The sequence below is a fragment of the Falsiruegeria sp. JB4-1 genome, assembly GCF_055693495.1.
On the sequence record NZ_JBVFTZ010000002.1, the window covers coordinates 115,343 to 173,013 of the forward strand.

The 57,671-nt window shown below is 55.6% G+C and carries 47 protein-coding genes and 9 pseudogenes (1 of these 56 cut by a window edge); 25 read left to right on the forward strand and 31 right to left on the reverse strand.

Annotated features, from left to right (window positions below; genetic code table 11):
* The first annotated feature begins 260 nt into the window (after positions 1–260).
* Complete coding sequence (locus ACZ1HE_RS22475) at positions 261–677, forward strand: hypothetical protein (protein ID WP_472624805.1); 417 nt, start codon at positions 261–263, stop codon at positions 675–677.
* Positions 678–1,420: 743 nt separating this feature from the next.
* Here ACZ1HE_RS22475 and ACZ1HE_RS22480 read toward each other — a convergent pair.
* Positions 1,421–2,023, reverse strand: coding sequence for a TetR/AcrR family transcriptional regulator (locus ACZ1HE_RS22480; protein ID WP_472624807.1), 603 nt, complete (start codon positions 2,021–2,023; stop codon positions 1,421–1,423).
* A gap of 127 nt (positions 2,024–2,150) precedes the next feature.
* Between ACZ1HE_RS22480 and ACZ1HE_RS22485 the strand changes: the two genes are divergently transcribed.
* Together ACZ1HE_RS22485 and ACZ1HE_RS22490 are read left to right on the forward strand one after the other, a co-directional pair.
* Entirely contained in the window at positions 2,151–2,615 is a 465-nt protein-coding gene (locus ACZ1HE_RS22485; protein ID WP_472624809.1) for a (2Fe-2S)-binding protein, read from the forward strand.
* A 3-nt stretch (positions 2,616–2,618) separates the two neighbouring features.
* On the forward strand, positions 2,619–4,781 hold the full coding sequence (locus ACZ1HE_RS22490; protein ID WP_472624811.1) for a xanthine dehydrogenase family protein molybdopterin-binding subunit: 2,163 nt from the start codon (positions 2,619–2,621) through the stop codon (positions 4,779–4,781).
* 828 nt (positions 4,782–5,609) lie between these two features.
* Here ACZ1HE_RS22490 and ACZ1HE_RS22495 read toward each other — a convergent pair.
* The 5 genes and pseudogenes from ACZ1HE_RS22495 to ACZ1HE_RS22515 all read right to left on the reverse strand — a co-directional run.
* Complete coding sequence (locus tag ACZ1HE_RS22495) at positions 5,610–6,929, reverse strand: HlyD family type I secretion periplasmic adaptor subunit (protein ID WP_472624813.1); 1,320 nt, start codon at positions 6,927–6,929, stop codon at positions 5,610–5,612.
* The gene (locus ACZ1HE_RS22500) at positions 6,926–8,104 is read right to left on the reverse strand and encodes an ATP-binding cassette domain-containing protein (RefSeq protein WP_472625070.1); all 1,179 of its coding nucleotides are present in this window, start codon (positions 8,102–8,104) and stop codon (positions 6,926–6,928) included. Before ACZ1HE_RS22500 ends, ACZ1HE_RS22495 begins: the two co-directional genes overlap by 4 nt.
* The gene (locus tag ACZ1HE_RS22505) at positions 8,022–9,032 is read right to left on the reverse strand and encodes an ABC transporter transmembrane domain-containing protein (RefSeq protein ID WP_472624815.1); all 1,011 of its coding nucleotides are present in this window, start codon (positions 9,030–9,032) and stop codon (positions 8,022–8,024) included. Before ACZ1HE_RS22505 ends, ACZ1HE_RS22500 begins: the two co-directional genes overlap by 83 nt.
* A gap of 144 nt (positions 9,033–9,176) precedes the next feature.
* Positions 9,177–9,620 carry a TolC family protein gene (locus ACZ1HE_RS22510; protein ID WP_472625072.1) on the reverse strand — a complete coding sequence of 148 codons (444 nt, stop codon included), beginning with the start codon at positions 9,618–9,620 and terminating at the stop codon, positions 9,177–9,179.
* Between the two features lie 403 nt (positions 9,621–10,023).
* Positions 10,024–10,665 (reverse strand): annotated as a pseudogene (locus tag ACZ1HE_RS22515) (TolC family protein); the annotation flags it as partial.
* Between the two features lie 83 nt (positions 10,666–10,748).
* On the opposite strand from ACZ1HE_RS22515, the gene ACZ1HE_RS22520 reads away from it, so the two are divergent.
* Positions 10,749–11,330: an OmpA family protein gene (locus tag ACZ1HE_RS22520; protein WP_472624817.1), complete on the forward strand. Its 582-nt coding sequence runs from the start codon at positions 10,749–10,751 to the stop codon at positions 11,328–11,330.
* A gap of 273 nt (positions 11,331–11,603) precedes the next feature.
* Here ACZ1HE_RS22520 and nqrF read toward each other — a convergent pair whose 3' ends face one another.
* Genes nqrF through ACZ1HE_RS22550 form a run of 6 tightly spaced genes read right to left on the reverse strand, consistent with a single transcriptional unit; the run spans position 11,604 to position 17,457 of the window.
* A complete protein-coding gene (nqrF, locus tag ACZ1HE_RS22525) occupies positions 11,604–12,827 on the reverse strand; it encodes an NADH:ubiquinone reductase (Na(+)-transporting) subunit F (protein ID WP_085797993.1) in 1,224 nt (407 codons plus the stop codon).
* A 14-nt stretch (positions 12,828–12,841) separates the two neighbouring features.
* On the reverse strand, positions 12,842–13,450 hold the full coding sequence (nqrE, locus tag ACZ1HE_RS22530) for an NADH:ubiquinone reductase (Na(+)-transporting) subunit E (protein ID WP_472624819.1): 609 nt from the start codon (positions 13,448–13,450) through the stop codon (positions 12,842–12,844).
* The gene (locus tag ACZ1HE_RS22535) at positions 13,450–14,103 is read right to left on the reverse strand and encodes an NADH:ubiquinone reductase (Na(+)-transporting) subunit D (protein WP_108791081.1); all 654 of its coding nucleotides are present in this window, start codon (positions 14,101–14,103) and stop codon (positions 13,450–13,452) included. Before ACZ1HE_RS22535 ends, nqrE begins: the two co-directional genes overlap by 1 nt.
* Positions 14,103–14,921: a Na(+)-translocating NADH-quinone reductase subunit C gene (locus ACZ1HE_RS22540; protein WP_108791083.1), complete on the reverse strand. Its 819-nt coding sequence runs from the start codon at positions 14,919–14,921 to the stop codon at positions 14,103–14,105. The genes ACZ1HE_RS22535 and ACZ1HE_RS22540 overlap by 1 nt, the downstream gene beginning before the upstream one ends.
* Positions 14,914–16,113, reverse strand: coding sequence for an NADH:ubiquinone reductase (Na(+)-transporting) subunit B (locus ACZ1HE_RS22545; RefSeq protein ID WP_472624822.1), 1,200 nt, complete (start codon positions 16,111–16,113; stop codon positions 14,914–14,916). The genes ACZ1HE_RS22540 and ACZ1HE_RS22545 overlap by 8 nt, the downstream gene beginning before the upstream one ends.
* A 3-nt stretch (positions 16,114–16,116) precedes the next feature.
* On the reverse strand, positions 16,117–17,457 hold the full coding sequence (locus tag ACZ1HE_RS22550; RefSeq protein ID WP_472624824.1) for a Na(+)-translocating NADH-quinone reductase subunit A: 1,341 nt from the start codon (positions 17,455–17,457) through the stop codon (positions 16,117–16,119).
* 197 nt (positions 17,458–17,654) lie between these two features.
* Here ACZ1HE_RS22550 and ACZ1HE_RS22555 point away from each other — a divergent pair, with 197 nt between their 5' ends.
* The 3 genes and pseudogenes from ACZ1HE_RS22555 to ACZ1HE_RS22565 all read left to right on the forward strand — a co-directional run bounded on the left by ACZ1HE_RS22555 (position 17,655) and on the right by ACZ1HE_RS22565 (position 19,752).
* Positions 17,655–18,686, forward strand: coding sequence for an FAD:protein FMN transferase (locus tag ACZ1HE_RS22555; protein WP_472624826.1), 1,032 nt, complete (start codon positions 17,655–17,657; stop codon positions 18,684–18,686).
* Positions 18,687–18,710: 24 nt separating this feature from the next.
* A pseudogene (gene nqrM, locus ACZ1HE_RS22560) lies at positions 18,711–18,917 on the forward strand ((Na+)-NQR maturation NqrM); the annotation flags it as partial.
* A gap of 312 nt (positions 18,918–19,229) precedes the next feature.
* Positions 19,230–19,752, forward strand: a pseudogene (locus ACZ1HE_RS22565) (CBS domain-containing protein).
* 33 nt (positions 19,753–19,785) lie between these two features.
* Here the strand turns inward: ACZ1HE_RS22565 and ACZ1HE_RS22570 are convergent.
* Positions 19,786–20,172: a metallopeptidase family protein gene (locus ACZ1HE_RS22570; protein ID WP_472624828.1), complete on the reverse strand. Its 387-nt coding sequence runs from the start codon at positions 20,170–20,172 to the stop codon at positions 19,786–19,788.
* A 153-nt stretch (positions 20,173–20,325) separates the two neighbouring features.
* Here ACZ1HE_RS22570 and ACZ1HE_RS22575 point away from each other — a divergent pair, with 153 nt between their 5' ends.
* On the forward strand, positions 20,326–21,126 hold the full coding sequence (locus ACZ1HE_RS22575) for an alpha/beta fold hydrolase (RefSeq protein WP_472624830.1): 801 nt from the start codon (positions 20,326–20,328) through the stop codon (positions 21,124–21,126).
* The gene (locus ACZ1HE_RS22580) at positions 21,123–21,524 is read left to right on the forward strand and encodes a cupin domain-containing protein (RefSeq protein ID WP_472624832.1); all 402 of its coding nucleotides are present in this window, start codon (positions 21,123–21,125) and stop codon (positions 21,522–21,524) included. Before ACZ1HE_RS22575 ends, ACZ1HE_RS22580 begins: the two co-directional genes overlap by 4 nt.
* Positions 21,525–21,526: 2 nt before the next feature.
* On the opposite strand, the gene ACZ1HE_RS22585 is transcribed toward ACZ1HE_RS22580, so the two are convergent.
* Positions 21,527–23,065, reverse strand: coding sequence for an alkaline phosphatase family protein (locus tag ACZ1HE_RS22585; RefSeq protein WP_472624834.1), 1,539 nt, complete (start codon positions 23,063–23,065; stop codon positions 21,527–21,529).
* A gap of 175 nt (positions 23,066–23,240) precedes the next feature.
* Here ACZ1HE_RS22585 and ACZ1HE_RS22590 point away from each other — a divergent pair, with 175 nt between their 5' ends.
* The 6 genes and pseudogenes from ACZ1HE_RS22590 to ACZ1HE_RS22615 all read left to right on the forward strand — a co-directional run bounded on the left by ACZ1HE_RS22590 (position 23,241) and on the right by ACZ1HE_RS22615 (position 27,922).
* Positions 23,241–24,044 (forward strand): DeoR/GlpR family DNA-binding transcription regulator, encoded by an 804-nt coding sequence (locus ACZ1HE_RS22590; RefSeq protein WP_472624836.1) that lies wholly within the window; start codon positions 23,241–23,243, stop codon positions 24,042–24,044.
* Positions 24,034–24,801, forward strand: a complete 768-nt coding sequence (locus tag ACZ1HE_RS22595) for an inositol monophosphatase family protein (protein ID WP_472624838.1) — start codon at positions 24,034–24,036, stop codon at positions 24,799–24,801. The genes ACZ1HE_RS22590 and ACZ1HE_RS22595 overlap by 11 nt, the downstream gene beginning before the upstream one ends.
* Before the next feature lie 3 nt (positions 24,802–24,804).
* Positions 24,805–26,487 carry a Na/Pi cotransporter family protein gene (locus ACZ1HE_RS22600; protein WP_472624840.1) on the forward strand — a complete coding sequence of 561 codons (1,683 nt, stop codon included), beginning with the start codon at positions 24,805–24,807 and terminating at the stop codon, positions 26,485–26,487.
* Positions 26,488–26,493: 6 nt separating this feature from the next.
* Positions 26,494–27,332, forward strand: a pseudogene (locus tag ACZ1HE_RS22605) (EamA family transporter).
* Positions 27,333–27,389: 57 nt separating this feature from the next.
* Positions 27,390–27,644, forward strand: coding sequence for a type II toxin-antitoxin system CcdA family antitoxin (locus tag ACZ1HE_RS22610; RefSeq protein ID WP_472624842.1), 255 nt, complete (start codon positions 27,390–27,392; stop codon positions 27,642–27,644).
* On the forward strand, positions 27,632–27,922 hold the full coding sequence (locus tag ACZ1HE_RS22615) for a CcdB family protein (RefSeq protein WP_472624844.1): 291 nt from the start codon (positions 27,632–27,634) through the stop codon (positions 27,920–27,922). Before ACZ1HE_RS22610 ends, ACZ1HE_RS22615 begins: the two co-directional genes overlap by 13 nt.
* Positions 27,923–27,989: 67 nt before the next feature.
* Here ACZ1HE_RS22615 and ACZ1HE_RS22620 read toward each other — a convergent pair whose 3' ends face one another.
* The 7 genes from ACZ1HE_RS22620 to ACZ1HE_RS22650 form a co-directional block, all read right to left on the reverse strand.
* Entirely contained in the window at positions 27,990–28,823 is an 834-nt protein-coding gene (locus ACZ1HE_RS22620; protein WP_472624846.1) for an ATP-binding cassette domain-containing protein, read from the reverse strand.
* Positions 28,820–29,818 (reverse strand): ABC transporter ATP-binding protein, encoded by a 999-nt coding sequence (locus ACZ1HE_RS22625; RefSeq protein WP_472624848.1) that lies wholly within the window; start codon positions 29,816–29,818, stop codon positions 28,820–28,822. Before ACZ1HE_RS22625 ends, ACZ1HE_RS22620 begins: the two co-directional genes overlap by 4 nt.
* Positions 29,815–30,945 (reverse strand): ABC transporter permease, encoded by a 1,131-nt coding sequence (locus tag ACZ1HE_RS22630; protein WP_472624850.1) that lies wholly within the window; start codon positions 30,943–30,945, stop codon positions 29,815–29,817. The genes ACZ1HE_RS22625 and ACZ1HE_RS22630 overlap by 4 nt, the downstream gene beginning before the upstream one ends.
* 4 nt (positions 30,946–30,949) lie before the next feature.
* Complete coding sequence (locus ACZ1HE_RS22635) at positions 30,950–31,954, reverse strand: ABC transporter permease (RefSeq protein ID WP_472624852.1); 1,005 nt, start codon at positions 31,952–31,954, stop codon at positions 30,950–30,952.
* Between the two features lie 120 nt (positions 31,955–32,074).
* Complete coding sequence (locus ACZ1HE_RS22640) at positions 32,075–33,145, reverse strand: ABC transporter substrate-binding protein (protein ID WP_472625074.1); 1,071 nt, start codon at positions 33,143–33,145, stop codon at positions 32,075–32,077.
* A complete protein-coding gene (locus tag ACZ1HE_RS22645; protein ID WP_472624854.1) occupies positions 33,030–34,067 on the reverse strand; it encodes an ABC transporter substrate-binding protein in 1,038 nt (345 codons plus the stop codon). The genes ACZ1HE_RS22640 and ACZ1HE_RS22645 overlap by 116 nt, the downstream gene beginning before the upstream one ends.
* 69 nt (positions 34,068–34,136) lie before the next feature.
* Complete coding sequence (locus ACZ1HE_RS22650; protein WP_472624856.1) at positions 34,137–34,931, reverse strand: DeoR/GlpR family DNA-binding transcription regulator; 795 nt, start codon at positions 34,929–34,931, stop codon at positions 34,137–34,139.
* Positions 34,932–35,140: 209 nt separating this feature from the next.
* On the opposite strand from ACZ1HE_RS22650, the pseudogene hpaE reads away from it, so the two are divergent.
* From hpaE to hpaH, 5 genes and pseudogenes are all read left to right on the forward strand, one after another.
* Positions 35,141–36,650, forward strand: a pseudogene (gene hpaE / locus ACZ1HE_RS22655) (5-carboxymethyl-2-hydroxymuconate semialdehyde dehydrogenase).
* Positions 36,651–36,698: 48 nt separating this feature from the next.
* Entirely contained in the window at positions 36,699–37,553 is an 855-nt protein-coding gene (gene hpaD, locus ACZ1HE_RS22660; protein WP_472624858.1) for a 3,4-dihydroxyphenylacetate 2,3-dioxygenase, read from the forward strand.
* 57 nt (positions 37,554–37,610) lie between these two features.
* Positions 37,611–39,082: pseudogene (locus ACZ1HE_RS22665) on the forward strand (NAD-dependent succinate-semialdehyde dehydrogenase).
* Positions 39,082–39,936, forward strand: a complete 855-nt coding sequence (locus ACZ1HE_RS22670; RefSeq protein ID WP_472624860.1) for a fumarylacetoacetate hydrolase family protein — start codon at positions 39,082–39,084, stop codon at positions 39,934–39,936. The pseudogene ACZ1HE_RS22665 and the gene ACZ1HE_RS22670 overlap by 1 nt, the downstream one beginning before the upstream one ends.
* Positions 39,933–40,733 (forward strand): 2-oxo-hept-4-ene-1,7-dioate hydratase, encoded by an 801-nt coding sequence (gene hpaH / locus ACZ1HE_RS22675; RefSeq protein WP_472624862.1) that lies wholly within the window; start codon positions 39,933–39,935, stop codon positions 40,731–40,733. The genes ACZ1HE_RS22670 and hpaH overlap by 4 nt, the downstream gene beginning before the upstream one ends.
* Before the next feature lie 68 nt (positions 40,734–40,801).
* Here hpaH and ACZ1HE_RS22680 read toward each other — a convergent pair whose 3' ends face one another.
* The 8 genes and pseudogenes from ACZ1HE_RS22680 to ACZ1HE_RS22715 form a co-directional block, all read right to left on the reverse strand.
* On the reverse strand, positions 40,802–42,457 hold the full coding sequence (locus ACZ1HE_RS22680; RefSeq protein WP_472624864.1) for a sulfatase-like hydrolase/transferase: 1,656 nt from the start codon (positions 42,455–42,457) through the stop codon (positions 40,802–40,804).
* Positions 42,454–43,692, reverse strand: coding sequence for a Tm-1-like ATP-binding domain-containing protein (locus ACZ1HE_RS22685; RefSeq protein WP_472624866.1), 1,239 nt, complete (start codon positions 43,690–43,692; stop codon positions 42,454–42,456). Before ACZ1HE_RS22685 ends, ACZ1HE_RS22680 begins: the two co-directional genes overlap by 4 nt.
* Positions 43,689–44,633 carry a phosphotransferase gene (locus ACZ1HE_RS22690; protein WP_472624868.1) on the reverse strand — a complete coding sequence of 315 codons (945 nt, stop codon included), beginning with the start codon at positions 44,631–44,633 and terminating at the stop codon, positions 43,689–43,691. Before ACZ1HE_RS22690 ends, ACZ1HE_RS22685 begins: the two co-directional genes overlap by 4 nt.
* Positions 44,630–45,928, reverse strand: coding sequence for an aspartate aminotransferase family protein (locus tag ACZ1HE_RS22695; protein WP_472624870.1), 1,299 nt, complete (start codon positions 45,926–45,928; stop codon positions 44,630–44,632). The genes ACZ1HE_RS22690 and ACZ1HE_RS22695 overlap by 4 nt, the downstream gene beginning before the upstream one ends.
* A pseudogene (locus ACZ1HE_RS22700) lies at positions 45,925–47,410 on the reverse strand (aldehyde dehydrogenase). Before ACZ1HE_RS22700 ends, ACZ1HE_RS22695 begins: the two are co-directional and overlap by 4 nt.
* Entirely contained in the window at positions 47,376–48,899 is a 1,524-nt protein-coding gene (locus ACZ1HE_RS22705; protein WP_472624872.1) for a tripartite tricarboxylate transporter permease, read from the reverse strand. The pseudogene ACZ1HE_RS22700 and the gene ACZ1HE_RS22705 overlap by 35 nt, the downstream one beginning before the upstream one ends.
* Before the next feature lie 10 nt (positions 48,900–48,909).
* A complete protein-coding gene (locus ACZ1HE_RS22710) occupies positions 48,910–49,449 on the reverse strand; it encodes a tripartite tricarboxylate transporter TctB family protein (protein ID WP_472624874.1) in 540 nt (179 codons plus the stop codon).
* Positions 49,450–49,528: 79 nt separating this feature from the next.
* Positions 49,529–50,476 carry a tripartite tricarboxylate transporter substrate-binding protein gene (locus ACZ1HE_RS22715; protein WP_472624876.1) on the reverse strand — a complete coding sequence of 316 codons (948 nt, stop codon included), beginning with the start codon at positions 50,474–50,476 and terminating at the stop codon, positions 49,529–49,531.
* 148 nt (positions 50,477–50,624) lie between these two features.
* Between ACZ1HE_RS22715 and ACZ1HE_RS22720 the strand changes: the two genes are divergently transcribed.
* From ACZ1HE_RS22720 to ACZ1HE_RS22735, 4 genes and pseudogenes are all read left to right on the forward strand, one after another.
* Positions 50,625–51,416 carry an IclR family transcriptional regulator gene (locus ACZ1HE_RS22720; protein ID WP_472624878.1) on the forward strand — a complete coding sequence of 264 codons (792 nt, stop codon included), beginning with the start codon at positions 50,625–50,627 and terminating at the stop codon, positions 51,414–51,416.
* Entirely contained in the window at positions 51,403–52,080 is a 678-nt protein-coding gene (locus tag ACZ1HE_RS22725) for an HAD-IA family hydrolase (protein ID WP_472624880.1), read from the forward strand. Before ACZ1HE_RS22720 ends, ACZ1HE_RS22725 begins: the two co-directional genes overlap by 14 nt.
* Positions 52,077–53,429 (forward strand): aminotransferase class III-fold pyridoxal phosphate-dependent enzyme, encoded by a 1,353-nt coding sequence (locus tag ACZ1HE_RS22730; RefSeq protein WP_472624882.1) that lies wholly within the window; start codon positions 52,077–52,079, stop codon positions 53,427–53,429. The genes ACZ1HE_RS22725 and ACZ1HE_RS22730 overlap by 4 nt, the downstream gene beginning before the upstream one ends.
* Positions 53,430–53,618: 189 nt before the next feature.
* Positions 53,619–54,510 (forward strand): annotated as a pseudogene (locus ACZ1HE_RS22735) (agmatinase).
* A gap of 31 nt (positions 54,511–54,541) precedes the next feature.
* Here the strand turns inward: ACZ1HE_RS22735 and hpaR are convergent.
* Positions 54,542–55,000, reverse strand: a complete 459-nt coding sequence (gene hpaR, locus ACZ1HE_RS22740; protein ID WP_472624884.1) for a homoprotocatechuate degradation operon regulator HpaR — start codon at positions 54,998–55,000, stop codon at positions 54,542–54,544.
* An 86-nt stretch (positions 55,001–55,086) separates the two neighbouring features.
* On the reverse strand, positions 55,087–55,968 hold the full coding sequence (locus ACZ1HE_RS22745) for a formylglycine-generating enzyme family protein (RefSeq protein ID WP_472624886.1): 882 nt from the start codon (positions 55,966–55,968) through the stop codon (positions 55,087–55,089).
* A 255-nt stretch (positions 55,969–56,223) separates the two neighbouring features.
* Between ACZ1HE_RS22745 and ACZ1HE_RS22750 the strand changes: the two are divergent.
* Positions 56,224–57,671 (forward strand): annotated as a pseudogene (locus ACZ1HE_RS22750) (GMC family oxidoreductase) (it continues 164 nt past the right edge of the window).

The window sequence follows — 57,671 nt, forward strand, 5'->3', positions numbered from 1 at the left end:
GCTTGGCGCAGCCTAGGGCGTATTCACATACGGCTTTCCGATCGCACACTGGTTCCATTTTCGACACGCGGGTTGCGGAATTACTACGTTGTTGTCCCGTCGCATATGCTTGGCCAAGCCCATGAATTGAAGGTGTCCATTGCACATGAACTGCAACACATCCGGCAGGGCGATCTGGAGTGGGAAATTCTGCTTGAGGCCTTGAAACCACTTTTTTCCTAAATCCTTTCTACCATGCCTGGAAGAGACAGGTGGAAAACTTGCGCGAATTCAACTGCGACGACAAAGTGTTGTCTCAAGGTCGGATCGATGTTCGAACCTATTGCGACACGCTACTTTCAGTGTGTCAAAACACGCTGAGACGTGATCGGGCGTTTGTGATAGCAGTGCCCAAGGTAACCTTGGTAACCGCTGACAGATCGGCCAAATCCGATGGTCGTAGGACCATGTTGGAAGACCGTATTTTGTCAGCTTTGGAACTGCGTCCGCAAAAGAACCAAGCCTTGCTTTCAATAGCTATAGTCTTGCCTTTTGTGGCCGCCTTGGCCTTTGCGACCCTAGCAATTCAAAGGCCAGGTGACTGGAGCCAAGACAGGCTGATGTTATCGACGGTGGTAAATCTGGAACGTCTGGATGAGATCAATCGCTTGTCAGCCTTCGGGCGCATTCGGAACTAATTGGCCCAGATTAGAAGAGCCGACCATTGTTTCCACTACATCGTGCTGCCTGTTAGTCTGCTTACCTAAGCCCAATTTTGAGATTGTGTCTTTTGCAGAACGCAAACTTTCCAGTTCAGTTTCACTGACAGGCCATTGTTGGCTTGAGTGTGTCGCCTTGCCAGCAAAGTGAATGTGCTCTGCGTGCGGTCTAGCTTGAATGATGCGCTGGCCACACTGAAACTCGAAGAGCCTTTTGTTGAACTCATTCACTTTCCCTTATGCACTGAAAGCTCTGTTTTTCGCGTGACTCGGTTTTGGATCGGTGTCGACTTGGCATTTTTGACCGTTGACCAAAATTCCGTGCAAAACATGGCCTGGTTCAAGGCTTTTTCGATTTTGTTCAGTGCTACAAACAGACAACGACCGCGCAGGTGCATGTGATAGATCACTAACACTCATTTTTAACATAATCATGATTATAAGTTTGTTACTTGTAACTGAGGTGTATTCTAAACCGGGGGTCGACACATCCCCTATCGTGCTGAAAAGCAAGGGGAACGAACGTAGAGTACACAGAGCTGGATTTGCGTGAGAGACGTGCAATCGAATGCGAAAATGCCTGTAAGCGCCATAAGTCTCGCAGACCGAATTGTACCAAAAAGCGCAACATCACGATACTCACCGATCATGACATAAGGATGATCAGTGCTCGCCTTAACAATACACCCTTCACGGATCGCTCACAAAGCCGTCTCGGTTATTCAAGGTCCGTAACGTTTCATGATCATTTCCACGCTACTTTCAATGATCTTTGACATTTCCTCTGGGGTCACAACGGGCGCGCCAAAAATCACGGGCCAAAAAGCTTTGCCCTTTATCAATGAAATGAACTCTTCGGCCGCCAATTTTGGATCCTCAATGCTAAGCTGATCATCGGCAGATGCCTCACTTAGCATGGTCTCAAAGGCCTCTTTGAAGTCGGTCTTTTCTTCGTTTTCTTCGACGAGTTCCGGGCTGCGCAGAACTTCGCTCATCACCATGCGTGTCGTAGCCATCACCTCAGGAGAGGTCAGAAGGCGCCCTTCTGAATGGCCAAGTTCAGTGAGCTGATCACGAATGTCACGACCTTTCTCGTAGGTCACATCTAGGCTCGCGACAAACTTGCTCCAGTGCTGCCGTATCAATTCTTGAAACAGTTTCTCTTTACTTTCAAAGTATTTGTAGACTGTTCTCTTGGACGCGCCTCCCCGTGCGGAAATGCGATCCATGCTTGCCAGCTGAAATCCGTTTTCCTGAAACTCAAGCTCTGCGGCCTTCAGAATTTGTGCTCGTTTATCTTCAGCTTGGTCAACGACATCAGTCATATTGAGATCTCTTACTCCGGCGACCCCTGTGCCTGTAAACTCATCGGTTTACAGCTGTCAAACTATTGCATAAGGTAAACTGTGAAGTTTACACCCCTGACGTTTCCCCCTGAGGAGGTTCCCCATAATGAGTCTAACATTGAAATTGAACGGCGTCGATCACACTGTTGACGCCGAACCCGGCACCCCTTTGCTGTGGGTGATCCGGGATGAGCTGAAGATGACCGGCACCAAATTTGGCTGCGGCGTGGCGTCTTGTGGGGCCTGTACCGTCCACATTGATGGGGAACCTGCGCGGTCTTGCCAAACCTATATAGAAGACGTCGAAGGATCTGAGATCACGACAATTGAGGCGATCGGGAACACTAAAGAAGGTGCAGCCGTACAGCAGGCGTGGGAAGAACTTGACGTCGTGCAGTGTGGTTATTGCCAGTCGGGGCAAGTGATGTCTGCCGTGGGCCTGCTGACAGAAAATCCCAAACCTTCAGTCGAAGACATTCATTCGTACATGGACGGCAACGCCTGCCGCTGTGCCACCTATCAACGTATTCGCGCCGGAGTTCAGCGCGCGTCGGAAATCCTGGAGGGCTGATCAATGACAATCAACACATCTCGTCGCGGATTTCTGAAGGGCGTTGCTGCAGCAGGAGCATGTCTTGTCGTAGGGGTTTCACCTAGCGGGGCACTGGCCACAGGCGATGCGCGGGCTCAGATCAATCCATTTGTTAAAATCGGGGCCAATGGCCGGGTTGTCGCAATCATCAAACATTTCGAAAAAGGCCAAGGCCCTGCAACAGGGCTCTCCACGTTGATCGCCGAAGAGATCGGGGTTCGCATGGACCAGATTGATTATGAATTCGCACCTTCCAATCCCGAGCTTTATGCCAATCTTGCATTTGGCCAGTTTCAGGGCACGGGTGGCTCGACCGCCATGGCCAATTCTTTCATGCAATACCGTACAGCTGGGGCTGCCGCGCGCGCTGTTCTGATTGATGCCGCTGCACAAGAATGGAACGCCGATCCTGCTACATTGGATATTGTCGATGGAGAAATCATCGGGGCTGGTCAAGCCGTATCAATCGGCGAGTTTGTCGCGGCAGCGTCCTCGCTAAAAGCCCCAACAGAACCGGTGCTCAAAACACCAGACCAATGGCGTTTGATCGGAAATCCTGATGTTCGGCGCTTGGACAGTGTGATCAAGGGAAACGGACAGGCGAAATATGCCATGGATGTCTTCCTTCCAAACCAAATGGTCGTGATGTTGGCCCGCCCCTTGCAATCTGGCGGGTTGGTAAACGCCTTTGACGACAGCGAGGCAAGATCGGTCAAAGGTTTCATTCGCGCGGCTATTCTACCCAACAAGGCTGCCGTCGCGGTTTATGCCGAGAATACTTGGGCTGCGATGCAAGCCCGCGATGCGTTGACCGTTGATTGGGATCTTACTAACGCCGAGATACGCGACAGCGACCAGATTAAGAAGGAAATCTTTGCCGCATTGGAGGCCAAAGAGGAATACAACGTCCTCAAGAACGATCCGGCTCCAATGGAGCAAGCGGCAAAAACGGTCGAGCAGACCTTCTACTTCCCGCTTTTGGCACATGCTCCAATGGAGCCACTGAACTGTACGATCGAGGCCAATGAAGATGGCGGGATCACGTTGCACGATGGTGCGCAAATGCCAACCGGACCACATATGGCGTTGGCGCAGATCTTTGAGTTGCCGATGGAAAAAGTGCGTATCAATACGATGCTTGCCGGTGGATCATTTGGGCGCCGAGCGACGCCCAATGCTGACTATCAGGTCGAAGCGGCGTTGGCGTTTGCCATTACCGACCGGACGCGCCCGGTGAAACTTGTCTGGAGCCGTGAAGATGACGTACGCGGCGGTTTCTACCGCCCTGCGTTTGGGCACAAGGTCAAAGTTGGGCTCTCAGAAGAGGGCGAGATCGTTGCTTGGGATCACCGGATCGCAGGGCAATCCATCATGAAAGGCACTGCGTTCGAACCGATGGTGGTCCATGATGGCGTGGACCATTCGTCTGTAGAGGGTGTTTCTGACACACCCTATCAGATCCCCGGCCTCCATGTTGGTTTGACAGATACCAAAAAAGCGACAAGCACGCTCTGGTGGCGCTCAGTCGGTCACACACATACTGCCTATGCCATGGAAGTGATGATGGACATGGCTGCCCGCGCCGCGGGACGTGATCCTGTCGAATTCCGCCTGGCCCATCTGAAAGACGGAGCGGATCAAGCGCGCAAAGCAGCCGTCCTGAAACTTGCTGCTGAAAAAGGAAACTGGGGGAACCCGCCCAAGGGTCGATCTCAAGGGATCGCGGTCCACAAGTCTTTTGGCAGCTATGTCGCAGAAGTCGTCGAGATTTCCGGTAACGTCGAAGATGGTGTGCAAATAGAGAAGGTCACTTGCGCAGTCGATTGTGGCATTGCCGTAAACCCTGACGTTATCAAGGCTCAGATCGAGGGCGCTGTCGGATACGGGCTTGGCCATGCAATGCGAGATGAGATCACATTGACCGAAGGCGCCGTGGACCAATACAACTTCCCGGATTATGAACCGTTGCGGATCGGGGATATTGGTGCGATCGAAACACATATCGTCCCCTCTGCCGAACCGCCGTCGGGTATTGGCGAACCGGGAACTCCGCCTTCAGCTCCTGCATTGGCAAACGCAATTGCAAGCGCCGGGACAAATGTTGCTGTGCTCCCCATGGTGAACAACGGCATCGAGTTCGCATAGACTACACCTCGCGCCGCCCGGAGTGGTACCGGGCGGCGCGAACTATTTTTGGACTGCTCCGAGTTCCCAATTGTGACCAGTTCTGCGTCACACATTCCTGCAACTTCTCCATTGCAATGTTTACAAGGTGGGAGCTGAGGTTGTGAAAACAATGCCGGGTGGTAGCAAGTGTACCCCCCACTTTGCCACCACCCGACCTTCTTCCCCACTTCCCCCGGCAATGTGGAGAAGGCGCTTTCAATCGTGGACCGCACAACAAACCAAGTTACATTCACCAACAGCCCACTCCTTAGGAGGAACTCTGATTGAAGCAATTTGGAGATAGAGTTCGGCTCGAAATTTGACATTCGATCTATTGCCACAAGCTTTCGAATGACTGCCAGTTTCTGTTGGCTCTTTCGGCGGATACAATTTCCACCTGATGTCCAGAATGCTTGTCGATCTCGCGGCGAAAGCCGTCAGGCTTATGAAAACAGTCAACTTCTCATTGGACTCGTAGAACACCCAAGTCGATGGTAACTGATCATTTTCTTGATCTGACAAACATGCTGGCAGAACCATCCTGTCGCCGCCACCTGGCGCATCAGGAGTTGAACTCATCAAGGTTGAAGCCGCCTGGAACTAGCTTTGTTGCGTGACTATTCAAAATACGCCACCCACGAAGATCGCAAGCTCAACAAGTTAGTATGATTACGAAAACTTGAGCAGCGGAGGTTCATCACAAAGGCCAGTGTTCAGATCTGTTTTGTGACAATCCAATATCCGAGTATTGTAAAGCAGTTTCGGGACGTTGACTTTCCGCAGACCGAATAGGACGGACAGATTAAACTAGCGCTCACGTAGTGCTTCAAGCTGGGCTTTCCGAAACGGTTTCAATAGATAGTCTAAAACAGTTCTCTCACCCGTCTGAATATCCAACGACGCGACCATTCCAGGTCGAATATCGTGGCGTTCCTCCCCACGGATCAACACGTTGTCTTCTGTTTCAACAACGATCGGAAAATAAATCTCTCCTGTCGCCTCGTCTTGCTGAGCATCGGCCCCTACCCTCACCACTTCTCCGTCCAGCGCTCCGTAAATAGTGAAGTCGAAAGAGGTCAGCTTCACGCTTGCAGGAAGGCCAGGATAGACAAATGCTACATCCTCTGGACGGATGCGCGCTTCTACCTGAAGCCGATCATCTTGCGGAACAATCTGTAAGAGTTCTTCACCCGGCGCGACAACAGAACCAATGGTATGGACGTTTAACAGTGAGATGATGCCCGTCACAGGTGCCCGCAACGACGCTCGGGACACAACATCGCTTGCACTTTTGATGCTCTCTTCGATCACACTGATCTGATTGAGTGTATCAGAACGTTCAACGCTGATTTCTGCCCGGCGTTGAAGTTTCAATTCTTCAAGCCGCGCTTCTGCTTCCCGCAAAGCCGCTCGTGCCTGTTCGCGTCGACTGACCAACGCATCTTGTTCTTGCCGACGGGCCGATAACTCGCGCTCAATAGGAATGATCTGCGCCCGAGGAACCACACCGCTCTCAGTTTTGAGTTCGATTTCCTCTTCAAGCAGGGCAATACCTTCCGCCACTCGCGTCAAGTTACCTTCTGTCTCTTCAATTTCACGCTGACGCTGACTCAGTTGTGCATCCAGAACCGCGCGCTGCCCGAAGTAACTGGCATTGCGGCTGTCAAAAATGGCGATCTCTCTAAGAGCCAAGGGGCTTTCAGGGTCGACATCAGAGCCATCGAATTTCAATGTCTCCGCGCCTGACAACTCTGCCGCCAGCCGCAATCCACGGATGGAAAGTGCCTGCATCTGTGCGTTGAGTTCACCCAACGAGGCCGCTGAACCGGTGTCATCTATGCGGATAATGACTTGGCCCGCTTCAACAACATCTCCTTCGCGAACCAGAATTTCCCGTACAATACCCCCTTCGAGGCTTTCTAGAACCCGCGCCTTTCCAGACGGTACCACCCTGCCCTGTGCCCGTGCCACTTCTTCGATCCGCGCCTGTGACGCCCAAAAGACAGCTGCCCCAACCAAAGCCACGACGGCAATCAGGAGCAAGGTCAACAGTCTTGACGACCGGCCCAAGCGCGCCGCTTCTTGCCCTTGGGCAAATTCGCGAACCTTCCAATCGTCGCCACTCATGTCTTTGGGGCCTTCATCGCAGCAAGAACAGTGTCGCGAGGTCCATCCAGTTTGATCCGGCCCTCTTCAAGTACAAGAATTCTGTCAACCAACGCCAACAAGCTTGTCCGGTGTGTTGAAACGATCAGGGTCATTGATCGCTGAGCAAGGATCCGTTTCAGGCGCTCGACAAAGAACTGTTCAGTAGCAGAGTCCATGGACGACGTCGGTTCATCCAGTATTAGTACCCGCGGCTTGGGCAACAATGCGCGCGCCAAAGCCACCATTTGTCTCTGACCACCAGACAGATTGGCTCCCCGTTCTGAAATTGGCATCGAAAACCCCATTGGGTTCTTGGCGGCCAACCCATCCACCCCGGTTAGACGGGCAACTCGTAAAACATCTTCGACAGTGGCCTGGGGCATACCAAACGCGATGTTCTCGGCCAGTGTGCCGGAAAACAAGACTGCGTTCTGTGTCACCAGTTGGACATCGCGACGCAAGGTTGCCGGACCGAGTTGGGAAAGGTTCAACCCGTCAAGCGTCGCAAGACCTTCGGTCGGGCGATACAATCCACTCATCAACCGGACAAGGCTGGTTTTTCCAGCCCCAACCGGTCCAATCAACCCGATGCGTTCCAGACCAGGCGAAGCAAACGAGATATTCTTCAGAGCGGGCACCGACGCCCCAGGGTATTCCAGCGAAACGTCTTTGAACGCATAAGAACCTTGATCAATGCGCGCGTTCAGTACGTCACTCGAGGCTGGTTTCTGCGAGGGGCTGGCCATCAGAGTATTCAGGCTGCGCAAGGTTGAGAAGGCAAAGCTGGCACGCACGAACAGCCCCGACAATGCTGCCGTTGGAGCCAATGCTCGTCCTGAAAGGATCATCGCGGCAATAACCGCACCCATTGTAATGCTGCCTTCGAATGCAAGGTATACACCGATGATTACAATCCCGATGCTTGCAGCCTGTTGGGCAAATCCTGTCAGCGTCGTCGAAAACGTAGCCAGTTTCTTGCTGCGCTCATTCACACGCGCACTTTCGGCGACGTGTTGCTCCCATCGGGCTTGCATACGCCCCTGCCCTGCAATGGATTTCAATGTCTCCAATTCAGTGAGCGCCTCGACGGCGACTGCATTCTTGACTCCGGTTGATTGCCGGGACGCGTGCGTTGCACCGCGCAAGGGCATCATGATGATCGCACCCAGCACGAGCACAATGGCCAACGCAATGGCCGCACGGATAAGCCAACGGGCCACCCAGATAGGCAATCACTGCGATGAAGAACACGCTGAAACACAGGTCTGTCAGCGTCGCAAGCGTTTGAGAGGAAAAGAAGTCTCGTACCTGCTCATAGTCTTTCAGCGTGTTGATCAGCGCCCCGGCAGGTTGCAGTGCCTGTTGCAGTTCCAAATCCGACAGATGGCGGAAGATTGACGCTGACACAGCCTGATCCACATTGCGGCTGACGTTGTCGACAACGGCGGCTCTTATCCATTTCAGTAGGGCGTCAAACAACAACGCGACACCTACCGCAGTCACCAATGACCAGAGGGTGGTTATGGCGGCAGTGGGAAACACACGGTCATAAACATTCATCGTAAAGATCGGCACAGCTAGGCCCAGAATGTTGACAATGACCGATGCCAGAATGACCTGTGTGTATTCCGGCCAATACCGCGCTGCGACGCTCCAATACCAATGGCGGTTCGACTTGGGTTCAGTACCTTTCGGCTCGAAATTCTCTGCGTCACGACGCACCAGCAAAGCATGTCCCGCATATTCTGTGAGCAGTTCATCACTGGAGATCTGCATCGGCTCGTCCGACCGCGTGGGCCAAATGATGACCATGCTATCGTCACCAACTTCAACCAGGACACAAGCTTCGCGATTGCGCAGAAATAGGACGGCCGGAAGCACACCATCCGGCAGTGTTTTCAGCCGCCGTTTAGCAAGATGAGCCCGGAACCCGTGTTCCTCTAAAGCTGCGGCCGCCAATGCAGGTGTCAGCATGCCATCACGCGGCAAAGGCACACCCGCAAGAAGCCCCTCGACACCAATGTCCTGACCGGCAAGCTGCGCGCAGGCAGCAACCGCCTGCGCCAAAGGATCAGATGACATCCGCGCAAAATCCCACTCACGGGACGCCCGCACATTCGACGAGGCTATCCCCTTGGAGGCCGCAGGCTTGATCCGAACTCGTGGTGTCGCATCAGACTGTTTTTTAGAGTCAGAAATTTTGCCTCTCCTGCCTCGCCAACAGGCTTACTTGTCAATCGACTTCCGCCAGTTCTTGAACGAGCTGGCGTCAAACTGACGTTCGCTGCTGGTCTCACTCAATCCGGGTGCACCAACCTGATCGCGAGCATAGGGTTTAGCATCTTCCGGCGGCTCCAAACCCAGTGTCGGAAGCAATACCCCGATTGATGCCAACAACCGATATTCGACATAAGTCGCCAGGCTCCTCGCATTGATCAGGTTGGCTTCGGCCTGAAACAAAGCGCTTTGCGTATTCAAAACGTCCAAAAGTGATCGATTCCCAACAAGATATTCGGACTCGTATGCTTCTCGCAGCTTGCGGGAAAGGTTGGCCTGAGCTTGGATCGTTGTCAGGCGCCTTTTGGCGGATCTGAGCGTTGACCAAGACTGGCGAACTTCGCTTTCTACACGACGGGTGTGCCCCAGAAGATGAGACTTGCTTTCGTTCACACGGCGGGCCTGCTCCTGTCGGACTGCTCGCTTGCGGGTTCCACTGGAACTCGTAGCGCATGATCACCCCGACGCTGAAATCATCCCGGTCCCCAAAAAAACCACCGACATCTTCGCCTGTGCGCCCTTCGGCTTCCAAGTGCAACGTTGGATATTGGTTCGAATTCGCCCGACGCGCCAGGGCCTCGGCCGAACCAACGTCTGCTTGCATGAAACGGATCGTCGGATTGTCTGAACGCGCACGGGCTATGGCAAGGTCCAAAGACGCAGGCGTCGCACGGGCGATCGACGGCAATGTTTGCAAGGCTTTGGCTTCGACACCGACGGTCTCTAGAAACAGCGTCTGGGCATCCTCAAGATTCAATTGAAACTCCAGGATGATGTCCTCGGCCAGGAACACGCGCTCTTCGGCTTGTTGCAAATCACCGATGCCAACAACGCCGCGATCAAATCCGGTTTTCAAACGGCCATACACTTCGCGATGATAGGTCAGGTTGCGCTGCCCCAGTGACAAAAGGGCCTGATTACGCAAAACATCCGAATACAATCGCACAGCTTCCAGCGACAACACTTCGGAGCGCTCCAAAACCCGATAAGCAGCGCCGTCGATCCGGTAGGCTTGCCGTTCAATCTCGGATCGTGTTCTGAACCCGTCAAACAGCATCTGGGACACGCGTGCGCGCAGCTCGTACCCTTCAACTGATCCCGGCGCGGACCCCAAATCTGGTGTCGCTGTCCCTCGATTCTCACTTGTCCCAGCCCAGGCTTCCAACGACACATTTGGAGCATAGAAATTGCGGGCTTGCTCCAACTCAAACTCGATGGCTTGTTTGTTAGATTCTGCGGCCTTTATCTCAGGATTTGTTTCTAGAACAAAAAGGATCGCCTCCTGGAGCGTCAGAGCATCGGCTTTGCCAGCCCCAGCACTCAACACGAAGGCAGCGCTGATCGAACAAAGCAATTGCTTTGCTACGGACGAAATATTCGGCAATGAACATTTGAATGTCATAAACACTAACCTATACCCTTTTGCCCCAGCGGACATAAGGCTGACTTCGATTACTTGAATATTTCCCAAGCGTTGTCCACAATGCAACAACAGTTAACTTACCTTCAAAAGGAATTTCTATGCGTTTGACTGTTGTGCGCCTAATGGCAACGATCTTTTTCGGTATTGTTCCTTCGTTGTTGTCTGCGCAGCTGTTCGGCACGGTCAACTTCGACTTTGATTCCGATCAATTGGATGCTCAAGGCAGACAAAAAGTTGCCGAAATCGCCGAAGCTCTGAAGTCTGTAGATACGTACAAACCCACAGTCATCGTTGGCTACACAGACGCTGTTGGAAACAACAGCTACAACAACAATCTCGGCTTGCGACGCGCCCAAGCGGTGGCCAACGCGCTTCGTGCTTCTGGCGTACCGGTGGAGCGGGTTGGTAAAACCGAGACCCGCGGCAAAAATGAACTTCTGGTCGCTGTTTCAACACCCGAACGGGCAAATCGCCGGGTAACTGTGGGATTGGAAGACATCTTGGCTGCCTGTCGCAGTTACCGTGAAATTCCACTGTCGACGGCAGATGTTGGGGACGCGCTGCAAAACGATCTTGTGACACGTGTAAGCGAGGCTGCCGGGTACTATAGTCAACTGACCAGCAATGGCGCCAACGGTTCGGCATTTCAGATGGCTAAGCGCGGCGCGGGAAGACTGTGAACAGGCCGTGGGTTTCAATCGCGACGCAATTCGAAAGGTTGAGTATGCCAAGAAGTGCTTTTGCAGCTCAGCGCGCATGAAAGTCGCATTGGGATTGATTCCAGCAAACTGAACGCCTGGCCACGTGCCCTTTGGAGAAAGCTCAAAACCCTATGATTGGCGCTTAAGGCCACTGTCGCCGACATGTGCAACTGTTTGAGTTTCGGATGACCCACTGAACCCAAAAGCCCCGGCTGGGCGAGCCAACCGGGACCAAATATTTTTGGGTTTCGATTACCCGCCGAAGTCATCCAGCATGATGTCTTCGCGATCAACACCCAGATCGAGCAGCATGTTGATCACCGACTGGTTCATGATTGGCGGCCCACACATATAGTATTCGCAATCCTCGGGCGCCGGGTGGTTCTTGAGGTACTCGTCGAACAGAACATTGTGGATAAATCCGGTGTAGCCACCCCAGTCGTCTTCGGGTAGCGCATCAGACAACGCCACGTGCCAGGTGAAGTTCGGGAACTCTTTGGCCAGCTCGTCAAAGTCCTCAACGAAGAACATCTCGCGCTTGGAACGGGCTCCATACCAGAAGGTGATCTTGCGATCCTTGTTCTTCAGACGCTTAAGCTGGTCAAAGATGTGGCTGCGCATTGGGGCCATGCCCGCACCACCACCGATGAACACCATCTCTTTTTCCGTCTCGCGGGCAAAGAACTCGCCAAACGGACCCGAGATCGTGACCTTGTCGCCCGGTTTGAGGTTGAAGATGTATGACGACATCTGACCCGGCGGGATACCTTGCGAGCCCGGAGGCGGCGAGGCAACACGGACGTTGAGCATGATCATGCCCTTTTCGTCCGGGTAGTTGGCCATCGAATAAGCGCGCTCGATTGGTTCGGCGACAACAGATTCATACTGCCACAGATTGAACTTGTCCCAATCCTCACGGTACTCCTCTTCGACGTCGAATTCGGTGTACTTGAGCTGGTGCTGGGGTGCTTCGATCTGGATGTAGCCACCAGCGCGGAAGTTCACATCCTCACCCTCGGGCAGATCCAGTGTCAGCGCCTTGATGAAGGTTGCGACGTTCTCGTTGGAACGCACGGTGCACTCCCACTTTTTGACGCCGAACACCTCTTCGGGGACTTCCACTTCCATGTCCTGCTTGACCGCGACCTGACAGGACAGGCGGTCGCCACAGGCGGCTTCACGCTTGGTGATATGGCTTTCTTCGGTCGGCAGGATCGACCCGCCACCCGAATGGATTTTCACACGGCACTGCGCGCAGGTGCCACCACCGCCGCAGGCGGACGGGACAAACAGCTTCTGTTCGGCCAGCGTTTGCAGCAGTTTGCCACCCGCCGGGACCGAGATCGTCTTTTCACCGTTGATGGTGATGTTGACGTTGCCAGTCGACACCAGCCGCGAGCGTGCGGCCAGAATGATCGTGACAAGTGCCAGAACGATCAGGGTAAAGAGGACGATGCCCAGGCCAAAAGTTTCCATCTATTCAGCCTCCCTTACAGTTTCACGCCAGAGAAGGACATGAAGGCCATCGCCATCAGACCTGCGGTGATGAATGTGATCCCCAGGCCCTGCAGACCATCGGGAATGTCCGAGTACTTGAGCTTTTCGCGCACACCGGCCATGGCGGTAATCGCCAGCGCCCAACCGAAACCAGACGACAGCCCGTAGGTCACTGATTCCGAGAAGTCATAGCCACGTTCCACCATGAACAGTGAGCCACCCAGAATGGCGCAATTCACTGTGATCAGCGGCAGGAACACGCCAAGCGCGTTGTAGAGCGGCGGGAAGTACTTATCGAGCACCATTTCCAGGATCTGAACCAGCGCCGCGATCACCCCGATGTAGGAGATCAGACCAAGGAAGGTCAGATCCACATCCGGAAAACCCGCCCATGCCAGCGCGCCGGGCGCCAGCAGGTAGTTCAGGATCAGGTTGTTGGTAAGCACGGTGATCGCCTGCACGATCATGACCGAGATGCCCAGACCAATCGCAGTCGAGATCTTTTTCGACACGGCGATAAAGGTACACATACCCAGGAAGAACGAGAGGGCCAGGTTTTCAACAAAGATCGCCTTGACCGCGAGAGAGATGAGACCTTCCATCAGTGCGCCTCGACCACTTGGATTTTGTATTCACGCTCTTCAACCTGCTCGGGCTTCCAGGCACGGAATGCCCAGATGATCAGACCGATGATGAAGAACGCCGACGGGGGCAGCAGCAACAGGCCGTTGGGGACATACCAGCCACCGTTGTTGACGGTTTCCAGGATGGTCACGCCAAACAGGCTGCCTGAGCCGAAGAGCTCACGCACAAAGCCGACCAGCATGAGGATCAGGCCATAACCCAAGCCGTTGCCGATACCGTCGATAAAACTGTCGATCGGCGGGTTCTTCATGGCAAAGGCCTCGGCGCGGCCCATCACGATACAGTTGGTGATGATCAGGCCTACAAAGACCGACAGCGTTTTGGAAATCTCAAAGGCATAGGCCTTGAGCATCTGGTCCACCAGGATCACGAGCGAAGCGATGATGACCATCTGCACGATGATCCGGATCGAACCGGGGATTTGGTTGCGGATCATCGAGATGAACATCGACGAAAACCCGGTCACCAGGGTCACAGCGACGGTCATCACAAACGCCACCTGCAGCGACGAGGTCACAGCCAGAGCCGAACAAAGGCCCAGAACCTGCAACGTGATCGGGTTGTTGTCGACCAGCGGGTCGATCAGCATTTCTCTGCGTTTTTGTGCCATTACAGGTTCCCCGCTTTAAGGTTGTCCAGGAACGGTTTATACCCGGCTTCGCCCATCCAGAAGTTCACAAGGTTGTGGACACCCACCGTGGTCAGTGTCGCACCCGACAGGGCGTCGATGTGGTAGTCAGCACCGGCCGCTGGAGCCGCCTTGCTTACGCTGATCTGCAGGTCCCCGTTTTCGTCGGCCAGTCGTTTTCCGCTCCACAGAGCCTTCCAACGTGGGTTGTCCACCTCGGCGCCCAGACCCGGCGTTTCGCCGTGCTCATAGAACTGCAGGCCAAAGATGTCGTTGCCGTTCTCTTCCAGAGCAATAAAGCCATAGAGCGTCGACCATAGGCCATAACCGTGGATCGGCAGGATCACCTTGTCGATATCGCCCGCATCATCGCGCAGCAGATAGACGGTGGCGTATTTGCCCTGACGGGCAATACCGGCCGGATCGTCAGTCAGAGCAACCGACAACTCGGGATCACTGGCGGCGGCACGATCATCAAACGTCGCCGCGTCGAATTTGTCTGTGAATGTACCCGTCGCCAGTTCAAGCACCTGCGGCTCAAACGCGGCAAAAGCTTCGACCACGTCTTCGCTTGGGTCATAGATGCCTGCAACTTGCAGAATGTTGATCTGCTTGTCTTTCAGCGCGTTGACCTCTTGTAGCGGACGCAGCGCCACGGCGGCGGCCGACACGATCATCGACGCCACAAGACACAAGGTTACGGCAACAAAGACGGTCTTTGGCACAGAATCCGGCGGCAAAGCCAGAAAGCGGCCAATGGGTCCCTTAGCGGGGGTTTGGTTCTGGTTTTCCTCAGGCATTTCGCTTTGCCCTACGTTTGATGTTGGCCTGCACGACAAAGTAGTCGATCAGCGGTGCAAAAACATTTCCGAACAGGATGGCAAGCATCATGCCCTCGGGGAAGGCCGGGTTGATCACACGGATCATCACAACCATGAAACCAATCAGTGCGCCGTAGATGTAGCGGCCCATGTTGGTGTGCGCGCCCGACACGGGCTCGGTCACCATGAATACCAGGCCAAAGGCGTAACCACCCAGCACCAGGTGCCAGTACCACGGCATCGCAAACATCGGGTTGGTGTCGGAACCGATCCAGTTCAGCAGCAGTGTGAAACCGATCATGCCGCCCAGACAGCCGACAACCATTCGGTAGTTGGCGATCTTGGTGAAGAGCAGGAAGGCAAGGCCGATCAAACACGCCAAAGTCGAGGTTTCGCCCATCGAACCCGGGATGAAGCCATAGAAGCTGTCCCACCAGCTCATGCCGCGCGCGGCCAGTTCCTGGAACCCGTCTGAGGCCGACACGGCCAGCGCGGTCGCGCCGGTGAAGCCGTCAACCGGAACCCAAACGCTGTCACCAGACAGCTGCGCGGGATAGGCGAAATACAAGAACGCTCGGCCAGTCAGAGCAGGGTTGAGGAAGTTCTTGCCGGTGCCGCCAAAGACTTCTTTGCCGATCACCACACCAAAGATGATGCCAAGTGCTACCTGCCACAGCGGCGTGGTCGCGGGAACGATCAGCGCATAGAGCATTGATGAAACAAGGAAACCTTCGTTCACTTCGTGCCCGCGTACCGTGGCAAAGACCACTTCAAAGATACCACCCGCAACCAGTGTCACGATGTAGATCGGCAGGAAGTAGAGCAGCCCGTGCATCATGTTGGCAAAGGGATTGGCCGGGTTGAACCCGATGCCCAAAGTCTCGATGATCCAAGCACGCCAACCAGAGGCACCAAACTCGGCAATTGCCAGGTTGGTCTGATAGCCCGTGTTGTACAGAGCCATCAGGATACAAGGGATGGTCGCAATCACGACGTATGTCATGATCCGCTTCATATCCACGTAAGACCGCGCATGAGGTGCCGCGGTCGTTACGGTCTTCGGAGTGTAGATGAAGCTTTCCACCATCTCGTAGATGGGGAAAAACTTCTCATACCTGCCACCCTTTACAAAGTGCGGCTCGATCCGATCGAAAAAGCTACGCAAGCCCACGGTTCACCCCTCTTTCTCGATCTTCGTCAGGCAGTCGCGCAGCGCCATGCCGTATTCGTATTTGGCCGGGCAGGCAAAACCCACGAGGCCAAGATCTTCTTCATCCAATTCCATTGCGCCCAACAGTTGCGCCTGGTCCGTGTCCATCACCAGCATTGCCCGCAGCAGCTGTGTCGGCAGGAAATCTTGCGGCATCAGCTCTTCGAACGTACCCAGAGGCACCATCGCACGGCGACCGCCGTTCAGGTTGGTGGTCAGCGGGAACTTGGCCCGTGACAGGGCCGAACCCAGCACTGGCTGAAGTGCGTATTTGGCAAACATTGGTCGGATCCAACCCATGGGGATCTGCTTGTGATCCTCTTCCATCAGCGTGATCTGACGTGCGTAGCGACCCAGATAGGCGCTTTCGCCCTCCCCTGCCCGTCCGCTCAGAACCGAGCCCGAGATCATGCGCACAGGTAGATCCTGCGGCAGATCGCCTTGAGCGACATCTACCATCGACGCGCCAGCAACCGTGCGGATCAGGCGCGGATTTGTGCAGACCGGGCCAGCCAAAGCAATCACACAAGAAGCGTCATACTTGCCGGTCATCAGCAAGCGGCCAATGACGATCACATCCTGATAGCCAACGGTCCAGACGACCTTGTCACCGACAGGTGGCTCTAGGAAATGCATATGCGTCCCGGCCAGACCAGCGGGGTGCGGGCCGGCAAAGGCCACGGTCTCAACACCTTGTGCCTCGCCACCGGGCAAGGACGCTCCGTCAGCCTGACACAGGTAAGTCTTGCCTTCGGATAGCTTGGCGATTGCGGCCAAACCCGTGGCAAACGCTTCGGACTCGGCGTTGATGATCTGCGCGGGGTCACCTGAGAGCGGCTCGGTGTCCAGCGCAGTCACGTAGATCGCGGCGGGGCGTGTCTCGGGGGCGGGCACCTTGGAATACGGCCGTGTACGGAACGCGGTCCAAAGACCAGCAGCCGACAGACGTTCAACCAGACCCTCGGATGTCGACAGATCGCCCACATTCGAGAAATCGACCGCGTCTGCTCCATCGCCCACTTCGATTTCGACGCTGACCAGCTTGCGACGCGCACCGCGGTTGATCGCCTTGACACGACCGGCCACGGGCGAGACCACCTGAACGCTCGGCATGTCCTTGCTGATCAGAACCGGCGAGCCGGGTCCGACCAAATCACCCTCTGCCACCGCAATCCGAGGTTTCCATCCAATGTAGTCATCGCCAAGAACACCGACTGTTCGAACCACAGGCCCATCTTCGATGTTTTGACTTGGGGCACCCGTGATCGGGATGTTTAAGCCCTTGCGTAGCGAGAAGCGCTGCACGGTACTTACCTCTTTGTCAAAGTTTGGCTAGCTTATGCATGGACTCAGCCATGGGCGAAAGTGTTCATTTGCAACTTTGTGTGTACTTTTTTGGTTGAAGTATCGGCCAATGTCGCACAAAAGCCCGGAGTTGAAACGAACTTCGATGTGTCGGATATACGTGTACGACCCGTCGATTCCCAAAAGAGGTGTCTCTCGTGCCCGATTTGACCAAGTTTTCGCGCCGTACGTTCATTCTGTCATCGTTGGCTTTGGCCGCCGCGTGCAAACCTGGCACTGCCGCGCTGGAAATCACCGGCAAAACCATGGGAACCACCTTTAACGTGGTTGCACTGGATGCCTCAGGTCAGGTCAAGGAAGCGGATCTGCGCGCCGCAATCGACGGCGCACTGGCCGAAGTGAACCAGCAGATGTCCAACTGGGACCCCCGTTCGGAAATCTCGCGCTTTAATGCGCAAACTGGCACCGACGCCGTTGCAGTATCTGACAATCTCGCAAATGTGATGCAGGCGGCTGAAACCGTAAACATCGCCAGCGAAGGTCGTTTTGACACAACGATGGGACCATTGATCGAGCTTTGGGGCTTTGGCGCAAACGGCGCAACCAACCTGCCCGGCGATGCTGAAATCGCCGCCGCGCAAGCCCGCTCTGGTCACGCAAACACCCTCAAAGTTGCCGGTTCCTCGCTACAGAAAACCCAAGGCGATGCACAGATTTACTTGTCGGCCATCGGCAAAGGCTATGGTGCTGATCACGTAGGCCGCGCCGTCGAAGCCCTTGGAATCAAAGATTATATGGTCGAGATCGGCGGCGACCTCTATGCATCCGGCAAGAATGCTAGCGGCCTGCCTTGGCAAATCGGGATCGAAAAGCCCGCGGCCCTGTCGGGCGGCGTAATGGAGGTTGTTGGCATCTCGGGTCTGGGCATGGCGTCCTCCGGTGACTACCGCAACTATTTCGAGAAAGACGGCCAGCGTTATTCGCATATTATCGACCCTGCAACCGGCCGTCCGATCACGCACAAAACCGCCTCGGCGACCGTGCTGGCGGATAACTCGATGCTTGCAGACGCATGGGCCACGGCTATGTTGATCCTGGGTCGCGAGCGCGGCCTGGAAATCGCCGAAGCTCAGAACTTGGCTGTGATGTTCATCGAACGTGACGAAGAGGCGTCTGATCTGCGGTTCAAGACCAAGGCAAGCGCGCAGTTCAAAGCTCTGACTGCGTAACCGCCACAGAGAAGGAACGTAGCAATGGCCACGTTTGCCCTGACCTTTGGTATCTTGATGGTGATCATGCTGGGGATGGCCCTCGGCGTGATCCTGATGGGACGCACGATTAAGGGCAGTTGCGGCGGGTTGAACGCCATCGGTGATTCCGATCAATGCCTTGTGTGTTCGAAAGAAATCGACCCCAACAGCCCCTTGCGCGAGCGCCTGGAATGCCCGCGCGCAAAAAAATGCTGGAACGCGCCCAGATGGATAGCAAGGCGATCTAACTCGCCTGCCCTTCAAACCGTCAACGGTTTGAATCCCAAAATCAACAACCCGCTCGCGGCCATCAGACCGTAAATCCAGAGTTGCCATTTCGGCCCCTCATTCTTCCAAACCCGCCGGTATTGGTACCCTGACAAGCATGCCAGGAAAAAAATCACCGTTGCTATTGTAGGGGTTAGGATGAAATCGCCCACGTTTTTTTCCCGCATCAAGACTTTCTTGGGTTATGCTGATTCATGAGGAGAACGGCAACACCTGAGGGAGGATAACAATTCCATGCCAACGTCGTACCAGGCCCCAATGCGCAAAGATCAGGCGAAATCCCGATCACACAGCCAGGACCAAAGCAGCAATACACAGCCCGAAACAGCTACGGTTAGCAAAGTTTTGAGCCAGAAAGGCAGCCACGTCATCACTATCGCGCCCGGTGAAACACTCGGACATGCTGTTGAAATTTTGCGAGACAAACGAGATCGGTGCGCTGATGGTTGCCGACAAGCAGGGCGCATTATGTGGGATTCTGTCTGAGCGAGACATCGTTCGAAAACTGGCTGATACCCCGGGCCAGACTCTCCCGAAACTGGTTCAGGAAGTCATGACAAGTTCTGTCGAAACCTGCGCACCCGGAGATGCACTGGTTTCCGTTCTGAAGCGCATGACCGAAGGCCGCTTTCGCCATATGCCGGTTGTGGACGGCGATGATCTTGTCGGCATGATCACAATTGGCGACGTCGTTAATTTCCGCTTGAACGAACTGGAATACGAGGCCTTGCAACTCAAGCAGTTGATTGTGGGATAAATTCAATTTGGTCGAGGCCCGAAGTGGCCTCGGTCACAGCCACCATTGATCCACTTCACTTATGTCATCATCGCTCCAGCCAAAGTGATGGGCGAACTCGTGGACGACCACATGTGCGATCAGGTTGTCCAATTCCACGTCCTTGCGTGCGCGCCACTCAGACAGAATTGGTTCGCGAAAAAGCCAGACCACATCAGGCGAAGGCACTATGTCCATCACCGATTTCTGTGTCACCGGAATACCTTCGTAAAGACCCGTCAGCTCACTAGGGTCTTCAACTCCAAGATCGGACATCATTTGCGCCGAAGGCCAATCTTCGACACGCAACACGACATCCTGCGCCAGTATTTGGAAAACGTGGGGCAAGTTGGCAACTGTCTGGGCAGCGACCATTTCAAAATAAGCAAGGTCCAGTGTCATGGAAGGACGAACTGCCTGTGATCTTGTGACGAATGTTTGCAACGCTAGCAGTGACCTTAAGAGGAATCGAGCGTCTGTCCGGAAAACCTACTGGCGCCCTTGTCCATTTTGGTGTTCTTTCCGCTGGCGGCATCAGCCAGGTATTCATAACCCATGAGCATTGAAATGACTGGCTTTCAATTCGACGGAGAAACCATCGAATATCTGGACGAGGGCCACGGTCCGGCTCTTCTGTTGATCCCTGGATTGGGCGGACAACTTGCGTTCTGGAACGGTTTGGTACCAGCCCTGGCCCAAGAATTCAGAGTTTTGTCGTTCAACCACCCCAAAAGAGTTCATGGGCCCGATGCTCTGCAAGATCTGGTTTTTCTATCCATTGCTTTGTTGGATCATCTGAGTATCCCGGTTTGCAGCATCGTTGGCCAATCAATGGGCGGTGCCGCTGCTCAGCTTCTTGCTATTTCTGCACCAGAGCGCATCGACCGAATTGTCTTCAGCGCGACTTGGTCTGGCCCAGATGCCTATCTGCAACGCGCCTTCGGATTGCGGCTGGATATCCTCGAAAAGATGGGCCTTGCCGCTTACGCCAAGGCGCAGATTCTATCGACTTTTGACCCTGATGAGATTGCCCAGAACCCTCAACGTGCGCTGGAGTGGGAACATCGCTCGGTACGAACATCAGATCCAGTAGTACTGTCTCACAGGATCCGGGCGATATTGGGTCATGACACCGGAGCAAAACTCTCGCAGATACACCATCCAAGCCTGGTTATTGCTATCGATGGGGATCAGGTGATTCCGCCACATTTGTCGTATAGGTTGGCCAAAAACCTGCCCAAAGCCCAATTTCTGGCATTGAGTGGAGGTGGTCACTTCAAGGCACTTCTCGATCCTCAAGGTTACCTGCAAGCAATTCTCCCGTTTCTAAGAACTAAGCCCGAGGCCTCAACATGACCGCACTTCGACACAGCGAACACCAACTGGAAACATGGCGGTCGGGTGTTGAAACCCAAATGCGCGTCTCGGCGTTGACCGGGTCTCATTCTCTCTGCATCTTCGAGCAGTTCTGCGAACCGGGACTTGGCGCGCCCTTGCATCAGCACGCCGTCGAAGAGGTTTTAGAAGTCATCTCTGGGTCGGCCGAAATCTGGTTGAACGAGGAAACTGTTCAAGCGACGCCCAATCAATCGGTTCTAATCCCCGCTGGCGCAGTTCACGGCTTTCGAAACACAGGAACCGAAACCCTTCACGTGCGCGCAACCTTGGCCAGCCCCATCTTCGAGGCGTCTTACATGGATGACCGCGAGCAGTCACGCAGATGGTCGCCTTCTGCAAGGCCCGCTTGTACTTAGCGTCATTGCAGATGCCTCCGCGCTGTTTTTGGACCATCATGGGTTATCATACTCATCGACAAGGTATGGTCTGCATTTCGCATACGGTGTCGGAGCATCATCCGAGTCAGACGCGCCAGATCCCCTTGGTATTCAACCCGATCCGCGACATTCTCGAACTCGCCATGTCCATGATGATCAAAAAGTACCGGTGGCAGTTCTGCGGCAAATTCAATCAACGTGAACCGATCGTCTCTGAGAATCGACAGGCTTGCGGAACTGGCATCCAACCCCAAGTGTTGTTCCCAATGCGTTGGTGCAATCGGGTCGGCGACGTCTAACTCTGAAAAAGTGTACTGACGCCAATCATCGGGAACTTCACCAGACAGCCACGGCAAGAGTGATCGACCGTCCATGGAATTGGGAATGTCCTGCCCGACCCAATCCAAGATTGTTGGCGCTATGTCGATTGACTCTGTCGGCACATCAATCACCGTCCCAGCCTGACCTTGGCTCCCCGGCTTACGAACAATCAATGGTGTATGATAAGCCGCGTCATAGAAACTGGACTTACCCCAGCAATACCGGTCTCCAAGCATCTCTCCGTGATCGGCTGTCACAATGAGCAGAGTATTGTCGTATTGACCGCTTTCTTTCAGAAAGTCGACCACGCGACCAATATGCTGATCAACCTCGGTTGCCAGTCCAAGATAGATGGCGCGCAGTCTTTGAACCGTCGAATCCGTTGCGTCGAGATCAGGGAACCCTTGAACGAAGGTTGAAGGAGAAGCATTGGCCATCGACGGCGTGCAAAAGGGATGAATTTCTGCCTCGGCCCGACGATCTTTCAGGCGCGACGGCAAAGGTAGAGCAGACGGGTCATACATTCGGTTGAAGGGTGCAGGAGCAACCAAGGGTGGGTGCGGGCGAATGTATGTGAGGTGCGCAAACCAGCTGTGGTCATCAAAACCCGGCATCAGTTCTAGAAAGCGGTTTGTCAGAAATGCTGTGTCACTGTCCTCGGCACGGTACAAGGCGGGGTCATCGATTTCGGCCGGACCACCGTCAGCTGAGACCGGTTCAAATACGTCTTCGTAGTTCTCGAACTGGTAGCCTTTGTTCTTAAGATGTGCCCGCCAAGGATACGACATTTCAAGGCGCATCTCGACCATCTCTTGAAAGCCAGCCATTTGATACTCGTAAGTGTGCACGGCTGGGTCATTGGCGTGAAAAGCCCGAGGATCCTGCGACGTATCCGTGTAACCAAAAAGCATGGGTAGATAGCCCGCTTTTCGCATTTCAGACGCAAGCGTTGGCGTATCATGTCGCAGCGGTGTGCCGTTGCGAATGGACCTGTGGTTCATCGCATATTGACCGGTCAGCAGCGAAGCACGAGAGGGCCCACAAGGATTGACCACTGAAAAATGACGTTGAAAAGTAACTGCATCACCCATTAGTGCCTTCAAGTTTGGAAGATCAACGTAGTCGGCCATCGGACCAAAAACACAGTCCGCTCTCAGTTGGTCAATCACGATGAAAAGAACGTTTTTTTGATCTTGCACGTTGGCCTCTCAATCCCTGTTCACCTGTAAACCCACATAACCCTCAGAAGCAGGCGCTGAAAAGAGGAGTGTTGTCCTGTACGTCAACTTCCTGACTGCATTTGTTGGAAAGACACCATTTTTCTTGTAATTTCGTGGGTTGTTGTGGATTATTGTGGGTAATGTGGAGGAAGTGGTGACAAAAAACTCAGCTCATTCCCATCGCGAATTGGAATTGCTGGACGCGTTGCGCCAACTGGGCGGTTCCGCACGCAGCTCAGAATTGGCACGCTCTTTGGACGTATCCGAAGAAACCGTCCGCCGTACGATAAAGGCCCTGTCCAAAGCAGGTGCACTTGAGCGCGTGCACGGTGGCGCCTATTTGCCGGATGTTCAGGCCGGTCTTAGTTTCTTTAGTCGCATGACACAGTACCCGGTAGAAAAACGCTCTATCGCCCAAAGTGTTGTTGGTCAGGTTAGCAATGGGATGACCGTGTTTCTGGATGTCGGTTCAACCACTGCATTTGTAAGTGAGGCATTGCGTGTTCTCTCTGATCTGACCGTTGTGACTAACTCGATTGGGGTTGCCCAGACACTAGTCAACCACAACAGCAATCGCGTGCATTTTCTAGGTGGGGAAATGCTGGGCAACGAACGTGGCACATTTGGATTTGTAACCGAAAACCAAGCCCGACGATTCGTCTTTGATGTAGCCATTCTAAGTGCTGACGCCGTGACAGCAAAAAAGGGAATTTTGTTCGCCAATGCGAGTGAAGCAAACCTGGCGTCCGTGGTGGCAGATAGTGCCGATCGCGTGATTTTTGTAATCGATCATAACAAGTTTGATACCACTGCCCCTCACTGTGGACCGGACATGCGCCAAGTGGATGATTTGTTCACTGACGCCACACCCGGCAAACGCCTACGCGCCGCATTGCAAGAATGGGGCGTAACAATTCATGTGGCGACAAAAACGGAAGACAGCAAAGATGATGGATGATCGCGCGGCTCATGCCCAGACCATGGCAGAGATAGCTTGTGCATCTGCCCGCAGCTACTTTCGAGGAAAACTGGGGATTGAATTCAAAGCTGACAGCAGCCCTGTTACGCAGGCGGATAAGGGGATTGAAACCGAAATCCGCGCCTATTTGTCCGAGCATTTCCCGGATCACGGCATTTTCGGTGAAGAACACGGCCTGAACGGGGCCGACAAAGACAACCTGTGGATCGTAGATCCGATTGATGGCACGCGCTCTTTCCTTTCTGGCAACCCACTCTTTGGCTTCCTGCTTGCACATCTGGTTCAAGGTACACCCCAGATCGGAGTTGTTGGCATGCCCGCGCTGAACGAAATATTTTTGGGGATCAGGGGGACTGGAGCAACGATGAACGGGAAAACGATCCATGTCTCTGATGCTCAGGAACTGGAGTATTCGATCCTGTACATCAACGAAGGAGACAAGATCTATCGTGACTACCCGGATCTGTTCGAGCGACTAACCAAAGCCGGACAAACCCGGCGCATGTCTTATGACTGCTATCCGCATGCTTTGTTGGCATCGGGGCATGTCGATGCAGTTGTCGACTACGACCTGCAGCCTTACGACTTCCTACCGGTTTCGATCCTTGTCGAAGCAGCCGGAGGGATCATGACAGATTGGCAAGGCGCCCCATTGACCCTGCAATCCGATGGACGCGTGCTTTCGGCGGCGACACCCGCATTGCATGCGGAACTTCTCGACCTTGTAAGCGGATAGATAATGACAATCATCAGCTTTCTCATCAGCCTATTTGGTGCAACCATGCTGCTGCTGTTTGCAGTGCGAATGGTCCGCACGGGAATCGAGCGCAGCTATGGCGCGTCCTTTCAGAGAGTATTGACCGGTCAGGATTCTGTAATTCAGGCAAGCTTGGTTGGTATTGCTATGGCCATCGTACTGCAAAGCTCTGCTGCGGTCGCCCTCTTGACCTCTGGGTTTGCAGCATCCGGGCTACTGGGGTTCGGGACAGGATTGGCCATTGTTTTGGGCGGCGACTTGGGGTCTGCTCTGATCATTCAGCTTCTTTCCTTCAAGCTTGACTGGTTGGTACCGCTTCTGCTTGCCATCGGCGGATGGCTTTTTGTGAAAACCGAGCAAAAGAAGCTACGCCAGCTGGGCCGTATACTGATGGGCGTGGCTTTTATCCTCATCTCGCTTAGGTTCCTGCGTGAGGCTATGGACCCGATCCGCGACAGTGCGTTCTTGCCTGCCATCGCCGACTATCTCGCCCGCGATTACATCACGGCATTTCTGGTTGGTGCAGCCTTGGCATTTGTAATGCATAGTTCAGTTGCCGCCATTTTGATGTGTGTCACCTTAGTTCAGATCGGCGCTATCCCCTTTTCCGTCGGCCTGTCGCTGGTGCTGGGGGCGAACCTGGGCAGCGCATTCATCCCGGTGTGGCTGACGCGCGGCATGGACATTCCGGCCAGGCGCATCCCCTTTGCAAACCTCGGTCTACGTGGGGCCTGGGCCATACTCACCCTGTTTGCCATCAACTTTGCCGTTCCTGCCGACCTGCTTGGGGCAGGTCATGGCGGGCAAATGCTGGTCAACGCGCATCTGGCCTTCAACGCGTCGCTTCTGGTTCTGGCGTTGCCGTTCTGTCGGATGCTGCAAGGGCCGATGGAGCAGCTGATGCCAGACACCGCCGCTGCGCGCGAAACCGAGCACGTGGCCAAACCGTCAAGCGCGCTGGACCCTGAGAATGTCGGGTCCCCGGCGCAGGCGATCTCGAGCCTCAAACGCGAACTGCTGCGCATGGCCGATCTGGTCGAAGCGATGTTCCGCCCCACCCTGCGCCTGTACAAGTCCGGCGAAAAAGATCAGATCCGTGCGGTGCAGGCAGTCGATACCGAGGTCAACGAATGCCTGTCCGGCATCCGCGCCTTTGTTGCTGCGTTGCCTGCGGACACCATGACCAAGCAGGACGCGGGCATCACCCGCGACATGCTTGAATACGCCGTTCGTCTGGAAACTGCCGGCGATGTCGTGGCCAAGCGCCTGACCGTTCTGGCAGGCGACCTGCGCAAAACTGGCAATCAATTCTCGAAAGAGGGGTGGAGCGAGCTGCAGCAGATGCACGAGAACATTCTGGCGAACATGCAACTGGCGTCAAACGTCCTGATCTCGGACGATTTGGAAAGTGCACGTCTTCTCAACAACGAAAAGACCGAGGTCAAACGCGCTGAGCGTGACAGCCGCAAGCGGCATTTCCGACGTCTGCAAGGCGGCCAGGTTCAGAGCTTTGAAACCAGCGACATTCACTTGGAAACCCTGCGCGCCTTCCGCGAATTCAACAGCCACATCGCCTCTGTCGCGACGCCAATCCTGTACCAAAGCGGGCAATTGCTGGAAACGCGCCTGATCGAAGACATGCCCAAATCCGGCGCCGAAAGCTAGCCGCCCATGTCAGCCTCGGTCGTAGCCATCATCCTGTCTGCCGCGCTGCTGCATGCGATCTGGAACGCGATCGTCAAAACGGCGGCGGATCGGACAACAACGCTGGGTCTTGTGGCCTTTGGTCATGTGCTGCCTGCCGCCGTCATGATCAGCTTGCTGCCGCTGCCCAATGCCGAAAGCTTTGTCTACATCCTGCTTTCGACCGTGGTGCATTTTGGGTACTACTACATGCTGGGACGTGCCTATCAGCATGGAGATCTGAGCGTCGTCTACCCCATCGCCCGCGGCATCGTCCCGGCGCTGGTCTCTCTCTGGGCCATGATCCTGGTGGGCGAGGTCCTGCCCCCACAAGCGTGGTTGGGCATCGCTGTGATCGCCCTTGGCATCCAGCTCAGCAGCTGGAAGGCATTGCGCTCGGGCGTCGGGCGCGCCGCCCTTGGGTTTGCGGTTGGCACCGGCTTCTGCATCTCGATCTATTCTGTGGTGGACGGGATTGGCGTGCGGTTATCGGGGAATACACTGTCTTATTGGGCCTGGGGCGCGTTTCTGCACATCTTCATCGCGGGGTTCGTCGCTATCCGAAAGCGATCCACCCCGGCCGCCCTGCCCCCCGTGTCTGGGTGCTTGGTCTTGCCGGGGGGCTGGTGTCGATGACCGCTTATGGCCTTGTGCTCTATGCCAAGAACTTTGCTCCTCTGGGCGCAGTATCCGCCTTGCGCGAAACCTCTGTCATCTTTGCCGCCCTCATCGGGTTCCTGTTGCTGGGCGAAGGCAATTGGAAGCGTCGCCTGGGGGCTGCGGTCCTGATGGCCATCGGCGTGGCTCTGATCGGGACCAGCGCGTAGCCTTGATCCACACGCTCGTGCGGTATATCTTTGCGGTATGTTTTAGGAGATACCCAAATGGGAGCAACCGCAAAACGCAAGACCTCTCTGACGCTGGACGCCGAGGCATTGGATCACGCCAAAGAACTGGGGATCAACGTGTCAGCCGTTGCCGAAACTGCCTTGCAACAGGCAGTTACCGACGCGCGGCAACAGCAATGGCTGAGGGAAAACGCAGAAGCCTTTGAGGCCCAATCCGAATGGCATGAGCAAAACGGTCATCCTCTGGCTGACATCATGACCTCACCCGGAGCGGCCATGTGGAAACGCTGACCCGCCATGACGTGGCCGAATATGGCGGTGTGTTCATGGTGGTGGTCGAAAGTGACCTGCTGCCACCCGACCCTTCGGTGGTTGTGATCCCACTTTTGTCGGATTACCCGTCCGTCCGATATCTGAACCCTGAAATACTGCACGCCAACACGTCTTTCGTTCTGGCGACGCGTTTGATCACCTCTGTCCGGCGGTCCAGCCTGCGCCGTGTCGCCAACGTCTCAGATCAAGCGGACCACATCACGCGCGCGGTCGATGTGCTGATGGCGGGTGTTTGACAGTTAAAATAGGCGCCCATAAATGGGGAAACGGGCTGCAACTGACGGCACCGGGCCTTTGCGCACGTCACCCCACCGCGGGTGCGCGCGACTTTTGATCCGGGTCCAGCGAAGGGATCGCTGCCAGCAAGTTTCGTGTGTAATCCTGTTGCGGATTGGCAAAAAGCTCGCGCGTGGGGGCGCTTTCGACGATCTTGCCGTGATACATCACCACCACGTGGTCACAGGTGTGCGCCACAACGGACAGATCGTGACTGATGAACATGAACGTCAGCCCCAAATCCTTTTGCAGGGACTTCAGCAGGTTCAGGATGTCCGCTTGAATCGACACATCCAACGCGGCGACGCATTCGTCCGCGATCACAAATCGCGGGTTGCTGGCCAGCGCACGCGCAATCGAAATCCGTTGCCGTTGACCACCCGAAAACGCATGCGGATATCGACGCAGGTGCTCCAGGTTCAACCGGCATTTGCCCGCAATCTCGCGCACACGAGCGTCGGTTTCTTCGCGCGATTTGGTCAGGCCCATCACCTCGAGCGGTTCGGCAATGATATCACGCACGGTCATGCGTGGGCTGAGCGCTGCGTAAGGGTCCTGAAAGATCAACTGCGCACGCCGACGGTATTCTTTCAGATCGCCGGGCGACATGTTGGTTAGGTCGAACTGGACCTCACCGTCATCGTACTCGGCCTCGCCGCCAGTGATGTCGACAGCGTTCAACAACGCGCGGCCCAAAGTGGTCTTGCCCGAGCCGCTTTCACCGACGACGCCAACAAAGGCCCCGCGCGGGATTTCGAACGATACATCGTTGACCGCCTTGAGGGTCTTTTTGTTGAAGATCTTGCCACCGATGGAAAACTCAACCGAAAGATCCTTAGTTCTGATCAGGGGTTTGGTCATGGCAAGCTCGGCACATCTTCGGGGAACAGGGCCGCGAAATGACCGGGGCTGACCTCGGTCAAGGGCGGGCGTTCGATTTCATAGCGTGATCCGGGCGTCAGCTCGGGGTTGCGGGGGTGGAACACGCAGCCGTTCGGGCGTTCTAGCGGCGAAGGAATGTCGCCGGGAATGGGCGTCAATGGCGCGTTCAAATCGTCAAGGCGGGGCAGCGCGTTCAGCAGACCCCGCGTATAGGCATGCGCAGGCGTGCGGATCACATCTCGGACAGGACCGCTTTCCAGAATGCGGCCCAGATACATCACCGCCACCTTGTCGGCGGTCTGGGCCACCACGCTCAGGTCGTGGGTGATAAAGATGATCCCCATGCCAAACTCGGCCACCAGATCGCGCATCAGATCCAACACCTGCGCCTGAATAGTCACATCCAGCGCCGTTGTGGGTTCATCCGCGATCAGCAGCTTGGGCTTGGTCGACAGCGCCATGGCAATCATCGCCCGCTGACGCATCCCCCCCGACAGCTCAAACGCGTATTGGGCAAAGCGGGTTGCAGGCTCAAGAATGCCGACACGATCCAGCATCTCGATCGACAATTCCTTGGCCTGTTTCTTGTTCATGTTGGTGTGAATCAGCAGCTGTTCGACCATCTGGCTGCCGATGGTCATGGCCGGTGCAAAGCTCGCCATCGGTTCCTGAAAGATCATGCTGACGGCCCCGCCGCGCACGACCTGCATGTCGCGCGGACGTTTCAGATCCATCACATCAACTGGCCCATCGTCCAGATGCAGGGTTATCCGACTGTTGTCGCCATAGACGGTGTTGCGCGCGTTCAGCTTCATCAGCGACTTGGCCGTCACCGATTTGCCCGACCCGCTTTCACCCACCAGTCCCATCACCTCACCCGGTTTCAGTGAGAAAGAGACATCGTCCACGGCGGTCACCAGCCCCTCGTCAGTCTTGAACTGAACCGTCAGGTTTTCAACGTCGATCAAGCTCATTTGCGGGTCTCCGAATAGGGATCGGCGGCATCACGCAACCCGTCGCCCACGAACACAAACGCCATCACCAGCGCGATGAAGAAGATGACTGGGATGAAATACCACTGATAGTTCAGCAGCACGTCGGCCTTCGTCACGTTCTGCAGCATCACACCCAGTGAATTGACCGGGTCTTTCAGCCCCAGACCGATGAACGACAAGGCCGTCTCGCTGAGCACCATGTAGGGGAAGGAAATCACCAGATCGACAATGATGTAGCTGGTGAAACTGGGCAGCAGATGGCGGCGGATAATGTGACTGGGGGACGCCCCGCACAACCGGGCCGCAAGCACATACTCCTGATTGCGCTCTGTCAACAGATGGGTCCGAACACGGCGCGCCAGCGTGGGCCAGCCGATCAGGCCCAGGATCATGGATATGAAGAAAAACCGCGTCTCAGCCGACCATTCCGGCGGGATAAAAGCCGCAATCGCCATGAACAGCGGGATGGCAGGCACCGTGCGGATCGCATCGGTCACCATCTGGATCACACTGTCCAGCCAGCCGCCATAGTAGCCAGATATACCCCCGATCACGAGCGCCAGAACGAAGGAAATCACAACCCCCATCGTCCCCACCTGCAACGAGGTCCAGATCGCGTGCAGCGTACGGCTGAAAATATCTTTGCCTGCGCTATCTGTTCCGAACAGATGGACGTATCCCTCTTCCATGCCAAACAGATGAATGCTGCCAGGGATGACGCCGAAGAGCTTGTAGCTGTCGCCCTTCACAAAGAACTGCATGTACCGGCGTTCGTCCTTGTTGATCTTCTCGACCCACCGGAAATTCGTCGCCAAAGACCGCTCGCGGGTCACAGTGTATAGGAACGGGCGCATCGAGCATCCGTTTTCGTCGCAGAACTTTGGGATCTGCGGCGCCCCGTTCAGGTAGTCTTTGTCCCGACCCGCAACGGTCGGGTCATAGGGCGACAGGAAGGGTGCAAACATCCCCGACAGGATCAGCACCAGCAACACACCCGCGGCAATCATCGCCGCCTTCTGTTTCTTGAACCGCGCCCAGATCAGCTGCCCTTGTGAAGCAGTGAAATACGCCTCTTTCGCTTTTTGATTTGTTGTCGTCGTGGTCATCGGCTTACCTCAGGATGCTTTTGCGGACGCGTGGGTCGATGACCGCAAGCAGCATGTCCGTGAGAAAGTTCAGCGCCACGATAGAGGCCGTGAGCAAAAAGATGATCGCGCCCGCAAGTTGCTGGTCATTGGACCGCGCCAAAGATTCCAGCAGCAGAGAACCGGCCTCGGTCAGCGTCAGGATCAGCGCCACGATGGGCAGCTCGTTAAAGATCCGGTTCAGGTCGAACCCCAGCGAGTTCACGATCGGCCCCAAGGAATGGCGCGCCGGGTAACGCCACAGCAAGCGAACACCATGAATGCCTCGCGCCTCGGCCGCTGTTACATAGAGCTTACCGATCTCATCCGACATCAGCGCCCGCACCGTTTGCAGGGCAAAAGCGGTGGCGGACCAACCAAGGATGAAGATTGGCAACCAGGCGTGGCTGAGCAGATCGACAAACTTGGCCCACGACCACGGCGCGTCTTTGTATTCAGGAGAGAACAGCCCCGTCAGCGTCTCACCAAAGTAGACGGTCGAAACCAGCATGATCATCAGCGCCAACAGAAAGTTCGGCATCGCCAAACCCAGATAGCTAACGATCCGCAGCGAGTTGTTCAGCAGGGCGTTGCGCGACGCCGCGGAAATGATGCCAACCGGAATGGCAATCGCATAAGCCAAAATCAGCGAACCCAGGCAAATCCAGAGCGAGATCCAGAATTTGTCGCCCAAAAGCTGCGCGATGTTTACCCGCAGGATGCAGCTGTCGCCAAACTCGCCGCGAAAGGCACCGCTCAGCCAACTGGCCCACCTGGTCAGGAACGGACGATCCAAACCCAGACGGGCGCGCTCTGCCTCGATATCGGCTAGGGTAATCGCCGACCCTTGGGTATTTTTGTAAGCCAGATACCGTTCGGCGCAGTCGCCGGGCACCAGCTCCATCAGCGAAAACACCACGAGTGACACGATCATCAGGGTGATAAGGGCCATCACTGCACGGGTTGCCGCAAATCGGGCGAATTGGAACATCGTCTTCCCTTTGGGTATTGGAAAACGGGCGCGAACGCCCGCTCTCGTATCGTGTTGTTAGAACCCGATTACTCGGTCAGGAACCATTGTGCCGGACGGTACGGATAGGTCCGGTAGAACTCATAAGACTGCGTCTTGAATTCTTCGAAGTTCTGCAAGTTGTTCGAGTGATAGATCGGCGCTAAGCGCATTGACCGTCCCGATAAACAGGATCTGGCTGGTCATGATCTCGACCATCTGCTGTGCAGCCGCAACCGAGGCGTCTGTACCCGGCTGAGACGACTGGTACGTGTCCAGCGCGCCTTTCAGGTCAGCAACCCATGCCGGGGGCTCAACACCGTTTTCACCATTCGAACTGATGTATTCAGCCCACAACATCGCCGTGCGCACATCAAAGTAGCCGTCAAACGGCGGCACCCAGATTTCACCGTCGCCCAGAATGGAACCGGTAAGCTGACCCTTGCCCCACATGGTGATATCCAGCTGGTTCGACGACTGGGCCGAGCGGAACTCGTCCGAGGTGACCTCTTTGATGGTGGTTTTCACGCCAACATCGGTCCAGTTTTGCGCGATCAATTCTACGAACTGCGCCGAGCTGGCCTGCGTCGAGAACTGCCAGTCCAGAACAAAGGGCGAGCCATCGGGCAGATCACGGGCACCGTCACCGTCCTTGTCGACCAGACCCATCTCGTCCAGCAGCGCGTTGGCACGTGCCTGATCAAACCCCGCCTCATGGTCTGACCATTTGGCGTCGACGAAATCAGGACGCGGCGAAAAGCCGATGTATTGCGTCGGCGTGCCCAGACCAAAAGCCGTCACTTCGTTCAACTCGTCCCGATTCATGGCTACCGACATGGCAGTGCGGAAGCGGATGTCATTGAAGATCGCGCGGCGTGCTTCATCCTCGGCCGTTACGTTGAACGCGAGGGTTGGGCTGGCAATGCCCGGCTTGACGTCGACGGTGTAGTTGCCTTTTTCCTGGCCCTCCAGCAGCACCGGAGCCGAGGTCAGGTTGATCGCCTGTGATTTGTAATCCACCTCGCCATTCAACAGCTTCAGCGTGCGAACCTCTTCGTCACCCACATAGATCTCGTCCATTTCCGAGATATAGGGCAGCTGGTTGCCTGCGGTATCGACCTGGAAGAAGTAGGGGTTGGCGACATAGTGACGGCCTTCGGTCGTCTCTTTCACCAGGATGTGGCTTTCCAGCGTCGGCATGGTGTCTTTGGGCAGGCTTAGCCAGCTTGTCGCCTGCGGTCAGCATCGGCGACGGCGTATCCATCCAGTCAGAGTTGCCGTAATAGGCCTTGATCAGGTCATAGCCACCTTCGTACCCAAGCGCCTTGGCGTTGGCATCAGCCTGATCATTCAGACCCGGGTGGAACTGCTCAAAGAAATGCTTGGGCTGGAAAGGCTGAACATAGGTGAAAGAGAAGGTTTCGATCAGACCTGGCTTGGGTGCTTCCAGAGTAAATTGAACCGTGACGTCATCAACGGCTTCGACCTTCATCGGCTTGCCGCCTGCAAGGGCATAATCCTTGGCTTCGGCGATGACGTTGGTATCCATCATCAAGTTGTTGTACCAGAACGCGATGTCCGCAGCGGTAAACGGCGCGCCGTCCGACCATTTGTGGCCTGCGCGCAGCGTTACGGTCAGCTGGGTGAAATCATCGTTCCAGGCCCACGATTTGGCAACGTTGGGCACAACAGTTTGCAGGTCGTCCGAGTAGCGGAACAGGTTGACGTGGCGCACTGACAAAAAGTCCGAGGTGCCGGATTCAGTGGCGTTTGACAGCGCGTCCAACTGGCCCCCGTAAGAACCGATCGCGTCATAGGGCGCAACTACCAGCGGCTCTGCCGGCAGACGATCGGCCAGGTCGGGCAGCTCACCATTGCCACGGATGCGGGTGTTCAGATCACTAATCGCGGGGTTAGCCGCAAAGGCCAGCTCGCAGGATGCGGCGCCCTGGAACTCGGCCAGTTCGAACTGCTGCGGGAATGCGCCAGCGGCGACCCCCTGCATGTCTGCCACAGTGACAGCCGGACAGCTTGCAGCCACGGCCATACCCGGCAGGGCAAAGGCGGCGACGCCGGATAGAAGAAGCTTTTTCATGTTACCTCCTGTTGAGAGTTAAGGGGGAGCGGTTAGTCCGCGATTTGCCCCGGTTATTAGCGTTGTGTTTCATTTTTTTGACAGGCTCTGAGCGACTCGAACCTTTACCCCCCACACATCGAGCATCTCGCTCATCCCAATATCGGGGGGTTGATCAGTCACCAGATGCGTGACCTTTTTGGGATCACAGGCCACCATCGGAGCCCGCGTGTTGAACTTGCGGCTGTCAGCGGTGACCACGGCTTTTTCGCTCTGGTTGGTCAGCACGCGGGTCAGCGACGCCTCGTCTGGATTGGACACCAAAAATCCGTGTTTGGCCGAAATCGCGTCCGAGCCGAAAACCACGAGATTATAGTTGAACTGACGTGCGAATTCTTCCGTGGCGCTGCCAAAAGTACCACGCTCGGCTGGTAGGATTTCACCTCCGGCCATAAACACGCGGTTGTCGTTGTGATCCGCTAATGCCGCAACGGCGGCAATGGAATTTGTTACTACAATAAGAGACTTACGCTCACGTAACTGCTCGGCAACATAAGTCGTAGTCGAGCCCACATTGATAAAAATGGTCATTCCGTCTTCGACCAAAGATAGGGTTGCCCGGGCGATTCCAGTCTTTTCGGAAGAATTCTGTTCCAACGCACCTGAGTACATCGGTGCCTCCGGTGATCCTCTCAGATAGGTGCCGCCATGAACCCGCTCGACTCGACCGGCCTGCGCCAATCCTTTGACAAGGCGACGAACAGTTTCTTCGGATACATCCATTACCTGCGCAATTTGAGCATTCCTTGCAGAGCCCCCCAAACGCGCCAACACGTTCAGCAACTCGTGCCCGCGATGTGGAATTTTGTCGGTCTCAGTATCCATGGACAGAATGAAACACACAAAATCATTCGAAAAGCCACAAAAATCCATATGAATTTTTCATGACACCTAGTTTCAGGGGTATGCGAGGGTTTCCCTTGGGGTTTCACCATCATCTGCAAATCGATTGGTTGACAAGTGACGGAATTTTACTTAACAAAGCAACTAACTTAACATCCACAACTATCAAGCACCTACTCGGGAGAAGGCAAATGTCGGACTTGCAAAGCAACCTGGACAGACTGGCGGGATACCTGAACCGTTATCGCACGTCGGGACTACCCAACAGGATTGCAGGCCAGGATGTAGCAGGGTCTGGGGGTGTTCCAAAACCACTCGCCAGTCGACAAAAGCCTGATCTGCGACGTTGCCCATGGCACAGCTGCGGATATCAACGCAGCAGCGGATGCGGCCCATGAAGCGTTCATTGCCTGGCGCGATACACCCGCAACGGAAAGACGCCAGATCTTGATCCGGGTCGCAGAAGCCATCGAGGCACGCGCAGAAGAAATCGCTCTGTGCGAATGCTGGGATACGGGCCAAACTCTGCGCTTCATGTCCAAAGCGGCACTGCGCGGCGCCGAGAACTTCCGCTATTTTGCAGATCAGGTAATACAAGCCCGGGATGGTCAGCACCTGAAGTCCCCAACCCTTATGAATGTGACAACCCGCGTTCCGATCGGACCGGTGGGCGTGATCACGCCCTGGAACACTCCATTCATGCTTTCGACCTGGAAAATCGCCCCGGCACTGGCGGCAGGATGTACCGTTGTTCACAAACCTGCCGAGGCCAGCCCCCTGACTGCACGCTTGCTGGTTGAAATAGCTGAAGAAGCAGGATTGCCTGCTGGCGTTTTGAACACAGTTAATGGGTTCGGTGAAGAGGCGGGCAAAGCGCTGTGCGAAAATAGGAAGATTCGTGCAATTGCATTTGTAGGAGAGAGCCGAACAGGATCGCTGATCACCAAACAAGGGGCCGACACTCTAAAACGCAACCATCTCGAATTGGGAGGGAAGAATCCCGTCATAGTCTTTGATGACGCCGATTTGGACCGCGCCTTGGACGCCGTGATCTTCATGATCTACTCGATCAATGGCGAGCGCTGCACATCGTCCTCTCGCTTGTTGATCCAAGACACCATAAAGGAAGAGTTCGAGGCCCGGTTGATCGAACGCGTTAACAATATCAAAGTCGGGCACCCCTTGGACCCAGCGACCGAAATAGGCCCATTGGTAACGGAAGAACACTATAACAAAGTCACTTCGTATTTTGACATCGCGAAAGAGGATGGCGCGACCGTTGCCGCCGGTGGTGTCAAAGTAGGTGACCAAGGATACTTCGTTCGTCCCACCCTATTCACCAACGCCAACAACGACATGCGCATTGCACGCGAAGAGATTTTCGGCCCGGTGCTGACCTCTATCCCATTCACGACGGAAGAAGAGGCGCTGCAACTTGCCAACGATACCGATTACGGCCTGACCGGTTATCTCTGGACCAACGACCTGACGCGTGCGCTGCGGTTCACTGATAAGCTCGAAGCCGGAATGATCTGGGTAAACTCCGAAAACGTCCGCCATCTTCCGACGCCATTCGGCGGTGTGAAAGCATCCGGCATCGGACGCGACGGCGGCGATTGGTCTTTTGAATTCTACATGGAACAAAAACACATCGGGTTTGCCACGGGGCAACACAAAATCACACAGCTCGGCAAGCTATAAACTCTAATCCAACACGCGCGAACCCAACCAAAACTCCAGGAGGAGACTATGGGAGAAATCGTACTTGCGGCCAAGATGACTCATGTGCCGACATTGTTGATGTCTGAACAGGACGGTCCGGTGGCAGGCAAGCGTCAACCTGCAATCGACGGTCATCGAGAAATTGCCCGGCGCGCCAAGGAACTGGGCGCAACCACTGTAATCATTTGCGACACCCATTGGGTGGTCAACGCGGGTTTTCACATCAACGCCAACGCAAAATTCGAAGGGATTTTTACTTCGAACGAGTTCCCGCAATTCATCCAGGACCTGCCCTATTCTTATGAGGGAAACCCGAAGATGGGCGACGCGATCGCAAAGATCGCATCGGAAAAGGGTGCGTATACTCTGTGCCACCATCTGGACAGTTTGGAACTGGAATACGGCACCCTTGTCCCCATGCGGTTCATGAGCCGTGAACACGACATGAAAGTTGTTTCAGTCGCGGCTTGGGCCACTGTCCACAGCCACGACGAAAGTCGCATCGTTGGAGAAGCGATCCGAGAAGCTGTCGAAGCCAGCGATGAAAAGGTGCTGCTGGTTGCCAGCGGTTCTCTGTCGCACAAAATCTGGGCCAACAAGGATTACGCTGCCAACAACGGTACCTTCACCATAAGTTCGGAATTCAACCGGCAGATGGACCTACACGTGTTGGAAATGTGGAAGAATGGGGATCATGCAACTTTCCTGAAAATGCTGGGCGAATATGCGGAATTCTGCTGTGGCGAAGGGTCCATGCATGACACTTCGATGCTCTACGGTGCCCTCGGCTGGGACAGTTATTCCGGGAAATGTGAGGTTGTGACCGAGTATTTCCCTAGTTCAGGCACGGGCCAGACAAACGTCATCTTCCCAGTTCAATAAATGCCGTCCCAAGCCCGGTTTCAAACTGGGCTGGGCTCAAAATCAGACAGAGGTCCAATGCTCTCATTGAACGATCAAAGCTTATTGCGGCAGGCTGCCCTTGTAGGCACACGCTGGATCGAAGCCAGTCCAGAAAGCGGTCTGGCTGTCACAAATCCCGCAACCGGAGATGTTATTGGCTACGTGCCAAGGCTTGGTGCCCAAGAAACCCATGAAGCCATCGACGCCGCCGAGGCCGCGCGTCATGGCTGGGCCAAGCGAACAGCCAAGGAACGCAGCCAAGTCCTACGCCGCTGGTACGAACTTATGATGGAGCATCAGGACGACCTGGGAACCATCCTGACCGCAGAGCAAGGCAAACCATTGGCCGAAGCCAAAGGGGAAATTGCCTATGGGGCCAGCTTTATTGAATGGTTTGCAGAGGAAGCACGGCGGGCTTACGGCGACATCACGCCTGGTCATTCGCCGGACAAGCGCATCCTGACTGTCAAACAACCCATCGGTGTAGTTGCAGCGATCACTCCGTGGAATTTTCCCAATGCGATGATTACCCGCAAGGCCGGGCCTGCGCTGGCCGCTGGATGTTCAATGGTTCTGAAACCAGCGTCTCAAACCCCTTTTCGGCAATCGCTTTGGCTGTTCTTGCAGAACGTGCAGGTGTTCCGAACGGGTTGTTCTCAGTTCTGACAGGGTCTGCAAGTGCTATTGGCAGCGCAATGACCAGCAGTGAGACGGTACGCAAGCTTACCTTCACTGGCTCGACTGAAATCGGCGCAATACTCTACGCCCAATGCGCGCCGACGATCAAGAAACTGGGGTTGGAATTGGGCGGTAATGCACCCTTTATCGTCTTTGACGACGCCGACCTGGACGCCGCGGTCGAAGGGGCCGTAATCGCCAAATTCCGCAACAACGGGCAGACCTGTGTCTGCGCCAATCGGATCTATGTGCAGGCGGGTGTTTATGACGCTTTTGCCGAGAAATTGGCCACCAAGGTCGCGACGCTACCCACCGGCAATGGGTTTGACAAAGGCATGGTCTTTGGCCCGCTAATCGATCAGGCCGCCGTGGAAAAGGTGGCCGAACACGTCACCGACGCCATTTCCAAAGGTGCAACCGTAACTCTGGGTGGCAAGGCTCACGCCCTTGGCGGCACCTTCTTTGAACCCACCATCCTGACTGGGGTCACTGCTGAGATGGCCGTGGCGACGGAGGAAACATTTGGCCCTGTCGCACCCCTGTTCAAGTTCAACACCGAATCCGAGGTCATTACAGCCGCTAATGATACAGAATTTGGCTTGGCCTCCTATTTCTACACTCGTGATCTGGCCCGCGTCTGGCGGGTGTCCGAAGCTTTGGAGTACGGTATGGTTGGCATCAACACTGGGCTCATCTCGACAGCCGAGGCGCCATTTGGCGGGGTCAAAATGTCCGGTCTGGGCCGCGAGGGATCGCGCTATGGATTGGACGACTTCATGGAACTGAAATACCTTTGCATGGGCGGCATTGATGCCGCCGAGGAGGCCTGATGCGCTTTGCCACTTATACCGCCAATAGTGAAAACTATTTTGGCGCAATCACCGACCAGGGCGCGATCGCGCTGAACGATGCCTTTCCCAATCGCGCGAGCCTTTACGAGGTCATTGCAGCGGGTGAGTTCAGCAAGCTGTCCGAGGCCGCAAAAGGCAAACCCGTTACCCATACCGAGTTCGCCTATGATATGGTGATGCCCGACGTGCGCCGTATCCTGTGCGTTGGCGTGAACTTCCCCGACCGCAACGCAGAATACAAAGACGGCAGTGCGCAGCCCAAGTTCATGTCCCTTTTTCCGCGCTTTGCCAGTGGGTTCACCGGCCATGACCGCCCGCTAATCCGCCCGCCCGAAAACCACACTCTGGATTATGAGGGCGAAGTTGCCATCGTGATCGGCAAGGGCGGTCGCCGGATTTCCCAAGATGACGCCTATGATCACATCGCGGCGCTCACCTTGTGTAATGAGGGGACGATCCGCGATTGGGTCCGCCACGCCAAATTCAACGTTACACAAGGCAAGAACTGGGACTGTTCGGGCGCCATTGGCCCGTGGCTTGTGCCATTCACGGATGATGCACAGCTGGATGATGCCCGCATTCAGACCCATGTGAACGGCGAGCTGCGGCAAGACGATACCCTGAACCGTATGATGTTCCCGATCCGGCGCGAGATCGAATACATCTCGACCTTCATGACGTTGCAGCCCGGCGATATCATTGTAACTGGTACCCCCACAGGGGCTGGCGCGCGGTTTGACCCGCCGAGATACCTGGCCCCCGGCGACGTAGTCGAAGTTTCGGTCGAGGGTATCGGCACGCTACGCAATACGGTGGAGGATGAACAGGTATGACCCCAGACGATCACGCCCGTGCCGCTGATGACCTGTTGCAAGCCGAAGAGACTGGCCATCAGATCGGTCTGCTGTCTTTGCGCCACCCCGAAATGGGGATGGACGACGCTTATGAGGTTCAGAACGCAATCTACCGGGCCAAGCTGGCCCGGGGACGTCGCGTGATCGGGTGGAAGATCGGGTTGACCTCGAAAGCGATGCAATACGCGCTGAACATCGACATCCCCGACAGCGGCATCCTGTTTGACGACATGGCTTTTGACACAGGCGCGACCGTGCCCGTAGGACGGTTCATCCAGCCGCGGATCGAAGCCGAGATCGCTTTTGTCATGAGTTCCGCGCTTGGCGGCGAGAATGTCACCCGAGACGACGTGATCTCTGCCACGGCCTATGTCGCTCCGTCGATCGAAATTCTGGACACCCGCATTCAACGCGCCGATGCCGAAACCGGCAAGGCGCGTACAGTCTTTGACACAATCAGCGACAACGCCGCCAACGCCGGTGTCGTTCTGGGAACTGAACAGCACGCTTTGGATGCCTTTGATCTACGGTGGATCGGGGCAATCACTTCACGCAATGGCCAAGTAGAAGAAACTGGCCTTGGCGCCGGCGTTCTGAACGATCCGGTCGAAAGCGTGGTTTGGCTGGCTCGACGAATGGCGCAATACGGTCAAAGCATTGAGCCGGGTCAGGTGATCTTATCAGGTAGTTTCATTCGCCCGGTCGAATGTCCCTCGGGCACGAATATCCATGCCGATTTTGGCACCTTCGGGTCGGTCGAAATAAACTTTGCCTAGCTCAAACTATGCGTGAGCGTGGGGTCGGGCCTGAAGTCGACGCAATTTGGGCGTAACCTGCTGATCGATCAGCGCGGCGTAATTGTCCTTTCAATCACATGTGCAGGAAGTTCGCTTTCATCAAAAACACCGATGAATATTCCGACATCGGCCGCGCTGCCTTCTCGTTTTGAAACCAGGGACTCGTTGCTGATCGTCGTTCGCTGCGATGGCCTGCGCGCCCATTCTGACAACCTCGACATGAAGAGTTCTGTCACATGTACATATGCAGGATCGGCGCCCAGATCATTCAGCTCGTCCGGATCATTTATCAGATCAAACAACAACGGGCGAAATCCGCCATCGGCAAACACGAACTTCCATTCCTTGTCCGCTAACATGAACAGGCGTGCCTGTTTTGGGTTCAGCCCAAGCGCGGCTGCTTCAGGTGTCGCCGAATAGTCGTACTCGCTAACGGCAAAGTCACGCCAAGTATCTGGTGTTTCCCCGTGCAGGAATGACAAAAGTGATCGCCCCTCGATCACGTGATCCGGAACATCACCGCCCGCCAAATCAATAAAGGTTGCCGCCAGATCGATGCTCTCGACCAGCGCATTGCAGACCGTTCCGCGCGTAGCATCTGCAGACTCCGAGGGATCATAGACGATCAACGGCACCCGGACGGATGGATCATGAAACAGGTCTTTTTCGCCCAACCAATGATCGCCCAAGTAATCGCCATGGTCTGAGGTCACGACAATCATCGTGTCCTTCATATGGCCCTTGTCTTCAAGCCATTGGAACAAGCGGCCCATCTGATCGTCAGCCTGTTTGATCAGACCCATGTAAGCCGGAATAACCTTTTCCCGAACACCTGGCTTGCTGAAGGTCTGCCCAATCTCGTTCTGCATGAATTGTTCATAAACCGGATGAGTATCTTCGAGCTCAGCGTCGGATCGAACAACTGGTAGAATTTGGTTAGCGCCATACATGTCATGATAAGGCTCGGGCACGATATAGGGCCAATGAGGCTTGATATATGACAGATGACACATCCACGGGCCTGCGCCTTTAGCATCCTGTTCGGTGATGAACTCAATGGCCTGCGACGTCAGCCAAGGCGTCTCGCTGTCTTCTTCCCGGATGTTGGCCGCTTTGTCTGCGTGCCGCATGAACCAACCCGAAGCAATGTTGCCATCCTCATCCACACCAGCGTTTGCGTTGTGCTGCCAGGGGTTTTCAGCCTCATACCCCTGCCCCTTGAGGTATTCGTTATAAGGTGAACGTTTTTGGTCATAGAACCCCTCTGGTCCTTCGCCCCACAGGCCGTCGTCACGGATGTAGACATCAAAACCGCATTCGGCGACCCGCGCACCAATAACACCGTCTCGCGAGATCCCAAGGCGGTCCATTCCCGCCTGATCCACCTGCATATGGGTCTTGCCAATGAGCCAACTATCCATGCCGCGCTCACGCAAATGATCGCCCAAAGTGGCCTCTCCAACTTTAAGCGGAAAGTTGTTCCAAGCCGCGCCATGGCTGTGCACATATCGGCCAGTATAGAAGCTCATGCGTGACGCGCCGCAGATCGGAGACTGCACGTAACAATGAGAGAAACGCACACCCTTTGAGGCCAATTTGTCCAGATGTGGGGTTTTAAGATAGGGGTGGCCCGCACAGCTGAGGTAGTCATACCTCAGTTGGTCGAACATGATGAACAGAATATTCTTGGCCTTATGGCTCATTGAGGTTTCTCCACGATGCCCTGCGCGACCCAATCGTCAAAGATTGCCAGCGCCTGTTCGGCAAACTCAGCATCATTGATGTGACAGTCAAGCTCGACCTTGGTTACATTGCCCGGGCAAGTATTGCGAAGTTCGTCCATGAAGGCCGAAAGGCCCTTGGCGTCGTGTAAATCAGCACCGGGACGGTCCCATTCGCCACATCCGCCCAACGGCATCAGCAAGGTTGTAGGAGCTGGCGATTTCGCCATCTGTTCAGAATGCGCGCGCGCCACGACGCGGCGTTCGTCATCATCCAGTACGATCGAAGTTATCAGTCGGTTGTGCGCATGGCTCGGGTGGTTCGCCCATTTTTCGGCCAATGCGTCCCAGCCGACAATATCAACCAGATCATAACACCCCGGAGCCACGATTTGCGGTGTACCAGCCTGCCCCGCATTGGTTAGCCGGTCTTCACCCGCCGAAATGCGTGAGCCATGGACGTGGTTGCCCAGTTCTTGGGTACAAAAATCCATCACACAAGAAAACGCGCCTTGCGCAGCAAGGCTCTCGAACGCTCGCCCACCCATGCCTGTTGCGTGGAACACGGCCACTTCGAAACCGCGCGCCTCAAGCGCGGGTTTGAGCGGCACCATGTACTTCAACGCTGATTTCCCCAAAGAGGTCATCCCCACAAGAGGTTTGCTTCGGTTCGGCATTTCCACCGCCCGCGCGGCCCCAAGGACAGCACCTGCAGCTTGCGACAATGAAGATTTACAAACCGAATTCAGCCCATAGAGCCCACCCGCCCAAAGGATCATCTGTACATCCGCCGCAAGCCGTGACGGTGGCATCAACGGCGAGAATGACACGGTCGAGACAATGAACTTTGGCACACCAAGCGGCAGAACCGCAGTAGCATCCAGCGCGAGGTCGGTGCCCATTGATCCACCCAGAATTACGATCCCGTCGAAGGCTCCTTCGCTGTAAAGTCGCGCAACCAGTGTCGAGCACCCTTTGGCCATGATCTGCATGGCGGTATTTTCGTTGCCCGACGCAATCGCCTCGGCAATTGACGATCCGCCCGCTTCGGCGACCTGGTGTTTGGAATAATCCGTTGGCAACGACGGATCGCCCAGAACGCTCACGTCCATCGACAGCACCTGTCCACCCTGACCACGAATGCAATCGGCCAGATAGTTCAGCTCGTCGTCCTTGGTGTCATAGGTGCCGACGATCATAATGGTCTTGTCGTTCATGGAGTCCTCTCTTCCAGATATGCGCTCGCCAGGGTCAAAGCAGTGTCCAGCATCCGGCCCGAGCGGGCCACCCCACCCGGTTCGTGCAATCGGGTGATGATCCAGCCGGGATAAGTCAAAGCGCGGATCAACAGCATTAGGTCCAGCACTTGTGGGCGAATATCGCGTCGAGCGGAATAGCCGATCACAAGACCGTCGCGCAGGTCTTTGAAATAGGGTTGGCGCAGGAACTTGATCAGAAAGGTTGCCAACTCGAAATCGCGATAGCCAAAGGCACCGTCATCGAAGTCGATAAAAGCGATCTGATCGCCGTCGAGCATCACGTTTTCCGCCAGCAAATCGGCATGGATCAGGCCCGTGTCTAAGCTGCTCGAAAGTTGATCCAAATCCGCTGATGCGGCATCGCGCACATCAATCAAGAGCCGTTTGTCATCCGGCGTCAAATTCGGATGCTCCCAGAACCGGCCCCACAACGGATCTGGCCCGAGCAATTCTTGCACCTGCCAGTTTGGACGCCTGAACGCCGCGGGTGGCGTCCAGGCGTCCGTCAAGTCATGCAACCGCGCCATTTGCTCCCCAACCGCCGTGGCCAAACGAAAGGGGTCACTGGCATCTGTTAACTGACCGCTGACCCCAATCGGATGTCCATTGAGCCAAGTCAGCAAGCTGACATTGGTTTCTCCAATTGTTCCGAACAAAGAGCCATCCGGTCGCGCCACCGGCTCTGGCACTCTCAAACCGGCCTGCGCCAGCATTTGCATCCATGCAAGTTCCGAGGCCAACTCTGCTTCGGTCCGATACCCTGGCCGATGAAACCGTAGGGCCATTCGCCGCGTGCCATAGCTGACAGACCAAATTTCATTCTCTCGCTGTGCGACGAGCTCGGACGTTGCCCCCTCAAGGCCCCAAAGCGCCAGAGCTTCTGCGGCGTGATTGCTCATGACGCCAGCGGTGTGTCGCGTAGCACACCGTCCAGAGTATCGATCATCTGGTCCACATTCTTTTGACTAAAAGGCAGCGGTGGACGGATCTTTAACGCATTGTAGTGGATGCCGAGAAAGTTCAGCAGTACACCTTTCTGACGCATCGCATTTGCAACTCTCTTGGTGAAAGCCGTCGCGGGTGTCCTGCCTTCGCGGTCCAACACCATTTCGGCGCCAAAGAACAGGCCCGAGCCGCGCACATCGCCGATGCATGTATGACGTTCCGCCAGTTGCTGCAGACAATCCCGTGCATAGTCGCCAACGACACGCGCATTCTCTTGCAGCCCCTCGTCTTGCACCACGGTCAACGTTGCATGAGCGGCAGCTGCAGACACCGGGTTGCCACCGAAGGTATTGAAATACCGGAACCGTTCACGAAAGGCTGCCATCGTATCCGGGCTGGTGACAACACCGCCCACCGGGTGGCCGTTGGCCATCGGTTTGCCCAAAGTCACCACGTCCGGCAGGAAACCGGCCTTTTGGTGGCCCCAAAAGTGCGTTCCCAGGCGGCCAAACCCCGGCTGCACCTCATCTGCAATGACAATTCCTCCTGCCTTGCGCACGGCGGCAATGGCGGGGTCAAGCCACTCTTGCTCCAGCGTTGGGAAACCTTCGTTGGCAAAATAGGGGCAGATGATCAGGCACGACAGTCCATGGCCCCGCTCCTCCAAAGCGTCGATCTGTTTTTGAACCTCGGCAGCGAAGGCACGGGCGTGCGCAATGCCGCTTTCACCGCCCAAGGGGCGATAGCTATCGGGCGCAGGCACAAAGGCCATGTTGTCCCAGTACCCACCCGGGGGTGGGTTAGTTTGGGACAGCTGTGACACCGCCATCGTGTTCCCGTGATAAGTGTGGTCAGTTGCGATCACCCCGGTGTTTCCGGTCACCGCTTGTGCCATACGCAACGCAATGTCGTTCGCCTCGGACCCGGTACAGGTCAGGATCGCAGTGTCGAGTGGCGCAGCAAACGTCGCCGTTAGCGCTTCGACGTAATTCAGGATCCCATCATGCAAGTAGCGTGTATGAGTGTTCAGTGTCGCGGCTTGTTTGGCAATCGCCTCGACCACGCGGGGATGACAATGGCCAACGTGAGGGACGTTGTTGTAGCAATCAAGATACTTGTTGCCATCTGCATCCCATAGCCAAACACCCTCACCCCGCACCAGATGAACGGGCTCTTCGTAGAAGGTGGATACATTTGGACCAAGCAGCTGCGCCCGGCGCTTTACCAAATACTGCGAGTCAGGCGTCATAACTGGATCCATGCTGATTTTAAGTCAAAATACTTGTCCATGGCGTGCAGGCTCTTGTCGTGGCCGTTTCCAGATTGCCCAACTCCGCCCAAGGGGACAGTGCCATCCGAACCGCCATAGGTGTTCACGTGTACGACACCCGCTCGAACCTGCCGGATCATTCGGTGGGCACGGCTCAAGTCCGCAGTCCAAAGCCCTGATGCCAACCCGTAAACGGTAGAGTTCGCCAGATCGACCGCCTGCTCTTCTGTGTCAAAAGGTGTAACAGCCAAAACCGGGCCAAAGACCTCTTGCTGGTTCAGCGTGGCGTTACGGCCCACATTGGTCATCACCGTGGGTTCCATATAGAACCCGCCGCTGTCTTTCAGGATGCGGTGGCCTCCTAGGGCGCAGTCAGCCCCTTCGGTGACCGCCTTTTGAACAAAGCCAAGGTCTTGTTCCAGTTGCGCCGCTGAATGCACGGCGCCTACATCCGAAGATAGGTCAAGCGGATCGCCCACCTTGAGAGCACTTGCGTGGCGTATCAAGGCTTCGACAAATTCGTCATGGATTGTCCGTTCGACAACAAGACGCGAGCCTGCGACGCAGACCTGACCCGAATTGCGAAAGATACCGTTGGCTGAAACCTTGGCCGCGTGATCCAGATCCTTCGCATCGGCGAAGACGATGTTGGGGGATTTGCCGCCAAGCTCAAGATAGCATCGCTTCAGGTTCGAACGGGCGGAATATTCCAGCAGGCGCCGACCTACGGCGCCAGAGCCGGTAAAGACCAAAACGTCAACATCCATCGACAAACCAATCGCCTCACCCACGACCGAGCCTTTGCCTGTGACCACATTAAACACGCCCTCGGGCACACCAGCTTCAACCGCCAGTTCCGCCAAACGCAGAATAGACAGCGATGCACTTTCCGCTGGTTTCACCACGATCGAGTTTCCTGCTGCCGAGGTACGGCGCGATCTTCCAGGCTCCGATCATCAGTGGGAAATTCCACGGCAAGATTGCCCCCACAACCCCCACAGGCTCGTGGTGCACCAACCCCAGAACACTTTCTGAGGTCGGGGCGATCTCGCCATAGATCTTATCGATCGCCTCGGCGTAGTAACGAAAGGTGCCTGCGGCCGATCCGCTCTCGGCTTTGAAAGCCATGCCAATCTCGGTCCCGTTGTCGCGCACACCTTGAACCGCCAGAGCAAGCGCCTCGCGTTCGATCAGTTCAGCCAGACGCAGCAACACCTTTTTTCGGTCGGCCGGTGACTGCCCAGCCCAAACACGTGCCTCGAAGGCGCGGCGGGCAGAAGCAACGGCACGGTTCACGTCTTCGGCGGTGCCAGCGGCCAGAGTGGTGATCACCTGCCCATCGATAGGTGAAATTACGTCCAGTCGTGCGCCATCCGTGGTATCGGCTATTTGTCCGTCAATGAAATGACCCTTGGGGGGAATGACCTCAGCGCGTAGTGCGTTCAAGTCCGCTTGCGTCATCGCCATCAGTTTGGTTCCTCTTGCGGTGTTCGACGATCAGCACCCTTACGTGGATGATCAGAACCGCCACGATGATGCAGAAGATGATGAAGGAAATCGGCCGGTCGATCATGTCGAGCGGGGTTTTCAGGCGCGGCATGGCGCTGCGCAGCTTGGTCTCCATGATGCCGCCCAGAACCATACCCAAAATGATCGGAACGATCGGAAGATTCAGGCGCTTCAGGATCACACCCAACACCCCAAAACCTGACGCAATGACACAGTCGGTAAAGGAGTTGCGGAGTGAATAAACGCCGACAAAACTGAGCGTCAGGATCAATACACCCAAGAACCGCGTGGGTATCTGGACTACCTTGAGCAGCTTGTTGGTGGACACCATCAGGAAGCCCAAAACCAGTACGTTCAAAATCAGCAGCGCGATATAGAGTGCAACGACAAAATCCATCTGTTGGTCGAACAACTGAGGACCTGGCAGGACGTTATGGACATAGAACACCGACAGCATCATGGCCGTCAGAGCTTCGCCCGGAATACCCAGGGCAAGCAGCGGGATCATTGCCGCTGCAGGAACAGCGTTGTTGGCAGTTTCCGAAGCAATCAGCCCTTCGGGTGAACCTTTGCCGAACTGTTCCGGGTTTTTCGAAGATTTCTGTGCATAGGTGTAGGACAGGAACTGTGCGGTGAACTCACCTACGCCGGGGATCATGCCCATAAGAACCCCGAAAGAGGCCGAGACGCTGGCTACACGCTTGTGCCCCATCAGTTCTTTGAACCCACCCCACAGACCGCCTTCGACTTTGGCAGCCTCGGGCGCATGGTCGCGTTCCAGCAGCAAGAGGAACGCTTGGCTGAGTGCAAACAGACCCAACACGACCACGATCACATTCATTCCCGAACTGAGCCAGCTTTGACCAAAGGTATAGCGTTGGGAATAATTGACTGGCTCCAGCCCGATGGTGCTGAGCAGAATTCCAAAACAGGCCATCATTCCCGCGGCCATGATTTGCCCCCGATGGGCCAGCACAACCAGGATGATGCCCAAAAGGGCGGCGAGAAAGATCTCGCGACTGCCAAAATGAGGCGCGACCTTGGCCAGCAAGGGCGCCATCAGGATCAGCACTACGACCGAAAAGATACCTCCGAAGAATGACGAGAAATAAGCCAATGACAGCGCGCGCCGACCCTCTCCTGCCTTGGTCATGGGATAGCCGTCATAGGTCGTTAGTGCATTTACGGCCGTGCCGGGCGTGTTGACGAGAATGGCCGGTATGGCGCCACCAAATGCGGATGAACCATAAATGCCCAACAGGATAATCAGCCCGACAATGGGGTCGAGCGAGAAAGTGGCGGGCAACAGAATTGCGATGGCTACCGCAGGACCAACCCCGGGGATCGAGCCGATGATGACGCCTCCGAAGGAGCCGATCATCAACGCGACAATGACGTCCCAACGGGCCAGAATCTCAAAGCTAGAAAGCAGAATGTCCATGACCGTGCCCTCACAAATAGGTCAGCATGAAGGCACGGATGCCATTGGGGAAATACTCGTAGATTGCACCGCCAGGAATCTTTACCTGCAAAAGGCCTCGGAACAGCACCACAATCGCCAGACCGGATCCGGCAGCAGCCAGCAGAATGCCCCGTTCCCGATATCCGGCCCGCAATGCCAGCAGGACGGTGAACGCAATTGTTGTCGGCAGGTACCCGGTCAACGGAACCAGATAGACATAGATCAGGAACCAGGCGACATATTCAAAAGATCTTGCCCAGAACCACATCTCTTTCAATCGACCAAAAATCCGTGGCGACCAGAGAGAGCCAATCAGGTGCAGTGTGCCAAACACGACCATCCCGATCACCGCCACAGCTGGCCAAAACCGAGGCTGGACGAACAGCGATTTGCGCGCCACCCATTTCGTCTGGTCTTGCAGCTGTGTCAGCAAAACGACCGAAAAGATCAGAAACAACATCGCAAATACCAGGTCGCCGGGTTTGCGATAACGTTGGAACAGCTGCTGCAGTGTTTTTGTCCGGACCATGGTCCTCTCCCCGCGCGTCATGTCACGTCGTGTCAGACGGGTGCCGAAAGTTTCGGCACCCGCAATGTGCAGGGGCAGGTTATTCGCCCAGCAACTCGTCGATGGCCTTGAGCGCCTCGATGTCCTGTTGGATCTGAGCCTTGGATTCCTCGGCATCCTGCCAGTAAATCAACGTACCGGTACGTTCGGACAGGTCCTTGGCTGCGTCCGATTGCAACGCTTTTTGTGCCACGGCGATGATCTTTTCACGCGCTTCAGCAGGCGTGTCCTTGTGCACGAACAGACCGTTCCAGAGCGCAACTTGGATCGACGGTTCGATCTCAGACACGGTTGGCACATCCGGGGTCTGGCTTGTCCGTTCGCCGCCGATCGAGGCCAAAATCACCACATCATCACGGCAAGCGCTGATCTGCTGGATCGTGGTGTTGATCACATCCACATCACCCGAAGCCAGAACATTGCAGTCCACATTGTCGAACGCCGTCTCAGCCACAAAGTCAAAACCCAGTTTGTTGGCCAGAGCAAACGTCACGCGGGTGGGCGGTAGGAAGGACCCAAAGTGGCCCAGAGTCACCTCGTTGTCTTTGGCATATGCCGCAAGCTCTTCCATGTTGGAGTAGTTGTCGTTCTTGCTGGCCGCGATCACAAAGGGATAGGTCAGGAAAATACCCAGCGGGTCAAACGGATTGGGGCTGAGTTCAGGAATGCCGATCTCGGGTCCTGTGACCGGAACGCCGATCACGAAGGAGCCCACGGTGTAGCCATCTGCCGGCGCTGTTGCCACAGACACCGCACCCGGGAAGGGGCCACCACCGCCACCGGGCTTGTTCACCACCGCGGCGGGTACGCCATAGGTTTCCTGAAATTCTTCGGCGATCAGGCGTGTCAGCACATCTTCGACGTCACCCGGAGGCCACGGAACAACAAAAGAGACAGGTTTTTCAGGATATTCGGCCGCAATCGGTCCGGCGATCAGGGCTGTCGCACCAAACGCGGCCATTGCGAATGTCTGTGTGAGCTTACGCATGAGTTCCTCCCAGTGGTTTTAGCGTAACTTGGGTCGCTGGTTGCAATAGTGAACCGTTGCGATCCATTAATACTTGTCATGTCAATTAATTTGTGTCAAGCATAGATATCGACAGGCACGCGAAACCAGCCAAGGGAGCGGTCAAGAAATGGGGACGACGACGAAATCGCTGAAGTTGCTCGACCACTTCTCGACCGCCCGGCCAGAGATTGGGTTGTCTGCGCTCTCACGGTTGTCAGGGCGTGACAAGGCTTCAGTCTACCGGTCGCTTTCCGAGCTGTTGGAACTTGGCTATGTCGAGCAAAACATGACGACTAAACACTACCGTCTTGGGCCGACTATCATCCGTTTGGCCAATGTACGCGAAGCCACTGTGCCGATCCGGCAAGCGGTTAGAGAGCCCCTGTCCCAACTGGTGGATGCTGTGCGCGAAACGGCTCATGTAACGCTGCTGCAGGGCACGCAACTGGTTGTGGCCAGCTATTGCCAATCCCGCCACCACGGCACCCGGGTCGAGATCGAAACAGCGGAAGTACTGCCCTTGCATGCCACGGCATCGGGAGCGGCGATTCTTGCATTTTCACCATCCGCACTGCTGGAGCAGGTGTTGAGCGAGCCCTTAGCCGCGATTACCCACAAAACGCTGACCGATCCTGAACAGCTACAATGCAAAGTGCGGGCAGCGCGAAAGAACGGTTTTGGCGTTGCCAGTGGTGAATACGAGTCCGACGTGCGCAGCACCTCGGCACCGATCTTTGGACCAAACGACACTTGCATCGGGGCCGTTTCAGTCGCCTACCCCCAATCGCGAGCCTCAGACGCGCTTGATAAAGCTATCAAGGATCATCTCAAACCCGCAGCCCGGTCGATATCCTCGACCTGTGGCGGCGTTATTCCTTCTATGGTTGAAGAGATCTGGAGCCTTCATGAGCCAAACTAACTCTCAATGTGCGCTGGTATTGGATTTTGGCGGTGTTGTAACCAAAACGCTGTTTGAAACGCACGCACTGACGGAAACTGCCCTGGATTTGCCTTCAGGCACACTCACGTGGCACGGCCCCTTTGCACCTGAGACCGACCCTTTGTGGATGGCCATGCAGGCGGAAGAAATTACCGAACGGGAATATTGGCTTAACCGAACAAAAGAGGTAGCCGAATTGTTGGGTCGGGACTGGGCTGGAATGGCCGATTTCGTCAAAGCCGCCCGCGGCGCGGACCCGCAGGCCGTGATGCGCCCCGAGGCCTTGGCCGCAATTGACGCGGCCCACAACGCGGGTATCAAACTGGCGATCCTGTCGAACGAGTTGGACCTGTTCTACGGGGTCGAATTTCGCACCAAGCTGCCATTTCTGGCGAAATTCGATGTCATCGTGGACGCGACTTATACCCAAATTCTGAAACCTGACCGCAGAGCCTATGACATGTGCGTCGACCAGTTAGGGATGCCCGCATCTGCCTGCGTCTTTGTCGACGACCAGTTGCGAAACATCAAAGGGGCCAGCGCCGCTGGCCTGCAAACCGTTCATTTCGACGTCAAACAACCCGCCCAAAGCTATGCAAAGGCGCTTACGAAACTTGGTCTATCCGAGGAAACATCCGCATGAAAACCGAAAATTTCATCAAGGAAAACAACGCTCGTCAGTTCTGGCAACCGATGACGCACCCAGCCGAGGCTCAAAAGAACCCACCCAAGATCATCACCAGCGCCTCTGGCGTTCGCATCAGGGACATCGACGGTCACGAGACCATCGATGCGGTTGGTGGTCTGTGGAACGTCAACCTTGGCTACTCCAACGATGCCATAAAACAGGCGATCGCCAGCCAGCTTGACACCCTGCCCTATTATTCGACCTTCCGTGGCACCAGCAATGATGCCTCGATCGAACTGGCTTATGACCTGTGTCAGTTCTTTGAACCCGAAGGTATCCAGCGCGTGTTCTACACCTCGGGAGGGTCCGACTCTGTAGAAACCGCTCTGCGCTTGGCGCGCCAATACCACAAGCTCCGCGGAGAGCCCGGAAGAACCAAATACCTGTCGCTGAAAAAGGGCTATCACGGCACCCATGTCGGCGCGGCCTCGGTCAATGGCAACAACAAGTTCCGTATAGCCTACGAGCCGCTGCTGTCAGGGTGCTACCACGTGCCCGCCCCCTACCCCTATCGCAACCCATTCAACGAGACTGATCCTGCCAAGCTGGCACAACTCTGTGCTGCCGCTTTGGAAGACGAGATCAAGTTCCAGGACCCTTCAACCATCGCAGCCTTTATCATGGAGCCGATCCTGGGCGCCGACGGTGTGATCCCACCACATGAAAGCTTCATGCCGATGGTGCGGTCGATTTGTGACAAATACGGAATCCTGCTGATCTCGGACGAGGTCATCACTGCCTTTGGCCGCACCGGCGCTTGGTCCGGCGCACGCCTGTGGGGCGTTCAACCCGACATGATGACCACCGCCAAGGCAATCACCAATGGCTACTTCCCTTTTGGCGCGGTGCTGGTCGGCGAGAAAGTAACGGAAGTGTTCGAAGGCGACACCAGCGGACTTGGCGCAATCAGTCATGGCTACACATACTCCGGCCACCCGGTAGGGGCAGCGGCGGCTGTGGTCTGCCTGGCTGAGACCCAGCGTCTGGATGTTGCGTCAAACGCGGCCGCGCGCGGCACCGAGCTTTTTGCCGGATTGCAAACGCTTGATGCGAAGCACTCAGCCATTGGCAACGTACGCGGAGGCCATGGCCTTATGGCCGCTGTCGAGGTGGTTTCAGACCCGGCAACCAAGGCGGCAGCATCCGGCGGCAGCATGGCACAGATTTTCGACTCCGCGTATGAGGCGGGCGTAATGTTGCGCATTTCCGGCAACAATATTATCCTTTCACCCTCGTTGGTTGTAACCGAGCAGGACGTCGCCGATATCCTGTCCGCCATCGACGCGGGGTTGTCGTCGCTCTGAACGAAGGACGCCCAAATGCCGATGGACCCAAACAAACTGGCGCGTATCCGTGCCTTGGCTGACAAGGACTTTACCGAGTATCTCGAGCCAGAGCTGGCCGCGTATTTGCAAGAAGCTTCACGCGAATCCCGCGGAGAGGCGACAGGCGATGCCCCGCCACCGCCGCGTTTTGCGGGTGAGGCGACACTCATGAACGCGCCGAGATCAGATACACTCGATGATGTGGATATCGGCCTGGTCGGAGTGCCTTTTGACATCGGCGTCACCAACCGTCCCGGCCCCAGGTTCGGCCCCAAACAGATGCGCGAGATGTCCTATCTGGCGGTCAACGGTCCCCCTGTTCACGAAACCAGCCACATCGCCCCGTTCAAACTGTGCAATGTCGCTGATCTGGGTGACCTGGGTTTTCGCAGCCTTTACGACATCAACCTGTGCGTCGAGGATATGATCGCGTACTTTGTCGGCTTGGTCGGTGGCGGAGTCACTCCTCTTTCAGTCGGCGGCGACCACTCGATCAGCTATCCGATCCTCAAAGCGCTTGGCGCACAGGAACCGGTTGGCATGGTTCACATCGACGCTCATGCCGACACGCTCGGCCCTATGGACGGTTCACGTTTTCACCATGGTGGGCCGTTCTACAATGCAGCGATCGAGGGCGTGCTGGACCCAGAACGTACCATCCAGATCGGCATTCGCGGTTCGGCTGCGATACTCTGGGGATTCAGCCATGCCAGTGGCATGCGGGTCATCGAAATGACAGAGTTCGCCCAGATGGGGGTCGAAGCGGTCATTGCCGAAGCGCGCCGGATCATTGGTGATGGTCCGACTTATGTCTCAGTAGATGTCGACGGCATCGACCCAGCCTATACTCCCGGTACAGGCACACCCGAAGTTGGAGGGCTGACCCCATTGGAAGTGCAGCGCATCTTGCGCGGGCTACAGGGTGCCAACCTGGTGGGGGGATGTGGTCGAAGTCTCGCCACCCTTTGACCAAACCGGCGTCACCGCGATGGTTGGAGGGCGAATGATGTGGGAGCTTTTGTGCGTGCTCGCGGATGCACGATCAAAACGTCAGCAATGATGAAAACAATCCATCAAGGACCGCCCCTTTTCTACAAGTCTATCGCCTGAACCTCTTCCAGAAGGTCCAGCAGCTGTTCAAGCTTGTCCTCGCCAAATTCGGTCCGCAGCCGCCCATATACCGCGACGCTCGCCGGATGGTGTTTTTCAATTAACTCTCTTGCGGCACTGCTAATGCGCACGATCTTTGATCGGCGATCATCGTCATTCTGAATGCGAACGACATGACCGTCCGCTTCCATGGACTTTAGAATACGTGTCACACTGGACAGCAGCAGGCAGGCCTCGCGCGAGATCGCAGTCTGATCCATCGGGCCATTTTCCGCGAGAATGCGCAGAATGCGCCACTTTTGCTCGGTCATTCCAATTTCAGCCAGCAATGGTCTGATGGGTTCCATGATATGTTCGCGTGTCCGCAACAGGGCGATCGACAACGCGCGGGAAGTCGGTCGGTCATCCAAAGAATACGTACCAGAGTTGGGGCTTGCCATGTCCTGTCCTTTTTGCGCGAAACGCGAGTACCCGCTTGTTTTCTGAAAGTCAAAACTCCAGTGGAAAAAACAATCACCAACCCATCTCAATCAGGCCAGACAACCCGAAATCCGTGATGCGTCGTCGCACTGTCAGGCGACGTCCCGGACCGGGCGGCGATGCGATACCGATAGCAATATGACCGATGGCACAAATAGGATCCACCCTTTGACAGTTTGTACCCCTTCATTCCTGCCAATCTGGATTGCACGTGCTTTTTCAAGGACTTGATCCGAAACGGCTCGCTGGTCCACTCCCAAACGTTTCCTACAAGGTTGTAAAGACCAAAACCGTTCGGTTCAAAACTGCGCGCCGGAGCGGTCGCCAGATAACCGTCTGCTCCGGTGTTCAACTTGGGAAATTGCCCTTGCCAGATATTGCAGGGCATAAACTCGAAATCATCCGGCTCCCGGTCTCCCCAAGGGAACATGACATCTTTCTGACCACCGCGTGCAGCGTGTTCCCATTCTGCCTCTGTCGGCAATCGGCCACCCACCCATGCCGCATACGCCTGAGCATCATTCCAAGAGACATGCACCACTGGGTGATCGGCACACCAGGCTTCCGCCTGTGTGCCCGGGCCATAGATATCCCTCCAGTTGGCACCGTCTTCGCGACGCCACCATTCCGCACCTGGGACCGCTTGCTTTGGCCCTACACCTTCGGGCAACTGAGACCAAAAAACAAACGACCAACCAATTCGCTCGGCTTCGGTGATATAGCCGGTAGCCTCGACAAAAGCCTGGAACTGCGCGTTTGTCACCGTGGTTGCGCCCATAAAGAAGGGTTTGATCCGTTTTGTTCGAAGCGGGTCTTCTCCGTCGTCTTTAATTATTGGGGTTTTGGTGCCGGTCAGGGCGGTTCCACCGGGGATTGCGACGGCATCCTGCATTTGAACTTGGCCCGGTATCGGAGGAGAAACCGCCATAGATGATCCGCCGAAAGAGTCTACGGAACAACATACTGGTGTTTTTTGGGTTTCGTTCATGTCCAAGACTTATTGTGATCCGCGCACCTGGTCCAGACCGTTGCGCTCAAGAGGTCGGAGTTACAGGACCAAACCCGACTTACATCTTCGATTGTTGTCTCATACTCTGACCGACAATTCCCTCTCTTTCCAATCAAGGTGGACCGCCTTACCGTTGCTGACGAAACCGAGACGCAATTCAGACGAGATCAACGCATGACAGCCGAGCCACTGGATGGAGAATATGACTACATCATTGTGGGTGCCGGAACCTCGGGGTGTGTTCTAGCAAATCGGCTGACCGAAGACCGCAACATCCGCGTCCTGCTGTTGGAAGCAGGAAAATCCGACAACTATCATTGGGTGCATATCCCCGTTGGATACTTGTATTGCATTGGGAACCCGCGAACAGACTGGATGATGAAAACTGCCGCCGAACCTGGTTTGAACGGCCGGTCTTTGGTTTATCCACGGGGCAAGCTTTTGGGTGGCTGCACTTCCGTCAATGGAATGATCTACATGCGCGGACAGGCAGCCGACTATGATGGCTGGCGTCAGATGGGCAATTCCGGTTGGGGCTGGGATGATGTCCTGCCGTACTTCCTGAAATCCGAAGATCATCACTCCGGGGATACCGACATGCATCGCTCAGGGGGTGAATGGAAAGTTGGCACGCAACGTCTGAACTGGGAGATCTTACGCGCAGTTCAAGAAGGCGCAAAGGAATTCGGCATAATGCCGCGTCCGGACTTCAACGACGGCAACAACGAAGGATCAGGTTTTTTTGAGGTCAATCAAAAAGCGGGGGTGCGGTGGAGTACAGCCAAGGGATTTTTGCGCCCTGCCCTCAGCCGCCCCAACCTGCGCGTAATAACCGAGGCCCACACCGACCGCCTCATCCTAGAGGGCAAAGTCGCACGCGGCGTTCAATTCCGGCATCGGGGGCAAACAATCGAAGCCCACGCAAAATCCGAAGTATTGCTCGCAGCCTAGCGCCATAAACTCTCCCAAGATCTTAGAACTGTCAGGCATCGGTGAACCGAAACTGTTGTCCAAACTGGGAATTGACGTTCTTCATGCAAACTCTAACGTCGGTGAAAATCTGCAAGACCACTTGCAAATCCGGACAGTATTCAAAGTCCAGAACGCGAAGACCCTGAACACGATGGCGAACAGTTTCTGGGGCAAGGCGCGAATTGCCTTAGAATATGGATTACGGCAAAGCGGACCGATGTCCATGGCACCAAGCCAGTTTGGAATGTTCACGAAATCGGACCACTCGCAGGATACTCCGGATCTTGAGTATCACATTCAACCCCTGTCCACTGACAAACTCGGAGACCCATTGCACCCCTTCCCGGCAATCACTGTTTCAGTGTGCAATTTACGACCCGAAAGCGTTGGTTCCTGTCATATTTCCTCTCGAAATTTGGAAGAGCACCCTGACATAAGACTGAACTATCTATCGGCCACAAAAGACAAGATCGTGGCCGCAAAATCCGTTCAACAGGCCCGGATGATCATGACAGCCAAAGCATTGGAACGTTTTCATCCCAAAGAAATCCTGCCGGGACCTTCAATTGTCAGTGACGAAGCTTTGCTGAAGGAAGTCGGAAATATTGCCACAACAATTTTTCACCCCGTTGGGACATGTCGGATGGGTG

Excerpts from the sequence above, each read along its gene's own strand:
- ACZ1HE_RS22635 (WP_472624852.1), bottom strand. The coding sequence starts at position 31,954 with ATGTTCCAATTCGCCCGATTTGCGGCAACCCGTGCAGTGATGGCCCTT.
- ACZ1HE_RS22650 (WP_472624856.1), bottom strand. The coding sequence starts at position 34,931 with ATGGATACTGAGACCGACAAAATTCCACATCGCGGGCACGAGTTGCTG.
- ACZ1HE_RS22705 (WP_472624872.1), bottom strand. The coding sequence starts at position 48,899 with ATGGACATTCTGCTTTCTAGCTTTGAGATTCTGGCCCGTTGGGACGTC.
- ACZ1HE_RS22745 (WP_472624886.1), bottom strand. The coding sequence starts at position 55,968 with ATGGCGGTTTCTCCTCCGATACCGGGCCAAGTTCAAATGCAGGATGCC.
- ACZ1HE_RS22600 (WP_472624840.1), top strand. The coding sequence starts at position 24,805 with ATGACAATCATCAGCTTTCTCATCAGCCTATTTGGTGCAACCATGCTG.
- ACZ1HE_RS22520 (WP_472624817.1), top strand. The coding sequence starts at position 10,749 with ATGCGTTTGACTGTTGTGCGCCTAATGGCAACGATCTTTTTCGGTATT.
- ACZ1HE_RS22480 (WP_472624807.1), bottom strand. The coding sequence starts at position 2,023 with ATGACTGATGTCGTTGACCAAGCTGAAGATAAACGAGCACAAATTCTG.
- ACZ1HE_RS22505 (WP_472624815.1), bottom strand. The coding sequence starts at position 9,032 with ATGTCATCTGATCCTTTGGCGCAGGCGGTTGCTGCCTGCGCGCAGCTT.
- ACZ1HE_RS22725 (WP_472624880.1), top strand. The coding sequence starts at position 51,403 with ATGAGCCAAACTAACTCTCAATGTGCGCTGGTATTGGATTTTGGCGGT.
- ACZ1HE_RS22485 (WP_472624809.1), top strand. The coding sequence starts at position 2,151 with ATGAGTCTAACATTGAAATTGAACGGCGTCGATCACACTGTTGACGCC.
- ACZ1HE_RS22580 (WP_472624832.1), top strand. The coding sequence starts at position 21,123 with ATGACCGCACTTCGACACAGCGAACACCAACTGGAAACATGGCGGTCG.
- ACZ1HE_RS22680 (WP_472624864.1), bottom strand. The coding sequence starts at position 42,457 with ATGAGCCATAAGGCCAAGAATATTCTGTTCATCATGTTCGACCAACTG.
- ACZ1HE_RS22610 (WP_472624842.1), top strand. The coding sequence starts at position 27,390 with ATGGGAGCAACCGCAAAACGCAAGACCTCTCTGACGCTGGACGCCGAG.
- ACZ1HE_RS22690 (WP_472624868.1), bottom strand. The coding sequence starts at position 44,633 with ATGAGCAATCACGCCGCAGAAGCTCTGGCGCTTTGGGGCCTTGAGGGG.
- ACZ1HE_RS22715 (WP_472624876.1), bottom strand. The coding sequence starts at position 50,476 with ATGCGTAAGCTCACACAGACATTCGCAATGGCCGCGTTTGGTGCGACA.
- ACZ1HE_RS22620 (WP_472624846.1), bottom strand. The coding sequence starts at position 28,823 with ATGACCAAACCCCTGATCAGAACTAAGGATCTTTCGGTTGAGTTTTCC.
- ACZ1HE_RS22720 (WP_472624878.1), top strand. The coding sequence starts at position 50,625 with ATGGGGACGACGACGAAATCGCTGAAGTTGCTCGACCACTTCTCGACC.
- ACZ1HE_RS22595 (WP_472624838.1), top strand. The coding sequence starts at position 24,034 with ATGATGGATGATCGCGCGGCTCATGCCCAGACCATGGCAGAGATAGCT.
- ACZ1HE_RS22710 (WP_472624874.1), bottom strand. The coding sequence starts at position 49,449 with ATGGTCCGGACAAAAACACTGCAGCAGCTGTTCCAACGTTATCGCAAA.
- ACZ1HE_RS22630 (WP_472624850.1), bottom strand. The coding sequence starts at position 30,945 with ATGACCACGACGACAACAAATCAAAAAGCGAAAGAGGCGTATTTCACT.
- nqrE (WP_472624819.1), bottom strand. The coding sequence starts at position 13,450 with ATGGAAGGTCTCATCTCTCTCGCGGTCAAGGCGATCTTTGTTGAAAAC.
- ACZ1HE_RS22535 (WP_108791081.1), bottom strand. The coding sequence starts at position 14,103 with ATGGCACAAAAACGCAGAGAAATGCTGATCGACCCGCTGGTCGACAAC.
- hpaD (WP_472624858.1), top strand. The coding sequence starts at position 36,699 with ATGGGAGAAATCGTACTTGCGGCCAAGATGACTCATGTGCCGACATTG.
- hpaH (WP_472624862.1), top strand. The coding sequence starts at position 39,933 with ATGACCCCAGACGATCACGCCCGTGCCGCTGATGACCTGTTGCAAGCC.
- ACZ1HE_RS22495 (WP_472624813.1), bottom strand. The coding sequence starts at position 6,929 with ATGAGTGGCGACGATTGGAAGGTTCGCGAATTTGCCCAAGGGCAAGAA.
- nqrF (WP_085797993.1), bottom strand. The coding sequence starts at position 12,827 with ATGGAAACTTTTGGCCTGGGCATCGTCCTCTTTACCCTGATCGTTCTG.
- ACZ1HE_RS22685 (WP_472624866.1), bottom strand. The coding sequence starts at position 43,692 with ATGAACGACAAGACCATTATGATCGTCGGCACCTATGACACCAAGGAC.
- hpaR (WP_472624884.1), bottom strand. The coding sequence starts at position 55,000 with ATGGCAAGCCCCAACTCTGGTACGTATTCTTTGGATGACCGACCGACT.
- ACZ1HE_RS22575 (WP_472624830.1), top strand. The coding sequence starts at position 20,326 with ATGAGCATTGAAATGACTGGCTTTCAATTCGACGGAGAAACCATCGAA.
- ACZ1HE_RS22645 (WP_472624854.1), bottom strand. The coding sequence starts at position 34,067 with ATGAAAAAGCTTCTTCTATCCGGCGTCGCCGCCTTTGCCCTGCCGGGT.
- ACZ1HE_RS22500 (WP_472625070.1), bottom strand. The coding sequence starts at position 8,104 with ATGATGCCCTTGCGCGGTGCAACGCACGCGTCCCGGCAATCAACCGGA.
- ACZ1HE_RS22730 (WP_472624882.1), top strand. The coding sequence starts at position 52,077 with ATGAAAACCGAAAATTTCATCAAGGAAAACAACGCTCGTCAGTTCTGG.
- ACZ1HE_RS22570 (WP_472624828.1), bottom strand. The coding sequence starts at position 20,172 with ATGACACTGGACCTTGCTTATTTTGAAATGGTCGCTGCCCAGACAGTT.
- ACZ1HE_RS22695 (WP_472624870.1), bottom strand. The coding sequence starts at position 45,928 with ATGACGCCTGACTCGCAGTATTTGGTAAAGCGCCGGGCGCAGCTGCTT.
- ACZ1HE_RS22540 (WP_108791083.1), bottom strand. The coding sequence starts at position 14,921 with ATGCCTGAGGAAAACCAGAACCAAACCCCCGCTAAGGGACCCATTGGC.
- ACZ1HE_RS22670 (WP_472624860.1), top strand. The coding sequence starts at position 39,082 with ATGCGCTTTGCCACTTATACCGCCAATAGTGAAAACTATTTTGGCGCA.
- ACZ1HE_RS22490 (WP_472624811.1), top strand. The coding sequence starts at position 2,619 with ATGACAATCAACACATCTCGTCGCGGATTTCTGAAGGGCGTTGCTGCA.
- ACZ1HE_RS22625 (WP_472624848.1), bottom strand. The coding sequence starts at position 29,818 with ATGAGCTTGATCGACGTTGAAAACCTGACGGTTCAGTTCAAGACTGAC.